We start from the raw sequence: 43909 nt of genomic DNA on the forward strand, positions 1-43909 counted from the left end.
CCCCGTTATCGACATTTACTGTTGCAATAACGAGGCGGACCATACATTTTTGTGCTATCAGAAATTATTAGGGCCAAAAGCCACTTAAATTTAATGTTTATTTAAAGTTAATCTAAGTTTCATAAGTGAAACTTAAATAATTAAGTTTTACAATTTATTTACACTGAACTTGCTTTCCCGTATAAGTGGATCCCAGCGAGACAGGGTGAACGTTATTCCTGTATTCCGGTTGGTATATCAACAGGTAAACCATGCTGAGGTGCAGAGAACACGGCTTTCTGGTTAACGTTTTACCTTTTTTTGCTTTTTGAAAATTGATTCAGAAAGTCACAGCGCGGTGCGGCAATTACCGGGCACCCGATGTGACAGATTCCGCCCGCTGAAATTGTACGTAGTATCACGAAGAGGGGAGGAAAGGCTGGTCGTCCGCAGTATGGATGTTGCGATGTTTCAAAAGTGGTTTCGCATAGATGTTCAGGCTTCTCCTGTTGCTTTTTGTATTCGTGATTCGGTTTTACGAGGGTAATACTATAAGGAGAGCGAATTTTGACGCGCACATCTTCACCATCGAATTCACACACATTTTATTTAAATCCTTTACGACAGTTATCTAGAACCGGGCTCGCGGTCTTTGCTGCTCTGCACCTCACACCATCATTCGCTCAAGAGGCAGAAGGGGTTGAGGTGATTGAAGTGAGAGGTTTTAAAAACTCACTGAAAGAATCCATGCTGAATAAGAAAGCCGCAGATGTGGTTTCTGATGGTATTTCAGCAGAAGACCTGGGTAAGTTTCCTGACCAGAACGTGGCGGAATCTTTGCAACGTATTACCGGTGTGGCTATTGACCGTAGCGGCGGTGAAGGCCAGTTCATCACGGTCCGGGGTTTTGGTCCGCAATTTAATACCGTCCTGGTGAATGGCCGTCAGATCGCGACAGAAAATCAGGGCAGGGAATTCAGCTTTGACACCCTGCCTGCCGAATTGATCAGCGGAGCTGATGTGTATAAAAGCCCTGTCGCTTCCATGCAGGAAGGCGGTATTGGAGCTACTGTGAATGTAACAACCGCGAAGCCGTTTGACTTCGAAGGCTTTGCCGGTGCCGCCAGCGCCAAGGGTATGTATGAAGAATTGTCTGAGGAGATCACGCCGCAGGTATCCGGACTGTTGACTAACCGTTTCCTCGATGACCGCCTCGGACTTTTATTTGCTGCTTCTTATCAGGAACGTAAAGCACAGAACAATACATTGCAGTCTAATTACTGGCGTCCCAATGTGAGTCTGACCAACCGTTCGGAACGGGATAATCCGGCCTATGCAGATTCAGCACAATTTAATGGTGTCTATATTCCGCAGAATTATGATCAGCGGGTGGACTTTGCTCACCGTCAGCGTACCAGCGGAAACCTGGTGATGCAGTACGCGCTGCAGGACAATATGATCCTGAAAGTTGACGGCCTGTATTCCAAATTTGAAGTGGATTCCAGCGCCACGAGTGTAGGGCACTGGTTGTCTGACAGTAACCTGGACAACCTGGTATTTAATGAAAATGGCAGTGTGGTTTCTCTCGACAGCACCCTGGTTGACGGTGTTGGTGGTGCCACAGATTTTATCAGCAGCAGCTTCTCGAGAAATGTTGAAATCAAAGCATACGGCATTAATCTGGACTGGAATGTAACCGATTACCTTACGGCAAATTTCGACATTTCGACGTCAAAAGCCGAAAATGCCAGCGGTGGTGCCAATAACTTTAACGTGGTGGGTTACAACAACGCTTACAGCATTGACTACTCCGGCAGCGTACCTGTGATCACTATTGACGGCGGCGATGCCGCTTTGCAGGACTTCGCTGCGGGACGTCTGCACGTTGCCAACCGCGAAGGTTTTGACGTAGAAGATACCATTGATGAAATGCGGGCTGATTTTACCTGGCTGCCGGACTCCAACAATGCATTCGCAAAAATGGAATTTGGCGTGTACTACCAGGACCGGCAGAAGCAAAATAACAGTGTTTCATCCAGTTTGTGCAGCATCTATTGCGGCTACCAGTATGATATTCCGGATTCTTTGCTGAGCATTTTTACCGCAGAGAATTTTTTCCCGCAGGCCAGTCAGCAGTGGATAACTTACGATCCGGAGGCCTATTTCGAGTACGCTATTTCTGACGAAGCGGTACAGCAGATATCGGAAGCGTCGGGACAAACGCCGGAAGAAGTGCGGGCACTCATTGATGCCGAGAGTATCAATAATCCTGCCATAGGCAGTAACTCCTTCAGTGTGCAGGAAGAAGTACTGAGTGTGTATTCCCAGCTCTATTTCAGCATGTTGATTTCAGATATGCCGGTGGATATCAACTTCGGTTTACGGTTCAGTCAGACAGATACGTCGGTGGGCGGTTATGGCCGTGAATTACTGGATGTATTGCCCATTCCTAATGATCCGTCAGACTACAGCGATGTATACGCGACTGACGAAGGTGTCCCCATCAGCGAGTCGAACAGCTACTCGAACATTCTGCCGAATATCAATGCGCGCATGGAGCTGACAGACGACCTGATGTTGCGGGTCGGCTTTTCTGAAACCCTTACACGGCCCACCATGAGCGACATGGTGCCGGCGTTTAATGTCACCGTAACTCGTCCGGGTAACCTTCAGGCAGAATCAGGAAATGCCCGTCTTAAGCCCTTTTTATCCACCAACATGGATCTCTCTCTGGAGTGGTACTACGCCGATACCAGCTATCTGGCAGTGGCAGCATTCACTAAGGAAGTGGAAGATTTCATTGTTGCGACAGTGGAAACACAAACGCTGAACCTGCAAAGCGGTCAGTATGACTTCAACGTGCGCTTACCCGGAAACGGCGAAACTGCTGACGTAAACGGGCTGGAACTGGCGTGGCTCCATACGTTTGAAAACGGGTTTGGTATTCAGGCGAATGCCACGGTTGTAAACAGCGATGCATCTCTGGATGCCAGCGACACCACCCAGGTATTTGCCCTTGAAGGTCTGGGCGACTCCCAGAACCTGATCCTGTTTTATGAGCAGGGGCCGTTGCAGGCGCGTGTGGCGTATAACAACCGTGAAGCGTTCATGCAGGATCTGGTAAGCCCGCTGGGTGGAACCGAGCCCCGGTTCACTAAAACCTACGGACAGGTTGACGTGTCAGCCAGCTACGACATCAACGAGTCGTTCACGGTGTTCTTTGAAGGCATCAACGTGACCGGGGAGACCTTGTCCCGTCATGGCCGCTATGAAGAGCAGTTTGTACAGTTAATCGATGATGGAGCCCGCTACACTCTCGGTGTCAGAACCAGTTTCTGATATCCGGTCAATCAGGCAGAGAGGCTGGCTTTAGCCAGCCTCTTCTTCTCTTTATTGTGTATTTATCAAACAATTTAATGTGTAAATAACTCTTTCCGCTGGTAGCATAGTCACCGGTACTGTTCGTACGTTCTGTTTTCCCCTGACTATTCTTACTTGCGAGGCAATTATGTGTCGTATCCTGACGTTATGTTTTCTGACCGGCTTTGTACTGAGTGCCCGCGCCGGTGCTGATGAGCCACTGCCTGAACAACTCACAATTACGCCATTAATAGAATCTGCAGGGATAGAATTGCCCGGACAGTCCGCAGGTGCTGACAATACACTTCGTTTCCGTGAAGCTGGTACTACGCAGTGGCAGGATGCTAACCCGCTTTACTTTGACCCTGTTAATGGCTCGTTATCCGGTGCCGTAGTGTACCTGAAGCCGTCTTCACACTATGACATTGAGCTGAGTGTGACAGATGATACCGGAACCCGTTTGTATACAGATTCCTTCTATACCCGGGCTGACAAGCCGCCGGTGGACCCTCAGAAGATATATCATCTGAAAGATATTTATCAGGGCGGTACGCTGGATGTAGAAGCGCTGGGTATCGAAGGTGCGCCCGGTGCATGGGCCATGATTAAAGGCGATCTTAATACACCCATCGTAGCCCCGGAGGATGCTCTTTCGGCCATCCGCATCGGTGCGCAAAGTTATGTGTATTTCGAAGACATCACCATTGCGCAGGGCGGTCAGCTCGGTTTCTTTGCAGAAGAAGCACATCATATCTGGGTCAACGGATGCGACATTTCTCAGTGGGGAAGACGCCCGGCAGAGTACCGCAAAGGCATCGCTTATGACGACCGGGGCCGGCAGATTAACTACGATTCCGCCTTCTTCATGCGTCGCAGTGGCGTGATCACCGTAGAAAACTGCTATGTGCATGACCCGGTATTTGGCGCAAACCACTGGGGTAACGGCCATCCCAAGGGCACCAATGCTTTCCTTGCTTTCGCCAACCATCCGGAGGAAGCCTTTCAGGGGCAAATCATAATACGCAACAATACCTTCACCGGTACTGATGAGGTGCGCTTTAATGATGTGGTGGAAAGCCGGTTTAATCTCAACAGCGATGGCGGTTTCATCCGGGACTCGGCGATATATAACAACACGTTTGCTTACGCCAACGACGACATTATCGAACTGGATGGTGGTCAGCACAACGTACTGGTTTACAACAATGATTTTTCCCACGGTTATGGCGGAATAAGTATTGCGCCGGTGCGTCGCGGACCGTCTTATATTTTTCATAACACCGTTCACAGCATGGGCGACGAGCGCGGTATGATGTGGGCAGCTATCAAGGCCGGCGGCGTGTCATCTAATCCTGAAGGACAGGTTAACCTGTTCAACAACTACGTTTATTCTTCAGGAAACGGTATCACCGCATCTTATGTCCAGGGTGATGACGGGTTCTGGGTAAACGCGATGAACAATGTGATTATCACCGGTCCGGCGACAGACGTATCCGGCTTCAGCATTCTTGATAAAAAGTTCGATGTCCGCAGTGTCTTCACAGGTAATTACCTGTTTAATCTGGATACCGCCAGCGAGCGGTTTCAGGCTGACATAACTGTGCCTTTTGCCGACTCAACTAAGCTAAACACCGCCTTTGCCCGGTCACTGGCTGAACAGGCAGCGCCGAAAACCCTGAACATAGCTGATGGTCTCACCGTTGCTAATTTTTCGAAGTTCGCAGGCGGACTGATCACCGGAAAAACCGGCCCGGTGACCGGCGCGGCTCCTTACCTGTCTTTCAGCCATGTGTTACTTGAGGAAATGCTCAATTTTAATAAGTTTGCACCGGCAAGCTACGATGCGAAACAGGATGACACCGTCAATGGCGGAATGACTATAAGCGATGATGGTTCAACATTAACGTTATCCGGTAACGCATGGAAACAAATCGCAGGGCAGTTCATTGTCGACGCTGGCAGCCGGCTGGTCGCGACAGTTAAAATTGAAGGTCCGGCGGAAATTGCCGCGTTAGGCCTGGATACCAATTTAAAGCAGGGACCCGGCGTGATATTAAGCTTCGGTGGTTCGCAATCATACGGTCATCTTGTTGATGATCTGAGCGAACAGGACGGCTGGCAACGGTTGGTTATACCGGTAGGTGAGTATCTCAAAGCAGGTAATTATCAATACCTGACATTTATTCTCGATAATGACGCCACGCCGCAAGCCGGTAAAATCCACTTCAGACACATAGCGCTGATACAGGGCGGGGATGAAATATGACCCGGCGACTGCCGGGTCATGTCCTGTTAGTTGTCCGTGTTAATCAGGGCAATCTCTCCTAACTCAATACCACGGTAACCGGATTTTGGCGCCCGCTTTAAAGGCGGCAACGAGAACTGCAGACCGGTTATGGCATTCAGGGACAGCGGTGCCTGCTCGAACGGGCCTGCTGTTACAGGCATAAATGTGGGATAGGCACGGGTGAATAACAGCGGAACCGGTTTAAAGGCAGACAGCGGTATCACCAGTGTTTTCCATTCTTTGCTGACCGGGAAGTCTGTGCCGTAAGCCAGACCATCGTTGGCGATAAAGCCAAGTTGCAAGCGGTCACTTCCGCCTGAAGCACGCACGCGAAGTGCAACGGCATCGTAGTCATCCAGCTTCCTGTCAGTCAGCCGGTTGCCCACAGCCAGATCGGTACGCAATAGCGGACCGCCCTGCTGAATCATTTCATCAAACACGTTGAGGACCACCGTAGCGCCCTCTTGTGTTGCCGAACTGGCAGGCCAGCTGACGGTGTCCTGAGGCGCGATAAATGTTGAGCGGTCTCTGGCCGGGTCTAACAGTGTGACCGGCGTATTTTCCGGTTGCAGTAAGGTGTGATAAAACGCGGTATTCAGAAAATCCCAGTTCTGCGGTTTGCCTTTTTGCTTGCCGGGGAATGTCCACACTTCGCCGCTGTCTTCCACAGTAATGGCGTATTCAAGTTTACCGGGTTTTTGCCATGCTTTGTCATCAGGCAAACTGGCTTGCCAGGTAACGCCGTCCGTTGATGTCATCGGGATGGATTCCCAGGCGTTATAGCCCTCGTAGCGAAGCTGAAGAGTAACCGATGGTGATGCACTGATAGCCTCTACGCTGGCAGTAATAGTCAGTGGTTCGTTTACGTTGCGCTTACGTTGAGGTTGGTGCACAACCATAGCTGTCTTCGTGGTGAGCGCGGGTAACAGGAACTGCGTATCTTTAACCGGTTGCGCATCTTTGTTTGCCGACAGCAAATAGATGCCGGGTGAAACGGCGAATTTACCATCTTCAGCCTGAATACTGACAGTATTATCTTTGTTTTGACCGTGGACGAAGAAGGTGCTCCCAAGGCCCTCCAGGGACACATCAAACTCACGCGAATGGGAGTAAAGTCGGGCTACTTCACGTTGTAAGCTTGAATTTTGATGGGGATCTTGCAATGTGAGGACATCCGGATACACCTCCAGTCGCCACTGGTCGTTACTCAGTTTATCGAGGAAATACGCCCCCGAACCGTTGTAGCTCACCACCGGCGAGCTGCCCACACCGGCAACATGAGTAAGACGTTCAGCGTCCCCAGGAGCCTGCGTGGTAGAGTTAGAATAATAATATTGCTGTCCGTCGTCGTACTGACTCAGGTCCTGGTCGTATGACAGTGTGACATCACCAAACTGGTTGCTTTCAGGATAGGCTGGCGCCTGATAATCGTCCGGCAATGAACGGAATGCTTCACCGGCTATCATCAGACTGATGGCCTTGGAGGGCGTGTACAGCAAGTTCAAAAAGTGGGTGTTGTAGTCGGAGTTTGTATCGGCTATTGCAGCAGGGTCGTAAGCAAACTGGGTCGCCCACTGGAATCCGCCATCACGGAAGCTACGGGCCATTGCCGGGTACATGACACTGCGGGTCACATCAGCGGCATCAAACTCGTAAATCATTTTCGCTTTGGATGCACAGGCATCAATATCTGCAAAAGGATTGGTGTAAGTCGCCACTGAAGGCAGTACATTGGTATTCAGTGCACTGTATTTCAGCAGGCCTGTGGGATACCACTGAAATGCAACACCATCCACATTGCTGTTACAAATCGCTTCAGCAAAATCCGGCTGATTTCCCTGTTCTGACAGGTTATAGAAAAGTGGCTTGGTAACACCGGTATCTCTGACAGTCGCCAACAGGGTATTAACGTAAGCAGCGCTTTTTTCAGGGGCCTGGCGGTGCTTCGGCTCATTGAACAGTTCAAAAGCGATGATATCAGGGTCACTGCCAATCACTTTACCGGTAAAACGGTTTTTGTGGGCCATAAACTGAGTCAGGTAGCGTTGCTGGGCTTTTATCAGCTCAGGCTTTTCGTTCATATCGTTTTTGCTGAAACCCACCGCAAATCCCGGCTCGGAAGGATCGGGTTCCGGATAACCGGCTCCCCACCAGGCGATTGGCGTCAAAATGGCTTTGATACCCCTTTCCTGCAAGCGCATCATCAGATAATCGAACAGTTCCACATATTCGTTATCAAGCATGTTGCCCTGCTTATCTGTGATAAGTTTGTCCCAGACGTGGATCCGGTATGCATCCAGCTTCAGACGGGCAATATGGTCCACATCCATATCGATAGCCGCTTTATGGTCAATGCCACGGCGGGAAATGGCGCGATAGCCGTAGGCAAACGGCGCGCTGTAGTTAACGCCGAACAGATACACCGGCTCACCACTGGCCCAGAGCAGTTTGCCGTCTGATACAGTAACCGGGGTAGGGTGCTTCACGTCCGCTGAAGCAGCAGGTTGGGAAACCATTGCGGCTAACAGCGTGGTAGCCAGAAACGTGGTAGAAAATCGCTGTTTAGATATCAATCGTGAAAACATCATCACTCTTCTCTGAACTTGTTACAAATAGTCGACGGTTCAACAGACATAACAGTCTGTTTTATTTTCCGTTCTGGTATCCGTCAGGGTTGCCGGACTGCCAGTGCCAGCTGCTTGATACCATGCTGTGCAAATCGTGTTTTGCTTCCCATCCCAGCACCTTCTTAGCATGGTCTGAGTTGGCGTAGCAGCAGGGAATATCCCCGAGACGGCGGGCAACAAGCTGGTAAGGGACAGGCTGTTCACTGGCGCTGGCATAAGCATTCACCATTTCCAGCACTGAGATACCGTTGCCCGTCCCCAAATTGAATATGTGACTACCGGGCTGGCCGTGCAGGGTTTCAAGGGCTTTCACGTGACCGTCAGCTAAATCACATACATGAATATAGTCGCGGACACCGGTACCGTCAGCAGTGGGGTAATCGCTGCCAAATACTGACAGAGTCTCACGCTTTCCAACGGCGACCTGGGCGATAAAAGGCATGAGATTATTGGGGATCCCGTTAGGATCTTCGCCAATTTTGCCGCTATCGTGGGCGCCGACAGGATTAAAGTAGCGCAGGATAATGCCACTGAATGTGCCGCTGGCCTGACAGAAGTCCTGAATGATTTGTTCCACCATCAGCTTACTTCTGCCATAAGGATTTGTTGGCCCTAATGGAAAATCTTCAAAAATCGGCACTGACTGCGGATCGCCGTAAACCGTGGCAGATGAACTGAATACCAGCGTGTGTATGCCCGCATCGTTCATCGTTTCAATGAGGGTCTGACTGGCTGTCACGTTGTTGCGATAATACAGCATGGGCTTTTCTACCGACTCGCCCACTGCTTTTGAGCCCGCGAAATGAATAACGCCGTCAATGTGGTGCTGGCTGAAAATGTGCTTCAACGTGTCTGCGTCACCCGCATCACCTTCATAGAAAGGGACGGGACGCTGGCAAATTTGTTCAACACGCTTCAGCGCTTCAGGGTGACTGTTTGAGAAGTTGTCTAACACCACCACAGAGTGGCCCGCTTCAATAAGTGCGATGCAGGTATGTGTACCAATATAACCTGCGCCGCCTGTAACAAGAATATGCATTCTGTAGAGTCCTGTTCTGTTAGAAAGTCAGCGTTGCCGGCTTCAGATTTTTACCTGAAACCGTGACTGTAGCGCCTTTAAGCGTATCTCCGATTTCCAGTAATAACGCACCTTCGCCCCTTGCTGTAACAACAGGGCTTTGGTTGAGCAGTCTGATGTCGCCTTCAACCGTTGCTGACAGGGTGATGTTATTTGCAAATACGGGATTACCCTTATCGTCCACGAGTTGCGCATAAATAAACACCTTGTCATTCACTCCGGTTGCCGGCGCAACGCCTGACTCGTCGATGTTTAACCTGATGCCAGTCGCGTTTAATGCGGTTGTGACACTGTGATCCGCAACGACGGCATTATCGATGATGGCTTCTGCGCGCAGGGTGCCGGCTTCAAACTGACTAACATCAAAAGTGAATGGCGGGTGAGCCAGGTGCGCTGTGAGCGGATTATTGTCCGGCTGTTGTTTTGCTACTAACTCGTCGTTCAGGTACAACGCGACTTCCTGAGCGTTAGAAAATACGCGTACCTGTGTACTTGAGTCAGGTTGCCAGTCACTGGCGATATAAACCATCGGGCCACTGTCGTACCGGGCGTCCAGCTGGTCGGCGTCCCGCTGGCTACGGTAAAAGTAATAGCTGTACTTAGGCTGGCGGTAGATACTCATGATGCCCGAGGATTCGATGTCGTCAGAGTAACCCCGGTTGTAGTCGAACATGACCCAGTATCCGTCGGCAAACGCGGGCACAGTAAAGTTGTCGTTATGGGCTTCCTGCAGGTTTAATGCTTGCTGAAGCAAACGTTGTTCTCCGCTGTTCAGTAACTGCCGGCTGGTCCGTTCGTCTTCTTTCAGGTTCTGCCAGGTGTCCTGGTTTAACCCGGCGTTTTGCGCATAGTATTCCCAGTCGCCGTATTCTGAAACGATATACGGTTGCCCGGGTGTTTCATAATGCTGCAACCGGTGCTGGCGGGCCTGAACAAAAATATCATAACCATATTCCCAGCCTGCGGAGAAAGCCCCGGGAAAGTGCTGATGCACAGTGTCTGACAAGGTGGCAATGAATGCGTCCGGCATGTCCGATTCGTTCAGCGAACATTCCCAGGCAATAACACTGGCGTAATTACGGTCCCGGCGGATTAAATCTTCGCAAGACTGCACAATGTGCGCCTCAAACGCAGGATCGCTGTTGTAGTACTGCCAGCCCAGCACCGCGTCTAAAAGTACCAGTCCAAGCTCGTCGGCTGCCTCCATGAAGGCCTGTGAATGAGGGTAATGGGATAACCTGACATAGTCGAAACCGGCGGACTTAATTTTCACTGCATCGCGGTAGTCAGCCTGTGCAGAAGTTGCGTAGCCCGTAAACGGGTATTCCTGGTGCCGGTTAACGCCACGGAGGAAGGTTTTTTTGCCGTTAATCAGTAACTCATGCTTATCGTTAAAGGCAAATTCCCTGATGCCGATTTTACGGGTTTGGGTTTCTGTTACTTGCCCTTCACGGGAAAGGGTTGTGGTTAAGGTATATAAGCTTGGCGAATCCGGTGACCACAGTGCAGGCGCGTTAACGCTGAGAGTCTGCTCAAAGTGCTTATCACTGCCGGCGGATAACTGGTAACTCTCTGTTTCTGTAGCCAGTGTTTTACCATTGAAAGATAACGACTGAGTGAGCCGGAAAGACTTTGCTTCATTATAGTGATTCGCAATTTGTGTCTTAACGTTTACCAGTGCTTCGCCTTCGCTTACCTTTGGATAGGTGACAAATACGCCGCCGCCAGCCACTTCCTGTGCCAGCATTTCATCGGTAATCATCAGCTTGTCTTTAACCAGCAGGTTAACATCGCGGTACAGGCCGCCGTATGTGTTGAAGTCCAGCAGGTGAAGGGGTTTAGGGCCGGTAACCGGGTTATCGCGGTTATCCAGTTTTACCCTGATTAGGTTTTCACCGGGTGTTAAAAATGGGGTCAAATCAAGGGTAAAAGGCAAATAGCCACCAAGATGTTCTCCCACTTTTTCGTTGTTCAGCCAAATTTGTGCACTGTTCATGGCTGCTTCAAAGCGAATGAGGACTTCTTTGTCGGTCCAGTCCTCCGGCATGGTGAAAGACTTCTGGTACCACGCCGTGCCCTGCCATTGATCGTTGACCACCTCAGGTTCAAGTTGAGGTGTGTGAGGCAGGCTCACATTTTCCCAGTCACCTTTAATGTCTTCGGGTAAAACGTCATCTTTTGATTTTTTAAACTGCCAGGCTTTGTTAAAACCAATAGTCTGGCTTACAGGTTGCTGTTTTTCAGTAATCTGCTGCGGAGCTGTTGAAGTTGTTGATGAAGACTGATCAGCAGGTTGGCAGGCTGTGAGCGTCCACAACCCCCCTAAAATACAGGTAAGACGAATAGCGTTGATCACGTTAATTAGCCTCTGACGGGTGGTTAGGTATACGAATTTGTGTGAAAGCAGAAAAAGGAAATATCGCCGGACCCTTTGAGACGGTCCGGCGGGTTTTTACCTTACATTGAGTACTGGAAGCCGACTAAGTAGCGACGGCCCCACTCGACATAGCTACCCACACGACTTGGGTCGTTATCGAAGTATGTGTGTGAAACCTGATTTGTCAGGTTCTGACCTTGCAGCATCAGCTTGAAGTTTTCAGTCACTTCGTAGGAAATGCTGGCATCAACGGTCGCTTCGTCGTCAATGGTGTAGATTTCAGTGGGTTCCCAGCTGCCTACACGGGTATATTCACTGCGGTAGTTGTACGATACTTTCGCATCAACACCGGCTTTGTAATACCACAATGTCAGGCTGCCCACGTGTTCAGATAAACCGCCCATTGGTAACGGATTTTCCGCAGGGGTAAATTCTGTCACGTTGCTGTCGGTGAAGCTGTAGTTGGTATAAATACCCAGGCCATCGAAAGGAGACGGCAGCATTGAGAATGCCTGCTGATACATCACTTCGAAACCGCGGATTTGACCACCGTCGCCATTTACCGGGCCGCTGAACTGATAGTCCACGCCATCCAGTGTCAGTACATCAGTCGATGTGCCCACATGGGTCTTCAGATCTTTGAAGAACACTGAGAATGTGAAAGCCGTATCTTCAGAGAAGAAATGCTCGTAGCCTAAGTCAATCTGGTCAGCCACGAAGGGGTCCAGTGAAGGATTACCGCCTGAAGCTGTTTTCACTTCAGACTGCGTGTTTAACTGGAAGCCGGTACGCATTTCAATCAATGGCGGACGGGACATGGTACGGGCAAGGCCCACACGGATTTGCGAATCTTCGGTGATACTCACCCGCAGGTTCAGAGATGGCAGGATTTCAGTATAACTGTGATCTACCGATACCGGAGCAAAGCCTTCTTCATTTTGCTGAACACCCGCCGATGTAGAACTCGTATGTACGTAGCGTACACCTGCGTTACCCGTATAAGGCACACCAAACATTTCGCCTTCGAGGTTAAACATGAAGTAAGCGGCTTTATTGGTTTCCTGCAGGTTCCAGCTGGCAAATAAATCGTCGTTTGTGGGCTCGTGATTACTACGGTCGTCAATGCCACCGAAGGCCTGATCGACTGTGCCTTGCCAGTCGTTGATAGTATAAATGTCAGGGGAGACCAGACCGCCACCTAATGCATAGCTGCTGGCGTAGCCTGAGTCAGCCGTTCCGGTGACACCTTGCCACCAGCTGATTACACTGTTGTCTTTTTCCCGATCTGACCAGCGTACGCCGTAGCTGAACTTCGTCGCATGACCCCAGTCAATATAACGGGAGAAGTCCAGTTTGATCGTCAGCATGTCATCTTCAAGCTCACGATCTTTATCTACCGTCATACCATTTAAGGTGTAATAGTCAGGGTTGCTGATATCTACATCGGAGGTGATGGCCAGACTGTCGCCGGTAACATCCCAGCCAATATCAACAGGCGTGGGGCCTGTATAGTCAGACGTCAGGTTTACCCAACGTGAAGTAATTGATGCTGTTGAGAAACCGATATCGGCATTCACTGTCCACACGTCACCTTGCCAGTCCAGATTCAGACCTGTACTGATAAGCTCATTTTCCTGGAACCATGTAGCGTTATTGACCGAATGTGCGCCCCACAGCATGCCACCGGCAACCAGTTGCTCGGAACCGTCTGCTTTTGTAATGACTTCCGGTGTGGTGGCAGAGTTCTGGTAGTTCCATACGCTGCCGTTTGCCCAGTTACCCCAACCATCAAACCATAACTGGTCTTCACGCTCTTCAATATCGAATTTTGAGTAGAACAGGTTGTATTTCACTTCCAGAGAATCAGTGGGGATCCACTGTACAACACCCATGGTGCCTACACGCTCAGTGTTTCCGCCTTTAGTGCCTGACTTACCACCCCAGGGAGCGGCTTCAGTAATACCATTGTCATTCACGTCGCCTTGTTCTGCGACAACTTTGTTGTAGGAATAAGAGGTGGTTTCACGTTGAACGGAAGGCTGATCCTGATAGGCAATACCAAAAGCGAAACCCAGGGTGTCAGACACAGGTTCAACAATGCTGAAACTGCCGCGCTTGCCCTGTGCATCTGCAGTAGGAATGTCGTCGGCTAGCGGGTAGTCCATCAGATGGCCTGAGATGGTCAGTTGACGCTCGTCTTTCGACAGTGGCTCAACGAAGTTCATGTTCACCAGACCCGAGATACCCCCTTCTGTCTGGTTCGCCATCGGGCTTTTGAATACTTCTACAGAGCTGATTAATTCGGCAGGGAACTGCTCGTAACGCACGCTGCGGCTTGGCTCGCCGCTAACGATTTCACGACCGTTCATGGTTGCCAGGTTCAGGCGCGGGCCCAAACCACGAATAGAGATGATGCTGGCATTACCACGGTCACGATCAGCGGCGATCCCGGGTAAACGGGCCAGTGCGTCAGTAATAGTAACGTCAGGAAGTTGTCCCAGATCGTCAGTAGAAATGATCTCTACCGTCGAATCAGCAAGTTTTTTGTGCTGAAGGGATTTTGTCAGCGTGCTTCCGAAACCACGTACCGTGATAACTTCGGTTTCGTCTGCAGGAACGGTTGTATTTGTGTCAGTGTTTTCCTGTGCAACAGCAGTTGTCAGCGTAAGGCATTGTGCGAGTGCCGCTGCAGTCAGGCTTAATTTAAATTTATTATTCATACGTAACTCTCAGGGTAAACGTTTACTCATCGTGTCCTAATAATGCGTTGGAGCACGTAGGTACTGTGAGAAATCAGGCGAGACACTGTAGGGCACAGACTGCTGTCATTTCACAATAACAACTTTATAACATGAATGGGTAAACGTTTACCATAGATCTTGTGAAATTTTTCTAAAAAAGCCATTTTTGCCCGTAAAATAGCCGTTATTGGAGAGAAAACGATTACATTAAAGCGAAAATTATTAACTTTAGATGTTAATAACTTAATTCGCGGACATCTGTCCGGTCAGGTTAACAAAACGGACCGTCAGTACAGCTCGACAGCGTTTCCGCATGTGATAAATTTTGACTCAGCACAGATACAGGTTGGGGCCGCGGGTGTATAAATCCGGAAAAAACCTTGTGCGACAATTAACTGGCTGCCTCAGCTTTTATTTAACCAAAATATTCCCTTAGCCAGAGAAAAAAATCAGGTATACTGGCCCACTATCACAAAATTTACAGCGACTGCACGGGCAGGGAACAACGTTGAGCAACAACGTTAAATCCGCCAGAAATCCGCAAAAAGCGTGCGGGGCGGGTGGCTGTGAATTCATAAGTCACAGACAAAGACAGAGTTAACAGGAGACATCGATGGCAACGAAAGGCGTCAACAAAGTCATATTGGTCGGTAACCTCGGGAATGATCCTGAAGTTCGTTACATGCCAAATGGAAACGCCGTAGCAAACCTGAGTCTTGCTACCAGTGAAAGCTGGAAGGATCAACAAGGCCAGATGCAGGAACGTACAGAATGGCATCGGTTAACTATGTACCGTCGTCTGGCGGAAATCGCCGGTGAATACCTGAAGAAAGGCTCACAAATTTACGTTGAAGGTAAATTGCAGACCCGTAAATGGCAGGATCAACAAGGTCAGGACCGTTACACAACGGAGATCATTGTTGACCAGATGCAAATGCTTGGCAGCCGCGATGGCGGTGGTCAGGGCGGTCAGGGTGGCGGTGGCTACCAGCAACGTCCTCAAGGTGGAAATCAGGGTGGCAACCAGGGTGGTTACAGCAACAACCAGGGCGGCGGTTATCAGCAACGTCCACAGGGTAACAATCAGGGCGGCGGCTACGGCGGTGGCAATCAGGGCGGAAACCAGCAAGGTGGTAACAAGCCGCCTATGGCCGAGCCTGATTTTGACTTTGATGACGATATTCCGTTCTAGGAAAGTCATCGTTCTGAACAAGAACACAAAAATCTTCATACTCACAAACCCTGCTTTTTGCAGGGTTTGTTGTTTTTGTTCTCCGGAAAATTCCAGTTATAATTATATCTGATAGGTGTAATGGTAAATGGCAATTGGATTTATATCTGTCAAAGCTCAATGATGTAGTTCGTCAACTGACGACTTACTATTTCAGGAGTTTTTATGCACGCAATCAAATGGCCACAGCAATATCTGCCGGGGTATACCGATAATTTTTGTTCCAATGAGGTAATCGTTAAGGCACTGGATATTCAGAAGGTGTGGTCCCTGCTGGCGCAGCCTTCTTACTGGCCACAGTACTATGCCAATTCTGCCAATCCGGTAATTCATAACAGCAACAGTGAGACGCTCAAAGCCGGCGATACCTTTTACTTCGAAACCTTCGGTTTTCCCGTTGAATGTGAAGTGGTGGAATATCAGGCTCCGGAGAATGAACAGCCCGGTCGTATAGCCTGGCACGGCTGGAGCAGAGAAGGTGAAGACAGGCTGGATGTACATCATGCCTGGCTAATTGAAGAATTACCCGGTGACAGACTACGCATTCTGACCCAGGAAACTCAGGTTGGTGAGCCTGCCAAAGCGCTGGCGGTTGCCAAGCCTAATCCTATGATCAATGGTCATCAGGAATGGCTGGACGGGCTGGTGTCTGCTGCCCGCCAGTAATGTTAACTACAGATAAACGGATTCTGCATGTCAGGGCTTAAAAATATCGATTTGAATCTGCTCAAGGTGTTTCTCACCCTGATGGAAGAACAGAACGTGTCGCGGGCCGCAGAGGCCTTGTCGGTGAGTCAGCCGGCAGTCAGTGGCATGCTGAACCGTTTGCGTCAGAACCTGAATGACCCGCTTTTTGTCCGCAGCCAGAGAGGCATCGTTCCCACGGTCAGGGCGCAGGCGTTAGCCGGTCCTGTACGACGTATCCTGGACGAACTGGATACCGCACTGCAACCGGATGATTTTGATCCCCAAAAGGTGTCAATGACATTGAACGTAGCGGTGACGGATTATTCGTTGAACACCGTGATAACGCCTTTGCTACCGCGCTTCAGAGAGCTGGCGCCTGAACTGAAAATTGCCTGTCACTGGTTAAATGAATCCTCGCTTGCAGAAAAGATGGAGCGGGGAGAACTAGATTTAGCCCTGGTGACACCTGAAACCACGCCGCTGGATTTGAAATCCCGCCTGCTTTTTGAAGAACACTATGTGTGGGTGATGAGACAAGCACATCCGCTTGCAGAAGCAGCTCCGGACGTGACGACTTTTTGTCAGGCCGGTCATGCTATCGTGTCGTACAACGGTGGTGCGTTTTCCGGTATCACTGATGAAAAACTGCGTGAACTTGGACTTTCCCGCAACGTTGTACTGTCGGTACCCGGCTTCTTTGTACTTCTGGATATGGTCAGGACCAGCGATCTTTTTGCCGTGGTTCCTGCCAGAATTGCCCGTCAGGTACCGGATCTCAAAGTGTTGCCGCTGCCAGTGGATGTGCCCGGTTTTGCCAAGCATCTTGTGTGGCACGGGCGTACCCACCACAGTCCTGTGCACGGCTGGATCCGGCAAGCTTTCAGGTTGTAGCCTGAAAGAGAGTGTTCCGGGAAGGGTTTTTCCTGTTAGTATTGCCGGCTCACCGTGCCGGAAGAAATAGCCGGCACCGGAACTGCACCGTTGAACGGACACCCGGGATTGCTCATTTGAAACTTTGGCTTAGAAGACTACACCTTGTGCTGGCGCTGATTTCAGGACTGTTTATTACCTGTCTGAGTGTGACCGGAGCGCTGCTGGTTTACGCCAAAGATATCCAGATTCTTTCACAACCTGATAAATGGCAGGTGTCATCACAGGATGAAGTACTTCCTCTTTCACGCCTGATGTCCGCCGTTGAAACGGAAACCGGGCAGCCCTTTGCCATGTTGATGCCGGAAACGGATCCACAGCTTGCCTGGCAGGGAAAGCTGGCGAACGATGAGTATGTCAGTGTCAATCCTTATACCGGTGACGTTGTGTACCGGTATGACTACTACACCACTATCTACGGCTTCACGATGGCTTTGCACCGCTGGCTATTGTATGAGGACGGAGAAAAGGACAAGCCGTTACGTAACTGGGTCTCGATAAGCGCACTGGTACTTATCTTCGAACTCTTACTGGGTTTTTACCTGTGGGTGAAACCGAAAAACAGGTTAAAGCGGCTGGTTATCAAACGCCGCGCAAAATTACGTATCCTGATGTATCAGCTTCACACGGTGCTGGGCGTCTACTTGTTGGTACCACTGCTCTTAATTGCGTTTACCGGCATGGCTTTCAACTGGAAAAAGCCAACGCAGCAGGTCGTCGAAACCATCACTTTTTCAGAGGTGGAAACCCGGCCCGTACCCGCGCGGCTTACGGCGTCTGAATCGTTATTGCCTGCCGCCATCGATATCGCTTATGACCGTGCAACAACAATATTCCCTGATGCCCGGTTATTCCGCATCTATTTCCCTCTGAAAGCCGGTGAACATATTGGTTTCAGAATGCAAAATCCCGGCGAGTCCCATGCTTACAGCTGGGTATGGGCTCACCCCGTGACGGGGCAGGAAACCGGACGCTACGATGCTTCTTCGGCAAACGTCGCCACGCAGGTCTGGAATTTCAAATATAAGTTCCATACCGGCGATTTTGCCGGCCCTTTGGTTCAGTTCTTATGGTTCTTTGTTGCTCTGTTGCCTGCTTTTTTTACCGGCTCAGGGATCTGGTTCTGGTACAAGCGACACTACAAGTAAGTCATATCCCGGCAGGATAATGATAATAATTTTCATTATCTTTACATTGCCTTTCTACACCTTTAGTATAACGCGCCTTTCTTCTTGTTATATTTCTTAAAAGAGTTTTCATGCCTAAATTTTCCCTTTCTCTCGTGGCGTTGGCTGTCAGCACCTCTTCAATGGCTGTCGAAACGCAAACAGACGACATTGAACGCATTATTGTTTCCGGAAGCCGTGTTATCGAAAGTATCGATGAAGTGCCGGCGTCCATTACAGTCATCTCTCAGCGCCAGATTGAAGAACATCTTAAGGTTAATCCCGAGCTTCAGAGCTTGCTGGCGCAAATGGTGCCGGGACTTGCTCCTGATACAGGCAGCTCAAGCAATACCGGTCAGTCGTTGCGGGGCCGGGCGCCTCTGGTCATGATTGACGGTGTGCCGCAGTCAACGCCGCTGAGGAATGGTTCACTGGGGATTAAAACTATCGATCCCAGTGCTCTTGCACGTATCGAGGTGATTAAAGGTGCCACGTCAGTATACGGAAACGGTGCATCAGGCGGCATCATTAACTACATTACGAAGCAGGCAACAACACAGGACAGCCATAAAGGGCAGATCAGTCTTTCATCACGGTTCAGTGCGGTAAAAACGGAAGAGTCCGCCGGTGCCAGGGTATCCGCAGCGGTTAACGGAAAAGCCGGTAACTTTGATTATCTGCTGACTGCCAGTTACGAAGAAAACGGCGTGCAGCGGGATGCAGAGGGCGATATTCTTGGCTTGCAGTACGGGCTTTCAGACGCGGAAACGCAGAACTACTTCACTAAACTGGGTTATGAGTTTGATGACGAAAAGCGTCTGCAATTCAGTTACAACTATTTCAGTTCTCAGCAAAAAACAGATTTAGGGGATGTGGCCGGCGATATTAATCAGGGTGAGAAAACCTACGCTATTCATGTTCCGGAAGCCCTTCAGAAACAGGGTAAGCCCCAGGGGCCTGACGGAAATGAAAACATTACTGTTAAATACACCGACAGCAATATCTTCACCAACACCGAAATGACCCTCGATGTGTATTCGCAGGACATAGAAAATGTGTTCTTCTTTTCACCGAACCTTGCAAATCCTGACGAGGGTTACGACGGGGGCCAGTCGATTATCCGTTCTGAGAAACGTGGTGCCAGAGCCACATTCAACACCATTGCCGACTTTGATGGTGTAGAAGCAACGTTTATCTATGGTGTTGATGCCTTGCAGGACACCACTTCACAGCCACTGGTGGATGGCCGGGTATGGGTACCTGAAATGGACATGGACAGCATTGCCGGCTTCCTGCAGACCAAGTGGGTAATTCAGAACGATATTATTGTGAAAGCGGGTGTCAGAAGAGAAAGCATCGACTTAACCGTCGATGATTATGAAACACTCAAGCTTTGCCGTACTGCAACACAATGCTCTGTGCCGCTACAGGTAAAGGGAGATACCATTGATTATGATGCCACGACGTACAACGTAGCTATTAAGTACAACTGGAAGGATGTATTCAGTCCGTTTATTAACTATTCACAGGGGTCAGATATCGCCGATATTGGCCGTTTACTCCGTGCAGCAACAGTAGACGATATCGGTCTGATTCAGACAGAAGCGTCCATTATCGATAACTATGAAGCGGGTTTCACCTCCCTGTTTGATAATGTCCGTGTTGAAGTGGCTGCTTACCGCAGCACTTCTGAACTGGGCACCACAAACCAGTTTAATGCCGTTACCGGTGTGTATGAGCCGGTGCGTGCACCACAGGAAATCTGGGGATATGAAGGGTTGGTTGACTACCGTGTTTCTGACACCCTTGGTATCGTGGCAACGTACAGTTACGTTGAAGGTAAGAATACTGAAGCCGATATCTATTTAGGCTCGCGTCAAATCAGTCCGCCGAAGGCCACGGTAAATGTAAACTGGCGTCCCCTTGATAGTATGTCACTAACAGTAAGCTATTTGCACGTTGGCGACCGTAAGCGCTTTGCGCCCAATGCAGACGGGGAATATGTGGGCGATCAGGGCCCGGTCTCCAGCTACAACATTTTCAATGTAAGCGGGAAATATCAGTTTGCAGACAACTGGAATGCGTTTATGGGAATCGAGAACCTGTTCAACAGTGATTACTACCCGGCGCGGGCTCAGTCATACACCTACGGTGGCTACAATATTAAAGGCCTGGGTACGACAGCAACCCTGGGCGTGACCTGGTCATTTTAGGGCGGGTCTTGCCCGTCTGAAAAGATGATGAGGCATTATCATTTTTTCAGGATGGTGGCCGGCGAACCCGCGACAGTGGTGTTCGCCGGTACATCGTCAAACACCACTGCCCCCGCACCGACGATGGCCTGATCGCCAATAGTGACGCCGGGTTGAATAACCGCATTAGCACCAATCCACACATTGTCGCCAATTGTCACCGGCGCATTATTCATATTGACGGGGGGATGAATTTCTCCGGTGTCTAATGGCACGGTACTGATGATGGTGCCCGGCCCGACAAATACCCCTTCACCAAGACGGATGTTTTGCTCAGCAATTAATGTCACATTGTGATTGAGAAAAACGAACCGGCCCAGTTCCACGGTGGCATTTCCTGATAAACAAAATACCGGCTCAATCCAGCAGGGACCGTGGCATGTAAAGAGGGCTTTCATTGCCTGTTTTTTGCTTTTAGCCGGCGCGTCTGCTTTGTTAAGTACATCGATGTAAGGCCCTTTTTCATCGTCGCGGGGAAGTGCCGCGCGTAACGAAGGCAGGCTCCGGTCTGAAAATGGTAACGGGGTCAAAGTGCTTTCTCTTTTATAAGGGTTTGTTTATCATCGGATTCCGGATTTAAATTGCACATATGAGCACAGGTGTGAAGACTGAAATTATATTGATCCGGCATGGCAGACCCCGCTCAGCAGATAATATCCGTTGTACAGCATCAGGTTACGCGAACTGGATTCGAAAGTATAATGCCGCTGACCTTGACCCCCGAAGTAAACCCGCTAAATTACTGAGCCTTAACAACTACTTTGTCATGAGCAGCGATTTGTACCGGGCCCGTTTAACGGCCCGTTATTACTGCGGCCATGGTGCCTGTGAATACAGCAGTTTATTCAGAGAGATGGATATCCCTTATTACCGGTTACCGTTCCGGCTCAAAGCGTGGACATGGGTTTATTTCAGTCGTGCCCTGTGGATGGCCGGGGCGGGCGGCAGGTTTGAAAGCTATAAAGACGCTAAAGCCCGGGCAGAAATGGCCGTTAACTTATTGGAAGTGCGGGCAAAGACCCATAAAAAAATAGTCATGTTTGGCCATGGAATGATGAACAGGGAAATTCGCAAAAGGTTGCAACAGCGGGGCTGGGCAGTTGCAGAGAAGGATAACGGCTATTGGGGCGTTAATCGTCTACACTTATAACGGCTGACAGTACGCTGACACTTTTTTCTGCCGGCGCTGAATAATAACTAAGCGAATTAATCACTATGTACATTGGTTGGACAACTTATCTCAAACAACGTTTTCAATCGAAGCGTGCCGGCATGGCTGTCGGTGTGTCGTTGTCTGCCGAAACCGCTACCTTCACGGCTTTGCGTAGCAAAGGCGGTGAATCCTATGTTGTCTCTGAAGTTTCTGTGCTTTATTCCCAGTGGCAGGCGCAACTCAGTAAATGGGTAGCAAAGCAAAAGCTGTCCGGTGCAGAGTGTCACGTTGCGCTGGCGCAAAACTGGTATCAATTACTGCAGATTGACCGGCCCGACGTTAAAGATGACGAAATCAATGATTCTCTGGTTTGGCCGGTGAAAGAGCTGATGGGATTCGACAAGCCCATGGTGCTGGACTACTTCGATCTACCTGTGCCATTGGCCGGCAATAAAAAGGTCAATGTCGTTGCTATGCCTGAAGACACCATAAAAGAGATTGTCGCCGGTTGTATCGAAGCAAATGTACGGCTGGAAAGTATTTCTGTTGAAGAGCTGGCGCACTGCGCGCTATTGCCGGTTATGCAGGAACCGGTTATCACGCTGACGCAGGAAGCCGGAGAAGAAATTATTCTGAACGTTGTCAAAGACGGTCACTTGTATCTCAGCCGCAGACTGAAAGGCTTCGAGAACCTGGGGAGTTTTTCCGCAGAGGAACTGAGAATGGGCGTGCTGGATTCATTATGTATTCAAATTCAGCGTTCCATGGACTTTTTCGAAAGCCAGCTGCGTCAGGCACCGGTACGTAAGGTGATGATTCGCATCAATGCAGCACAAACCGCAATTATTTTAGAACAGATATCACAGGCAGTTTCGGCTGAGGTGACTGAGCTGGATCTTAGCGGGGTGGTCAACGACCCGTCGGAAGTTATCTCTAATCTGAGCAGTCTGGGCATGGCACTGACGCCTGCACGGAACAAAACGCTTTCTGCAAAACCGGTGGTGACTGATGAAAAGTAATATCAACCTCTACCAGTCCCGCTTTGAACCACGCATTGATTATCTGTCATTGTCCAGCGTCAGTCTTGCCATTGGTGTTGTGGCTCTCATCGTACTGATAACAGGCAGTATTTATCATTATCTGGCCAGCAGCGCAGAAGCTGAATACGTGAAACTGCTGGAACGCAACCGCACCCATCAAAGCCAGATTGATGAATTACAGGCCGAGGTAACAAATTGGAAAGCAGACCCTGCGCTGATCAAAAAGGTAGAAGACATCAAACTGGATCTCAGTAAGCAACGTCGTGTACTGGAAGAACTTGCTGCCCGCGCCCCGCTGCGATTCAAAGGTTTCAGTGTTCTGCTGGACGACCTGGCTGACAAACATGAGTCTGATCTTTGGATCGAGTCTATGGCGGTGTCTGAAACTAACATGACCTTTAACGGGCAGGTGTCTTCACCCCAGGCTTTTCCCCGCTGGTTACAGCGTTTAAGTGAAACAAGCAGTTTCAGAGGACGCAGTTTTGCCGCTGCCAGAGTGTATATGGACGAAGATGACGCCCTGAAATTTGAGTTGTCCACCCGCAGAACGGCATCAGCAACGGCTGCTGCGCCGGCTCAGCAAAGTGCGCCGGGTTTAACGCTGCAGGGAGGTGCTCAGTGAGCAAGCCTTCATTACACGTTAAATTTGAAGCTTTATCCCGGCGGGAAAAGGTGATGACCCTGGTATCCGGTATCGCACTGGTGCTGCTTACAGGCTTTACCTTCTTTATTGAGCCTGCCATGAATGACTTAAGCGAGTACAGAAAAGAACTGGCTGCCGAAGAAATGAAAAAGCAGACGTTACAGGCGCAACAGGCCCTGTTCGTGGAAGCGCTGTCGGTAGACCCGGATGCGGAAAAGCATGCTGAATATGATGAGCTGGTGGCTAAGAAGAATGATTTATCGGTCAGCTTTTCAACACAACTCGACGAGCTGGTGTCGCCGGATGAAATGGTGTTGCTGGTGGAAGAAGTGTTTTCTCATACCCAGGCACTGACGTTGACTGAAATGTCGTCGGCGGAGCCCGTCTCTGTTTTTGCAGATAACGAATCTATGCAGGATGTAGAGCTTTATCAGCATGGCGTGACAATGACATTCAGGGGCAATTATTTCGACGTTAAGAATTTCATCGAAGTGCTGGAAACCCGCTCAAGGCAGCTTTACTGGCGGTCAATTGATTACGAGGTGACGGCATGGCCGGCGGCAGATGTCACCGTGGAAGTGTATACCCTCAGTACAGATAAGGCGTTTATCGGTGTTTAACAGATACGGCAAATATTTGGTGTTTACCGGCATTCTGCTCATGATGAGCCAGCATGTGCATGCCGGCGACCCGACCAGACCGGGACGGGGCTATAAAGGTCAGTCTTCTGCGGTAAAAACGCAGACCGGTTATCAGGTAACAGCGATTTTTAATCATGGCATGCGTCCTCAGGCCATCATTAACGGCAAGCTGGTGGCTGAGGGATATCAGTTCAGTGACGCAACCGTGAAAACAATTTTAAAAGACAAAGTGATTATCAGTCAGCAGCGCGACGGCCGCTGGCAACCGGTGACGCTGTCAGTGAATCCGGCATCATCAGATAAGTTTAGTATCCGCACTGCGGACTCATATTAGGGATCAGGCAATGCGTAAAGCCACCATCACCTTACTTGCAGCTTTCGTTTTGAGCGCCTGTCAGTCAGCGCCAAAGGAATCTGTTGTTGAGCGCTCGTTGAAAGACGAGTTGCAGGCACAGCTGGATGCTGAAAAGGCGAATAAGGCTACTTCTGAAAAATTAGATGAAGTACCGGATGCCGTGAATTCCGCACTGATGACCGCGCCCGGACCTGCGGCTACGCCGGCGGCACTGCTTGGCCCTGAAAAATACGACATTAATGCCCAAAGCGTGGATGTGCGGCAGTTTTTGTCCGGGCTGGTTTATGACACGCCATACAGTGTAGCCGTGCACCCGGATGTGACCGGTTCGGTTACCCTCGATCTGAAGCAGGTGTCACTGGACGGGGTCATGTCGTTACTCTCTGATTTATACGGATTCGATATCCAGAGACAGGGCAACGTATTTCGCGTGTTACCCGCGGGTATGCGTACCGAAACCTTCGCCGTGAACTACCTGCTGATGAAGCGTAACGGGGCGACTCAAACCAGTATTATTTCCGGCGGGGTATCGCAAAATGCCAATGGCGGAAACGGTAGTCAGTCCGGCAGCGGTAACTTCAGTAATTTTACCGGTAGTGAAATGGGCGGCAACGGCCAGTACAGCAGTATGTCCGGTAACAATAACGGCACAATGATCAGCACCCGCACAGAAACTAACTTCTGGGAAGATTTACAAACCAGCCTGGCGTCTATGCTTGGCACAGAAGGTGGTCGTGCGGTGTTTGTTACGCCTCAGGCCGGTCTGGTTACCGTTCGTGCATTACCGTCAGAAATCCGTGCCATAAAACGCTTTTTGCAGGTATCTGAAACCCACCTGCAACGTCAGGTGGTGCTGGAAGCCCGTATTCTTGAAGTGGTGCTGAGTGACGGCTATCAGCAAGGGATCAACTGGAATGAAATCATCGCCAATGTGGGCAGCACGAATTTCTCATTCGCTACCACCGCCGGTACGTTTGGCAACGCACTGACCCCGGATTTGGGCGGCATCACCAGTTTGTCTTTCCTGAATCAGGATTTCTCAGGAGTGTTGAATCTGTTGTCCACGCAGGGGAATGTTCAGGTGCTGTCCAGCCCCCGTGTTACTGCAACAAATAATCAGAAGGCGGTGATTAAAGTGGGTGACGATGAATATTTTGTTACCGACGTATCCAGCCAGAATACGATTACAGCCACATCGACTTCAGTGGTCCCGGATATTGAACTGACGCCGTTCTTCTCGGGTATTGCGCTGGATGTTACTCCCCAGATTGACGATAAAGGCAGTGTGCTGTTGCATGTGCATCCTTCTGTTATTGAAACCGAAGAGCAGACTAAAGTTGTCACCCTCAACGAAGAAGAAATTGTGCTGCCGCTTGCGCAAAGCACTATCCGGGAATCTGACACGGTCATCCGTGCCTCTTCGGGAGAAATTGTTGTAATTGGCGGCCTGATGCAAACCACCATTACTGATAATGAAAGTAAAACGCCGTTGCTGGGGGATATTCCGGTGGTGGGGAACCTGTTCAGAAATAAACGTCAGCAGGAAACCAAAAAAGAACTGATCATACTGCTTAAGCCCACTGTGGTTGAGCCCGGCACGTGGAGTAAGCAAATCGAAATGAGCCGTTCGCAAATGGCTGACTGGCTGTACGTGGAATAAGTCATGTATCTGAGTCACTTTGGCCTTCAGGAGCCGCCCTTCACGTTGACGCCGAATACCCAGTTCTACTTCGGATTGCCCAGCCATAATGAGGCAATGGAAGTGCTGAAAACGGCGCTGGACGCAGGTGAAGGCTTTATCAAAGTGACTGGAGAGGTAGGCACGGGCAAAACCCTGCTGTGCCGGAAATTGCTCAACGAATTGCCGGATAACTTTCCCTCCGCCTATATTCCTAACCCCATGCTGTCACCGGAAGAGTTCCGTCGTGCGGTAGCCGCTGAAATTGGTGTGGTGCTGGATGTAGGCGGCGATCAGCAGCAATTTACCCGTCAGATTGAAGCCAAACTGATTGAAAAAGCCAAAGAAGGGTTGTCGGTGGTGCTGATCGTCGATGAAGCCCAGGCCATGCCTGAGGAAACGCTGGAAGCGCTCAGACTTATGACCAATCTGGAAACAGAATCCAAAAAGTTACTTCAGGTGGTGCTGTTTGGTCAGCCGGAGCTCGATCAGAAGCTGGCTACACCCAGATTGCGGCAGCTGAAGCAGCGCATTACTTTCAGCTACCGGCTGGCATTGATGAATGTAGATCAGGTTGAGCAGTATGTGCAGCATCGATTGCAGGTCGCCGGATACAAAGGAGCGCCGGTGTTCGGCCACCGCGCCTGTCAGATGATGGTGTCTGCCTGCCGCGGAACCGCAAGGCTGATTAATGTGGTCTCTCATAAGGCTTTAATGCTGGCTTATGGCGAAGGAAAACATGAAGTGACACTGGAGCATATTAAATATGCCGTGAAAGATACCGAAGCCACACAACGGCGGATAGCCGGTATGTCTCTGCAAGCCGTTGGCCTCGCTGCGGCGGGAGTGGTTATCGCGGTTACTGTCATCGCAGGTATGTGGTTCAGCGGAGGCGCGGCATGAGTGTCATTAATAAAATGCTCCGCGACCTTGAAGGACAGAATAATCAGGGCGGCAACACAAAAAACTATAAACCGTCCTCATCGGGAGACGCTGGCAGAAAGAGCCGGTTGATCATTCTGGGTGTGTTGCTGTTTGCCGCAATTGCATGGAGTGCGTTTACTTTTCTGGTGGATGCCAAAGACAACGGGGACAGAACCGCCCCACCGGTCACAGCCAGGACTTCACCGGATAACCAAACCGGACCTGTGCCGTTATCGTTGAATACCTCGTCATCTCCGGTCTCTGATGAATCTGAGCCGGAGCCTCGTCTTACCGCATCAGGAGATAGCAGCCTTACTGCAATTGCACCGCCTGATAATACATCAGTTGCCGTTATAAATAGCTCAGAGCCAGCACCGGTAACGCCGGAAAATATACCGCAGGCCGGAGGCCGGACAGCGTCACAAGCCGGTGACAATGGTCCGGTCATTGTATTTAATCAAGTTCAAACAGAATCACAATCCCGGCAGGAAGAGGCTGTACAAAAAACGGCTCCGGAATCTGCAGGCAACCGTGTACCGGTAACAAAACCGGAAAAAGCACATAGTAAAACCGCTGATACAGGGGTGATGAAAGTCACTAAGTCGCAGTCTGCCGCTGTGGAAGCAACACTGCGCGATCAGATTGCCGGTGAATTGAAAAAAGGCAATATGCGTGAAGCCACCCGTCTTCTGATACTGTTATCTCAACGGGAGCCGGATAACCTTGATGTCCGCAAGAAACTGGCATCGGTGTATTTCGCAGAAGGACAAGTAGAGCAGGCGCAGCAAATACTGGAACAGGCACTCGTGAAAGCACCGGCGAATACCAGTATCCGGTTGATGCTTGGGCGTCTTTACACTCAGCAGAACATGGGCGAACTGGCCTGGGAAGTGATCAGTCAGCCGGTCGTCACTACCGACACGGACTTTTTGGGATTTCGCGCAGGTTACGCCAATCAGCAGCAAAAATACGACACAGCGATCAATGATTACCGGGCGCTGACAGAACTGCAGCCTGCCATAGCGCGCTGGTGGTTAGGTTTAGGTATTGCCGCAGACAAGCTTGATCAACGGCATCTGGCGGTACAGGCATACCAGAAGGCTCTTAACAGACAAGGGCTTGAAGACGATGTTGAAATATTCGTCCGGAAACGGATTAAGGATCTCTCGGAGTAATTATGAGTCAGACGAAAATCCGTTTAGGAGATCTGCTGGTACAGGATGGTTTAATTACCGATGAGCAGTTGGTACAGGCGCTGGGGGAACAGCGTAAAACTGGCCGTAAGCTGGGTGCCACACTTATTTCCATGGGGCTGGTGACAGAGCAGGAATTATTAACATTACTCTCCCGCCACCTTAAGGTCGCGCTTATCGACCTCGACCAGTATCAGGTGAATGCCAGTGCAGTAAAGCTATTACCGGAGATTCAGGCACGCCGGTACAGAGCGCTGGTTATTGAAGACAAAGGTGACAGGTTGCTGGTGGCGATGAGCGACCCGGCTGACCTCAACGCGCAGGATAACCTGTCGGATCTGCTGCCCAAACCATTTGATATGGCTGTGGTCAGCGAAGCGCAACTATATAACGCCTACGATACCCATTATCGTAAAACCGATGAAATCGCCTCTTTCGCTCATGAGCTGGCAGAGGAATATCAGGAATCAGATAACTTTTCGTTAAGTGCCGGTGTGGAAGAAGAGCAGGACACCGCTGTTTCCCGGTTACTTCAGTCAATCTTCGATGATGCGGTCATTGCCAAAGCCTCAGATATTCACATTGAGCCGGATGAAAGCAAGCTGCGCATACGTCAGCGTGTCGACGGTGTGTTACAGGAAACTGTTATTCCGCAGGGAAACATTGCTGCAGCACTGGTATTACGCCTCAAGCTGATGGCCGGTCTGGATATCTCTGAAAAGCGATTACCTCAGGATGGCCGTACCCAGGTAAAGGTACGGGGACACCGCATTGACGTGCGTTTATCAACCATGCCGGTTCAGTCCGGTGAAGCGGTGGTAATGCGGTTGCTGGATCAGTCAGCCGGAGTATTAACACTGGAACAAACCGGGATGCCCGCGCCGCTGTTGAAACGTTTCCGCACTTTGTTACAACGCCCGCACGGCATGATTCTGGTTACCGGTCCTACCGGTTCAGGGAAAACAACGACCCTTTACGGCGCGCTGAGTGAGCTGAATAAACCGGAAAGAAAAATCATCACTGTTGAAGATCCTGTGGAATACCGTTTGCCCAGGGTAAACCAGGTGCAGGTTAACAGCAAAATCGACCTGACTTTCTCCAGTGTACTGCGTACCACATTGCGTCAGGATCCGGACATTATCATGGTGGGGGAAATGCGGGACCAGGAGACCGTGGAAATCGGTCTGCGGGGAGCATTAACCGGTCACCTGGTATTGTCAACGTTACACACCAACGACGCTGTTTCCAGTGCGATCCGCCTGCTTGATATGGGGGCGCCGGGTTACCTGGCCGCCAGTGCGTTACGCGGCGTTGTTGCCCAGCGTCTGGTCCGTAAAATTTGTGACAGTTGTGAAAGTGTTTACACCCCCACCCCGGAAGAGGTGTTCTGGCTTAAACACGTGGATGAATCTTTGGGAGAGGTGGTATTTAAAAAAGGTCGCGGTTGCCAGAAATGTAATCAGACCGGCTACAAAGGCCGGATTGGTGTGTTCGAACTGCTGGAACTGAATGACGCCATGATGGATGCGCTGAAGGTTGGGGATACCGTAGGCTTTGCGCACCATGCCAGAGAAAGCAACCGTTACCGGCCGCTGGCTTACGCCGCATTAACCTACGCGAAAATGGGCATGACCACCGTTGAGGAAGTGCTCAAGTTGTCTGAAATGGTCGCAGATACCTCAGATACAGACGTGGACAAAGCAGAGGACACGGGTGATGGCCAGGTTTAGTTATACAGCCCGTGAAAGGACGGGTGAGTTAACCGAAGGAACTATGGAAGCCACGGACGAGAGCGCCGTGGCAAAGCTGTTGCTGGCCCGCAATGTCATCCCCATCAAAATTGTTGCGAGTAAAGATGAGCCGGCTTCCGGTGCTGAAAAATCCATGGACGTGCACTGGTACACGCCCAATGTATCGCTGGATGAACTGGTTATCTTTTGTCGTCAGATGTTTTCACTGACCCGTGCCGGTATTCCTATTTTGCGGGCCGTCAGCGGTTTGGCTGAGTCCAGTAACTCTGCGCGAATGCGTGTTGCTCTGCTTGATGTTATCGCCCAGTTGGAAAGGGGGCGCAGTTTGTCCTCGGCGCTGCATTTGCACAGCGATATTTTCAACCAGCTTTTTGTGAGCATTATTCATGTGGGCGAGAATACCGGTCGTCTGGATGATGCGTTTTTACAGCTAGCTGAGTACCTTGAACGGGAGCAGGAAACCCGTAAACAAATTAAAGCCGCCACCCGGTATCCTATTTTCGTGCTGATTGCTCTGGCACTGGCCTTTGTGGTGCTCAACGTATTCGTTATCCCTAAATTTGCCACCATGTTTGCCAAATTCGGTGCAGAACTGCCCACCATGACCAAGGTGCTACTGGCCATTTCTGATTTCATGCTTAACCGCAGCTATATTCTTATCGGCATTATCGCCTTAATCAGCTACGGCATTTACCGCTATGTAGGTACCGAAAGCGGCCGTTACAAATGGGATCGTCTCAAGCTTCGTCTTCCCGTGGTGGGCGACATCATCCGCCGCTCATTGCTGGCCCGTTTCAGCCGCAGTTTTTCAATGATGCTTCATTCCGGTGTGCCCCTTACCAATGCCCTTAATCTTGTGGCGGATGCGGTCGATAACGCTTATGTGTCTGCTTCTGTTATTGAAATGCGCCAGCGCATCGAGAAGGGCGAGAATTTAACCCGGGTTAGCCATGCCAGCGGACTCTTCACCCCGATGATCATGCAAATGATTAACGTGGGGGAAGAAACCGGGCGGGTAGATGAGCTGCTTGCTGAGGTTGCCGGTTTCTATGAACGGGAAGTGGATTACGACCTGAAAAGCCTGACTGCGAAAATTGAACCGTTCCTGATTGTGATTGTAGCCGGCATGGTACTGATTTTAGCTCTGGGTATTTTCTCCCCGATGTGGGACATGATGAGTGCGATAAAGGGGGGCCGGTGAGAAAAAGTAACGCCGCCGCAGTGAATGAACAGCGCAAGATGTTCCTTGGCATCATATCAACCCTGGTGTTTGCCATTTTAATGGGCAGTTTTATCGTCTACTTCTACGAATCGGAGCCGAATTTGAAAGGCCAGATCCTGTTCCGCTTCGGCGATAAACTCGAAGACAGTGCTGTCAGCGCACACTGGCAGTGGCAGGCTGAGGGCCGTCCGGAGCGTATTTTGCTGGTGCACTATAATAGCGAAGGTAAAGAGACTGATCGCCGTCCGGTGGTGATGGGAGTAACGGGCTGGCCCGGCGTTAAACATACAGATGACGGCTGCCGGAAGCTGTGGCAGATGTTGCTGAATAAGCCTATGGAAGTGGATGGTTTCAGAGTCCGCGGGGATTTTTACGAAGGTGATACAGATACAGAGTCGGGTGAGCCGGTTAATGCTTATTGCCGGTTCGGACTGAGCAGCGGTGACTATTTTGATTATGCAATTTATCGTGGAGATGTGACCTATGAAGATGAGTGATCCGGTACATCGCCAGCATGCAGAAAAACGGGAGAACAGAAACATGGATATACAGCGTTATCGGGCAACACAGAGTCAGGCCGGCTTTACGCTGATTGAGCTGACCATTGTTGTGGTATTGCTTGGCCTGCTGGCTGCAGTGGCCATTCCCCGGTTTCTGGACGTAACCGAAGATGCGGAAAATGCCACCGTTGAAGGTGTGGCAGGCGGCTTTGCCACCGGCGTGGGGCTGGTACGGGCGCAATGGGAACTTGAGGCCCGTCCGCAGGACAACGACAGCACGAATCAAACCTTTGTCACATTGGATGGCGTGCGTGTAGGGGTCGACAGTGACACCGGCTACCCTACCGGGCAACTGGCGAATGATGGCAGCTCGGAAGATACCAGTATGAGTAATGCAGATTGCCAGAGCATTTTCAGTCTGATCATGCAGAGTGCACCGACCATTACTGCTAACTGGCAAAATATTCCCACGGAACGATTTCGTTACTATACCGCTGTAAGCAGTGGTACAGGATCTGGCGGAAATGACCAGTGCTACTATTATTTAAGTCAAACCATCAAGAACTTAAATACTGCGCCAGTCGATAACACACAGGGAAATGGATTCATATACGACTCAAGGATAGGTCAGGTTATTGTGTTCACTAACAATAGCGATCAATCCATAACTACCTGAGAAAGATTTTGAGCCATAATATATATAGTTAATTTCCTATTTAGAGGTACTGAACATGCAACAACGTGGTTTTACACTTATCGAACTGGTCATTGTGATCGTAATTTTAGGTATTCTTGCCGTGACGGCAGCGCCCCGTTTCATTGATTTACAAGGCGATGCCCGTGCATCTACCCTGCAAGGTGCTAAAGCGGCACTGACCAGCGGTATGCAACTGGTTTATGCAAAATCTGCCATTGCCGGTGAACAGCGCACGGCCTATGCCGGTGATGCAACCACTCAGATAACTATCAACGGCAATACAGTAGATACGGATTTTGGCTATCCGGATGCCGAAGTGGCTTCCATCACTAACCTGAACTACTGGGTAGAATTCAGCGACGCTGACTGGACAATCACTGTGGGTTCTCCGGCAGCCGGCCAGTTTACAATTACGCCGGAAGGTACAGCATATAACGCGACAGAAGCTGATGCTTGTCAGCTTATTTACACTGAGGCAGCGAATGCCAATACGGCACCTGTTATTGTCGTACAGGATCAGGGCTGCTAACCGGAAGTATCAATGAGAAAGCGCGTAGGGCATCTGTGTCCTGCAACCTTGAGAGTTCAGTCGGGCTTTACCCTTGTTGAACTTGTCATCATCATAGTTTTACTGGGTGTGTTATCGGTGGTAGCGATTTCACGCTTCGATGACGGCAAGGGGTACAACGAGTTCCTGCTGCAGAAGCGCCTGCTTAGCGCACTAAGGCATGTTCAGATGCAGGCCATGCAGGACACCCGTGACGGATATTGTCACCGGCTGAACTTCAATTATTCCCCGTCATCGCTCAATTTCGGCCCGCCAGTGGCCACTCTGGCATCTGCCAGTGCATCCGCGTCCTGTCAGAGCGGCATTGATTTCAACGCTGCCAGCCACCTCCGTACGAATAATGGCGAAATGAGTGCCTTGGAAGTCACTATGTCGGGCTACGATGGCAATGCCTCTGCGCCGGTCTATATCGGCTTTAATAGTGTGGGTAAACCATTGACCCCCGGCGCTCTGTGCGCTTCAGGTTCCGGTTGCCGTATTTCATTTGCCGGCAAATCAACCGCCAGTGTGTGCGTAAACAGCCAGGGCTTCATCTATGAATGCTAACCGGGGGTTTACATTACTGGAAACGGTTATCGGGATGGTGATATTTGCCATTGTGCTGGCCACGTCTGTGCAGCTCATTGCTGAACAATCAAAGAAAAGCCTTGAACCCATCTGGCAAACCCGTGCAGCGGAACTCGGGCGGGCATTGTTATCGGAAATTAACAGTAAAAAATTTGATGTGCGTTCCAGTTCCAATCCCGACGACCCCCGGTGTAATGAGGGTAATCGCTGTTCTTATACCAGTGAATTCGGACCGGGTAGCGGTGAAGTCAGAGCAAACTGGGATGATGTGGATGATTATCACCTGCTAAGCCAATCCGGGGCCGGTATTACTGACAGCCGTGGCGTTGCACTTATCGCGCCTGACGGCTCACCACTTTATCAGGGGTTTTCGCTGTTTGTCCGGGTGCACTACGATGATAATACCGATGGCATAGACGATGACGATACCAATCAGGATGGCGTATACGATACCGGTACCTATACCGGGAATATAAAACGCATTGTCGTCTTTATTACCACACCGGGTGGCGATACGGTTGTGTTCTCTGCTTATAAGTGGAATATCTGATGGCGAAGTTCAGTGTACAGAAAGGCTTCACCCTGATTGAACTTGTTACAGTGATTGTGATTCTGGGTATTGTGGGGTTGGGAATAAGCAGCTTTATGGGGAATACCATGTTGCTGTTTGCCGGCAGTGTTGAGAGAGAGCAACTGATGAACGAGGGCCGCTTCGCCGTAACGCGCATGCAGAGGGAAATGGCCCGTGCTGTGCCAAACAGTTTTCGCATCGCCGGAAACAGTGGTGTGCACTGCGTTGAATTTACCCCGGTCGTCTGGCCTGCCAGCTATGCCACCGCACCTTTTGGTTCGACGTCCAACCGCACGATTAATATGTTCTGGCCACATGACCCGGATGGTAATTACCATATTGTCGCTAATGATCAGCACATCGTCATTTATCCCCTGCAACCTGCTGACGTGTACGATCAGTCTCGTAACAGAAAAGCGCGGGTAACAGGATGCTCAGATGACGGAGACGGGCATTGCCTCACCCGTGATGACAGTGATGATGTCATTCAGGTGCAGGTAGACCGCGCCTTTCAGCAGGCATCACCCCATCACTATGCCTATTTTGTTAACCGGACAATCAGCTACTGTGTGGCGAATGGGAACGTATATCGCAAAGAAGAAAATATGAATACTTCGCAATCTTTGTCGTTGTCTGGTGCCGTAATTGTGGCTGAGCATGTTACAAACCCCTTGTCAGGTAATCCGGCGTCTACCTATGCTGCTAACGATCCGTTTATGGTATTTGCCGGCCCTGCCGGAAAGAGCAATTTCGTCAGGATAAACCTTCAGTTTAATGATAACGGTGAACAGGTTAATCATTTTCAGGAGGTGCACGTTGCGTTCAAACCCTGAAACAACCTGCGCTTTACCCGCATCACAACGCGGCAGCATGCTGGTACTGGCGATGTTTGCCATTGTAGTGCTGTCACTCATTGGTATTTCAATGGCGTCAATGGTGCAGTCATCAGAAAAAACCATTGTGTATGAGGTCATGGGCGAGCGGGCTGAGCAGGCATCGTTGGTGGGGATCGAAATACTGGCTCATGCGATTAAGCCGGTTAACGGCAATCTGCATATTTGCGAGACGTCTTTCAATCTGGACAGTCTGGTGGTGAATACTCAAGGGTTTGAAGGCTGTACAATCGTGGTCCGGTGTACCACCCGTTCAATCCCTGTCAGCAGTAATCAGACAGAGTACCATTATGAAATTAAATCCACCGGCACCTGCGCTGCCGGTGATATGGTGGCGACGAAATCAAACACATACAACATGACTAAACCTTTCAACTATTAGTCTTGCCTGGTGTGTTTTCCTTTGCCTCCGGATTTTCCTGAACTTTTCCTGAACGGAATGCCGTCTTCTCAGTCTAACGACTGTTCAGAGTGGTGATTGTCACTCTTTTTGCACACTTTTACATGACGAAACAATTCCCCTGCTGGCTGATTTTTGAACTAAAATTCTGCTCAATCATTTAAGCTGACCAGCGAAGCGGTATTTTGTGCGCCTTAGGGGGCTATTTGCTTGCCCAAAGTAGTGCCCATTGTTAAAGTGTGCGGATATATATCTTCATTTCGCAGTCACGCCGCAAGCCATGCCCGAAGAAAGGTATGCAGGCGCAATAACAGGAACTGGCATTTCATGTTTAAAAAGCTTCGAGGCATGTTTTCCAACGATTTGTCCATCGACCTCGGAACGGCTAACACGCTCATCTATGTAAAAGATCAGGGCATCGTACTTAACGAACCATCAGTGGTAGCAATCCGTCAGGAACGGGCATCAGGACCAAAAAGTGTCGCAGCTGTGGGTTCTGAAGCTAAGCGTATGCTTGGCCGTACGCCGGGTAATATCCGTGCTATCCGTCCAATGAAAGACGGCGTTATCGCTGACTTCTATGTGACTGAAAAAATGCTGCAGCATTTTATTAAACAGGTTCACGATAATAATTTCCTGCGTCCCAGCCCGCGAGTGCTGGTATGCGTACCTTGTGGTTCTACTCAGGTAGAACGCCGTGCCATTAAAGAATCTGCACTGGGTGCAGGTGCCCGCGAAGTGTATTTGATTGACGAACCGATGGCGGCTGCTATTGGTGCGGGCTTACCGGTATCAGAAGCCACCGGTTCCATGGTGGTCGATATCGGTGGTGGTACCACAGAAGTTGCAATTATTTCACTGAACGGTGTGGTGTATTCCTCTTCCGTACGCATTGGTGGTGATAAGTTTGACGAAGCTATCATCAACTATGTGCGTCGTAACTTCGGTTCACTCATCGGTGAAGCTACCGCAGAGCGTATTAAGCACGAAATCGGTGCTGCTTACCCGGGTGATGAAGTACGTGAAATTGAAGTGCGCGGCCGTAATCTGGCGGAAGGTGTTCCCCGTGGCTTCGTGCTGAATTCCAATGAAATTTTAGAAGCCTTACAGGAACCGTTAACCGGTATCGTGTCTGCGGTCATGGTTGCCCTCGAGCAGTCTCCGCCGGAACTGGCTTCAGATATTTCTGAACGCGGCATGGTACTTACCGGTGGTGGTGCGTTACTGAAAGATCTGGACCGCTTACTGATGGAAGAAACCGGTATTCCGGTAGTGGTGGCAGATGATCCACTAACCTGTGTAGCCCGCGGTGGCGGTAAAGCGTTCGACATGATTGATATACATGGCGGCGACCTGTTCAGCTACGAATAATCAAACCAGAAAGGCTACCGCAAGGTAGCCTTACTGCGTATCACGGGTAATATGGATACGATTTTCACACGCGGACCTTCACTGATTAGCCGCCTCATTCTTGCGCTGGTAATGTCGGTGGCGCTGATAATCGCAGATTCGAAATTTGATGCGTTTCAGTCTTCGCGCGTGTACATGAACTCACTGATGAGTCCATTGCAATATCTTGCGAACCTTCCCAGCGTACTGCTCAGCGCCAGCGCGCAACGTCTTACCTCCCATGAAGATCTCGTTGAAGAAAACCAGCGGTTGACCAATCAGGTTTTGTTGATGAGCGAACGCCTGCAGCGATTTGATGTTTTACAGTCTGAAAACGATCAACTCCGTGCCTTACTGGATACGCCGGCAAAGCCGGACGTGCGTAAAAAGGTGGCAGAGCTGATGGCCGTTGAAAACAGTCCTTTCAGCCAGCAAATTGTGATCAACAAAGGAGCCCTGGACGATGTGTTCCTGTCGCAATCGGTGCTGGATGACCGTGGCGTAGTGGGCCAGGTGATGGAAGTGGGTACGACGAACAGCCGGGTGGTGCTGATCACTGATGTGACTCATGCTGTGCCGGTACGCTCAGTACGCAATAATATCCGCTTTATTGCCAGTGGTACCGGCTCTCTCGATGAGCTGCTGCTGGAGCATGTCCCTCATAGTGTGGACGTGGAAGTCGGGGATATTCTGGTGACATCAGGTTTAGGACAGGTATTTCCGGAGGGTTATCCGGTGGCACAGGTCAGCCGGGTGACCCGGGACGAAAGCCGCCCGTTTGCCATTGTTGCCGCTACGCCTCTTGCACGGCTGGACAGGCTGAAGTATTTGCTGTTGTTGTGGCCGGAACATCATGACGGGGAAGCGGAATTTGATGGTGTCAGTACCGCCGGTGATGAAGGCCAGGAGGGTGAGAATGATTAAGACCCGCCACTCTGCCATTATTGCCACTTTACTCATTGCACTGGTTTTACAAATTGTGCCTCTGCCTATCCAGGTCGATATTTACCGGCCGGACTGGGTGCTCATTGTGCTGGCTTACTGGACCATGGCATTGCCTCACCGCGTGAATGTAGGCGTGGCCTTCATGGCGGGAATTGCCATGGATATTTTGCTGGGGACGTCGCTGGGGATTCACAGTTTTTCCCTGAGTTTATCGGTGTTTACACTGGCGGCTAACTATCAGCGTTTACGCAACTACTCGGTGTGGCAACAGGCTATTATCATTGGCCTTATCAGTGCGCTCTATCACACCGTTTTATTCTGGCTTCAGCACCTTCTCACCGGCATTCCTTTTCAGCTCAGCTATTTATGGCCTGTCCTCAGCACGATGATCTTATGGCCATGGATATTCTGGCTGCTCCGTAAAGCACGCAGACAACTCAATATTAATTAGGAGGCGTTATGTCAGCGCAACTTATTCTGGCATCTGCTTCTCCCCGCCGCACTGCATTACTTGACCAGATGGGGTTTGCTCATCGTCAGTTTCCTGTCGATATCGATGAGTCTCCCCTCGACGGAGAATCTCCTGAAACCATGGTGACGCGGTTGGCGGCTGAAAAGGCAAGGGTTGCCAGTGAGCGTCTGAACGCAGATGCGGATTCGTCTTATGTGGTGCTGGCTTCAGATACGCTCATTGCTTTTCAGGGCCGGCCGTTAGGTAAGCCGGCAGACCGTGATGATTGTTTCGCCACACTCAGAGCTTTGTCTGACAAGGAACACGAAGTGCTGACTGCCGTGAGTATTTATTGCGGTGGTCAATCAAAAACACTGTGCGTATGCACAAAGGTACTTTTCGCCCCTGTCACCGACGACGATATTGCCGCATACTGGGAGACAGGAGAACCTGCAGATAAAGCCGGAAGTTATGCCATTCAGGGCATTGGCGGTCAGTTTGTCAGATCGGTATCCGGCAGTGTGAGTTCAGTGATTGGTCTGCCATTGTACGAGACCCGTTGTTTGTTGAAAGAATTTGGAATTTCATCGTGAGTGCAGAACTGCTAATCAACGTAACGCCCTCTGAATCCAGGGTCGCATTAATCGAAAACGGTATCCTTCAGGAAGTGCACGTAGAGCGGCACACCAAGAAAGGGCTGGTGGGGAATATTTACCGCGGGAAAGTGAGCCGTGTGCTACCTGGCATGCAGGCAGCGTTTGTGGATATCGGTCTGGATAAAGCCGCTTTTTTGCATGCATCAGACATCGTTGTCCACAATGAAATTGTTGATGAGGTATCCAGCAGTCAGCTGCAAAAGCGGGATATCCGCGAGCTGGTGCGTGATGGTCAGGACATTATTGTGCAGGTGGTGAAAGATCCCATCGGTACGAAAGGCGCGCGGCTGACTACCGACATCACAATCCCGTCTCGCTATCTGGTGTTCATGCCCAGTGTCACCCATGTTGGCGTGAGCCAGCGCATTGAAGACGAAGCGGAGCGGGAGCGGCTGAAGAATCTGGTACAGGAATACTGTGACGATGAAGGCGGCTTTATTTTGCGAACCGCCGCAGAGGGCGTATCGCAACAGGAACTCTCTTCCGACGCGGCTTTTCTGCGCCGGTTGTGGAATAAAATCAAACAACGGATGGGCCGCAAGAAGCAGCACATCATGTATGAAGATTTGCCCCTGGCCCGCAGGGTGCTGCGGGACTTTGTTGGCACTGAGCTGGACCGTATCCGTATTGACTCCAATTTGTCTTTCAGGGAATTAGGGGAATTTACCGCCGAATATGTTCCCGAACTGCAAAGCAAACTGGAGTACTACCGTGGCGACCGGCCCATTTTTGACCTGTATGATGTTGAAAATGAAATACAGCGGGCGTTAGATCGCAGGGTCGATCTTAAATCCGGCGGTTATCTCATTATCGATCAGACAGAAGCGATGACCACCATCGATATTAATACCGGTGCGTTTGTCGGTCACCGCAATCTGGAAGAGACCATCTTCAATACTAACATTGAAGCCACGCTGGCTATCGCAAGGCAACTCAGGCTGCGCAATCTGGGTGGTATGATCCTCATCGACTTTATTGATATGTCGGAACCGGATCATAAACGGCGTGTCTTAAATAGTCTGGAAGCGGCAACGGTGAAAGATCGGGCAAAGATTAATATTCACGGGTTTACCTCGCTGGGTCTGATTGAAATGACCCGTAAACGCACCCGCGAAAGTCTTGAGCATACCCTGTGCGGATTGTGCCCGGTATGTAAAGGCCGGGGCTCGGTAAAAACTATCGAGACGATTTGCTTTGAAATTATGCGTGAAGTGGTGCGTGTTAACCGTGCCTATGACGCAGAATTATTTGTTATTTATGCTTCGCCAAATGTGGCCGATGCGCTGCTGGGTGAAGAATCCCATGTTCTGGCTGAGCTGGAAGTGTTTGTGTCTAAGCAGATTAAAGTGCAGACAGAGCCGCTTTACAACCAGGATAAATACGACGTAGTCATGATGTAAGGCGGTGCCCGTTAAGTGAGTAAAGCAGGTAAGGTAGCCACCTGGCTGGTAAAAAAGCTGTGGATGCTGCTGGCAGTCTTTTTAGTGTTGTTTGCTGTCATGCTGAGCGTTATGCGCTACGCATTGCCTCATATCGACCATAAAAAATACCTGCTCGAAGACTATGTCAGTGAAAAATACGGTGTCGATCTCAAAATCGGCAGCGTTCAGGCTGACTGGGAAAAATCAGGCCCCAGCATCGTATTGAATGATGTGGTGCTCGCCAATGGCGACTCTTCTCCGGTGGCACTTGGCATTAAACAAGTCCACATGGAAATCGACTTCTGGGAAAGCCTGCGCTTACGGATGTTGTCTTCCAATGCCTTTACTCTGGACGCACTGACACTCGAAATCGATGCCGACCGTCTTGACGGTGCCGGTGAGAGTGATTTTCCTGTCGTCGATGCCCTTAAAAGCCTTTTCCTTGAGCAGTTACAGCGTTTCTCACTTACTGACGGTGAGGTTGCGATTACCCGCAATAATGAGCGGGAAGTACTGCAACTGGAGTCACTGAGCTGGATCAACAAAGACCGGCGTCACCAGGGCACCGGCGCAGTGCGGGTACAGGAACTGGCAAATAACTCGGCTTCTTTTATTCTCGATCTCACCGGTACCCCTGATTCACTGGATGGTGTGATGTACGCCCGTGCAGAGGATTTGGATATTTCTCCCTGGGTCAGCGGCTTGCTGGCGACGCGGCGTCCGTTGCGTGAGAGCCGGGCGAATTTTGAAGTCTGGGCGGAAGTAAAAGAAAGTCACTTCAGTGCGTTTTATACCGAATTCCACGAAAGTAAGCTGGCGTGGGGTGGCGACGATGCGCTGGTGTTTAACTCGGGGATCCGCGGCGGCAGCATTCAGGCGCAACCGGTTAAAGACAAATGGCATTTCCGTGTTGATCAGCTCATTTTTGATGCCAACGATCAGAGCCTGGTCACAGATCTGGTAGGAACCGTATCGGATAATGAATTACTGGTGAATACGGTGAAGCCGGCACCGGTGAACCCTTTTCTGGTGTTATTACCCCTGTTCACAGACGATACCGCCGATGACAATATCCGCGATATCAACCCGGGTGGTCAACTGGCTACACTACAGGTAAAACTGCAGCCGAAAGGGTTCGACCTGGCAGCAAAACTCATTGACGTGAGTTGGGATCAGGATGGCTATGTGCCCGGGCTTTCTCACCTCGACATGGATATTTTCTGGCATAAGAAACAAGGTGTGGTGTTGTTATCTGCAGATGACAGCACCCTGGACATCGATAATTTGCTACCGGAATCAGTGCAGGTAAGCAAGCTGAGAGGGAAAGTGTTTGTTTACCGGCAGTCCCTTGATGACGGCAATCACTGGGTTGTCCAGAGCCACAAACTGGATGTGCAGTCGGATAAATTATCGTTTCAACCGGCATTCCGCTTTGATACCACATCACGGGAGTTGTCGGTAAGTGCTGACATCGCGTCCCGTCCGGTAAAAGATATACAGCACTTGTTGCCTGGTCCGGTAATTGGCAAAAACACAACGGCTTTTCTCAACCGGGCTTTCGTCGGGCCGGGGCAAATAGAAGGGGCCACTATACTCTGGCAGGGTAAGCCGGCAGAGTTTCCTTTCAGCAGCAATGAAGGGGTTTTTCAGGCCAAAGTACAGGTAAACGGCAGCACCTTCCGCTTCTCTGATGACTGGCTGCCACTGGAAGGGCTGGACCTTACTTTATTGTTCGAGAACGACAGCCTGACTATGCACAGTCCGGGCGGCACACTTGGTGGTGTTGCTGTGAGTGATATGACTGCTGTGATCCCTGCCTTACGGGGCGACTCAAAAGTGATTATCGATGCCACGGGTAATGCCAGAGGTGCGGATGTCACTTCACTTATGCTGCAGAGCAGTTTATCCGGTTCGCTGGGACGATTACTGGATAAAGATGTGCAGATAAAGGGAGACCTGTCTGCCGGCTTACATCTTGAAATTCCTTTCGACAGTAACCAGGTTATTGCCCGGGGAGAAGTGACCCTGCCCGGGAACGATGTTCACGTGAGCAGCGTAAAAATGGATTTTGCCGGCGCTACCGGTAAAGTCAGCTTTGAAAACGAAAAGGTGCAGTTCACTGATTTAGAGGCGTCGTTGCTCGGGCAGCCGGTGAGGTTATCTTTTGACGGCAAGCAGGAAGACGAAGATTATCTGGTGGATCTGTCGCTGGATGGTACCTGGAACATTAATCCTCTGCTGGCTGAGTTTAACCCTGACTTCGACACTTATTTATCCGGTGATGCCCACTGGCAGGCCGTTGTCGCATTGCGTATTCCGCCGGAAGGATTCAGTTACCGTGCGAATATCACTACGCCGTTAACCGGCCTTAGTTCAAAGTTGCCAGCCCCTTTTGCCAAAACAGCAGACAGTGATTTACTGTTCAATGTGATTAGTGAAGGGAACAAGCAAGCCTCAACGGTGAAAGCCAGCTTAGGGGATGATGTGCGCTTCGAAGGTGTACTGCCTCATCAGGAAATGCAGTTTTCCCGCGCCCACCTGGCTTTGGGTGACAGCGACTTTGTAGGCATGGGAATTGGTTTCAGTATCTCTGCCGCCATGGATGTTGTGAATGTGACGGACTGGTACAAAACCATCGAGTTACTGGTAAACGGCATGGGCAGTGGCGGCGAACCCGGTACGCAGAAAAACGCGTTGTTTTCTGTGCCGGAACGTATATTTGTTAATGCCGGTAACCTGGTGATTGCCGGTCAGAATCTGCATAACGCTAAAATTACCACCAAGCAGCAAAACAATAACTGGATGCTGGATATTAACGCCACGGAAGCCAGAGCGACGGTGAATTTGTATGATGACTGGCTGGCGCGGGGCGTTGCCGTTGAAGCTGACTATATCCGTTTTGAAAGTTGGGAATCAGAAGATGAAGGCGTGGCCCATAACTGGGATGCGAATACGTTACCGCCGGTCTATTTCCACTGTAAACAATGCATATTCCTCGATAAAGATTTAGGCGAGGTAACGCTGGATGTGGCGAAAGCAACGTCTGGTCTGGATATACGGCAACTCAGTGCAGTGAGTAAGCATGGCAAGTTTTCAGCAAAAGGAAAATGGGTCTTTGACGGCGACGACAACAACACTTTACTGGGCGGTTCGCTGGAAAGTGATGATGTGGGCATGATGTTGAAAAACTGGGGCGTCGACAGTGGCATTAAAGACTCAGGCGCCAGAATGAATTTTGATTTAAGCTGGGCAAAATCCCCCATGGATTTCAGTGCAGAAACCCTGACAGGCGATGTAAAGTGGTCTTTGTCAGACGGTTATCTCAGCGAAGTCAGTGATAAAGGCTCCCGTATTTTTACCCTTTTCAGCCTGAATTCACTGGTGCGTAAACTGAGCCTGGATTTCCGTGATGTGTTCGCGAAGGGCTTCTTTTATGATGATATGAGCGGTACCTTGTCCATCGCTGACGGCAAGGCGTATACCGGCGATACCGTAATTGATGGTGGTGCCGGTGAGATCAACATCAAAGGCTATAC

Annotated in this window: 35 protein-coding genes; 30 read left to right on the forward strand and 5 right to left on the reverse strand. The window is 50.3% G+C overall.

The window, feature by feature from the left end; all coding sequences use genetic code 11:
• Positions 1 to 693 precede the first annotated feature (693 nt).
• Positions 694 to 3318 (forward strand): TonB-dependent receptor, encoded by a 2625-nt coding sequence (locus AC4PME_RS13750; protein ID WP_491046177.1) that lies wholly within the window; start codon positions 694 to 696, stop codon positions 3316 to 3318.
• A 169-nt stretch (positions 3319 to 3487) separates the two neighbouring features.
• Positions 3488 to 5605, forward strand: a complete 2118-nt coding sequence (locus AC4PME_RS13755) for a right-handed parallel beta-helix repeat-containing protein (RefSeq protein WP_491046178.1) — start codon at positions 3488 to 3490, stop codon at positions 5603 to 5605.
• Positions 5606 to 5631: 26 nt separating this feature from the next.
• Here AC4PME_RS13755 and AC4PME_RS13760 read toward each other — a convergent pair whose 3' ends face one another.
• The 4 genes from AC4PME_RS13760 to AC4PME_RS13775 form a co-directional block, all read right to left on the reverse strand.
• Positions 5632 to 8214, reverse strand: coding sequence for a hypothetical protein (locus AC4PME_RS13760; protein WP_491046179.1), 2583 nt, complete (start codon positions 8212 to 8214; stop codon positions 5632 to 5634).
• 58 nt (positions 8215 to 8272) lie between these two features.
• On the reverse strand, positions 8273 to 9292 hold the full coding sequence (galE, locus tag AC4PME_RS13765) for a UDP-glucose 4-epimerase GalE (protein WP_491046180.1): 1020 nt from the start codon (positions 9290 to 9292) through the stop codon (positions 8273 to 8275).
• Positions 9293 to 9311: 19 nt separating this feature from the next.
• Entirely contained in the window at positions 9312 to 11687 is a 2376-nt protein-coding gene (locus AC4PME_RS13770; protein ID WP_491046181.1) for a glycoside hydrolase family 2 protein, read from the reverse strand.
• Between the two features lie 101 nt (positions 11688 to 11788).
• Positions 11789 to 14428, reverse strand: a complete 2640-nt coding sequence (locus AC4PME_RS13775) for a TonB-dependent receptor (protein WP_491046182.1) — start codon at positions 14426 to 14428, stop codon at positions 11789 to 11791.
• Between the two features lie 634 nt (positions 14429 to 15062).
• On the opposite strand from AC4PME_RS13775, the gene AC4PME_RS13780 reads away from it, so the two are divergent.
• The 5 genes from AC4PME_RS13780 to AC4PME_RS13800 all read left to right on the forward strand — a co-directional run bounded on the left by AC4PME_RS13780 (position 15063) and on the right by AC4PME_RS13800 (position 20676).
• A complete protein-coding gene (locus AC4PME_RS13780; RefSeq protein ID WP_491046183.1) occupies positions 15063 to 15641 on the forward strand; it encodes a single-stranded DNA-binding protein in 579 nt (192 codons plus the stop codon).
• Between the two features lie 204 nt (positions 15642 to 15845).
• Complete coding sequence (locus tag AC4PME_RS13785; protein WP_491046184.1) at positions 15846 to 16346, forward strand: SRPBCC domain-containing protein; 501 nt, start codon at positions 15846 to 15848, stop codon at positions 16344 to 16346.
• A 27-nt stretch (positions 16347 to 16373) separates the two neighbouring features.
• A complete protein-coding gene (locus AC4PME_RS13790; RefSeq protein WP_491046185.1) occupies positions 16374 to 17258 on the forward strand; it encodes a LysR family transcriptional regulator in 885 nt (294 codons plus the stop codon).
• Between the two features lie 116 nt (positions 17259 to 17374).
• A complete protein-coding gene (locus AC4PME_RS13795; protein WP_491046186.1) occupies positions 17375 to 18445 on the forward strand; it encodes a PepSY-associated TM helix domain-containing protein in 1071 nt (356 codons plus the stop codon).
• A gap of 110 nt (positions 18446 to 18555) precedes the next feature.
• Positions 18556 to 20676: a TonB-dependent receptor gene (locus tag AC4PME_RS13800; protein WP_491046187.1), complete on the forward strand. Its 2121-nt coding sequence runs from the start codon at positions 18556 to 18558 to the stop codon at positions 20674 to 20676.
• A gap of 38 nt (positions 20677 to 20714) precedes the next feature.
• On the opposite strand, the gene AC4PME_RS13805 is transcribed toward AC4PME_RS13800, so the two are convergent.
• The gene (locus tag AC4PME_RS13805; protein WP_491046188.1) at positions 20715 to 21245 is read right to left on the reverse strand and encodes an acyltransferase; all 531 of its coding nucleotides are present in this window, start codon (positions 21243 to 21245) and stop codon (positions 20715 to 20717) included.
• Positions 21246 to 21316: 71 nt separating this feature from the next.
• Here AC4PME_RS13805 and AC4PME_RS13810 point away from each other — a divergent pair, with 71 nt between their 5' ends.
• From AC4PME_RS13810 to AC4PME_RS13920, 23 genes are all read left to right on the forward strand, one after another.
• A complete protein-coding gene (locus tag AC4PME_RS13810) occupies positions 21317 to 21865 on the forward strand; it encodes a histidine phosphatase family protein (RefSeq protein WP_491226101.1) in 549 nt (182 codons plus the stop codon).
• Between the two features lie 65 nt (positions 21866 to 21930).
• On the forward strand, positions 21931 to 22887 hold the full coding sequence (locus AC4PME_RS13815; RefSeq protein WP_491046190.1) for a biogenesis protein MshI: 957 nt from the start codon (positions 21931 to 21933) through the stop codon (positions 22885 to 22887).
• Positions 22877 to 23530, forward strand: coding sequence for a hypothetical protein (locus AC4PME_RS13820; protein WP_491046191.1), 654 nt, complete (start codon positions 22877 to 22879; stop codon positions 23528 to 23530). The genes AC4PME_RS13815 and AC4PME_RS13820 overlap by 11 nt, the downstream gene beginning before the upstream one ends.
• Complete coding sequence (locus AC4PME_RS13825; RefSeq protein ID WP_491046192.1) at positions 23527 to 24171, forward strand: hypothetical protein; 645 nt, start codon at positions 23527 to 23529, stop codon at positions 24169 to 24171. The genes AC4PME_RS13820 and AC4PME_RS13825 overlap by 4 nt, the downstream gene beginning before the upstream one ends.
• On the forward strand, positions 24164 to 24526 hold the full coding sequence (locus tag AC4PME_RS13830; protein WP_491046193.1) for a hypothetical protein: 363 nt from the start codon (positions 24164 to 24166) through the stop codon (positions 24524 to 24526). Before AC4PME_RS13825 ends, AC4PME_RS13830 begins: the two co-directional genes overlap by 8 nt.
• A gap of 10 nt (positions 24527 to 24536) precedes the next feature.
• Positions 24537 to 26207 carry a pilus (MSHA type) biogenesis protein MshL gene (gene mshL, locus AC4PME_RS13835; protein WP_119502870.1) on the forward strand — a complete coding sequence of 557 codons (1671 nt, stop codon included), beginning with the start codon at positions 24537 to 24539 and terminating at the stop codon, positions 26205 to 26207.
• A 3-nt stretch (positions 26208 to 26210) separates the two neighbouring features.
• A complete protein-coding gene (locus AC4PME_RS13840) occupies positions 26211 to 27128 on the forward strand; it encodes an ExeA family protein (protein WP_119502869.1) in 918 nt (305 codons plus the stop codon).
• Complete coding sequence (locus AC4PME_RS13845; protein ID WP_491046194.1) at positions 27125 to 28324, forward strand: tetratricopeptide repeat protein; 1200 nt, start codon at positions 27125 to 27127, stop codon at positions 28322 to 28324. Before AC4PME_RS13840 ends, AC4PME_RS13845 begins: the two co-directional genes overlap by 4 nt.
• Positions 28325 to 28326: 2 nt before the next feature.
• Positions 28327 to 30072, forward strand: coding sequence for a GspE/PulE family protein (locus tag AC4PME_RS13850; protein ID WP_491046195.1), 1746 nt, complete (start codon positions 28327 to 28329; stop codon positions 30070 to 30072).
• A complete protein-coding gene (locus AC4PME_RS13855; RefSeq protein ID WP_491046196.1) occupies positions 30059 to 31294 on the forward strand; it encodes a type II secretion system F family protein in 1236 nt (411 codons plus the stop codon). The genes AC4PME_RS13850 and AC4PME_RS13855 overlap by 14 nt, the downstream gene beginning before the upstream one ends.
• Positions 31291 to 31812 carry a hypothetical protein gene (locus AC4PME_RS13860; RefSeq protein ID WP_491046197.1) on the forward strand — a complete coding sequence of 174 codons (522 nt, stop codon included), beginning with the start codon at positions 31291 to 31293 and terminating at the stop codon, positions 31810 to 31812. The genes AC4PME_RS13855 and AC4PME_RS13860 overlap by 4 nt, the downstream gene beginning before the upstream one ends.
• Positions 31813 to 31855: 43 nt before the next feature.
• The gene (locus AC4PME_RS13865; protein ID WP_491529639.1) at positions 31856 to 32491 is read left to right on the forward strand and encodes a pilus assembly FimT family protein; all 636 of its coding nucleotides are present in this window, start codon (positions 31856 to 31858) and stop codon (positions 32489 to 32491) included.
• 55 nt (positions 32492 to 32546) lie between these two features.
• A complete protein-coding gene (locus AC4PME_RS13870) occupies positions 32547 to 33041 on the forward strand; it encodes a type II secretion system protein (protein WP_303572141.1) in 495 nt (164 codons plus the stop codon).
• Positions 33042 to 33053: 12 nt separating this feature from the next.
• On the forward strand, positions 33054 to 33626 hold the full coding sequence (locus AC4PME_RS13875) for a pilus assembly FimT family protein (protein ID WP_491046198.1): 573 nt from the start codon (positions 33054 to 33056) through the stop codon (positions 33624 to 33626).
• On the forward strand, positions 33616 to 34197 hold the full coding sequence (locus AC4PME_RS13880; protein ID WP_119502862.1) for a type IV pilus modification PilV family protein: 582 nt from the start codon (positions 33616 to 33618) through the stop codon (positions 34195 to 34197). The genes AC4PME_RS13875 and AC4PME_RS13880 overlap by 11 nt, the downstream gene beginning before the upstream one ends.
• Positions 34197 to 35051, forward strand: a complete 855-nt coding sequence (locus tag AC4PME_RS13885) for a PulJ/GspJ family protein (protein ID WP_490708138.1) — start codon at positions 34197 to 34199, stop codon at positions 35049 to 35051. Before AC4PME_RS13880 ends, AC4PME_RS13885 begins: the two co-directional genes overlap by 1 nt.
• The gene (locus AC4PME_RS13890) at positions 35035 to 35493 is read left to right on the forward strand and encodes a pilus assembly PilX family protein (protein WP_490708139.1); all 459 of its coding nucleotides are present in this window, start codon (positions 35035 to 35037) and stop codon (positions 35491 to 35493) included. The genes AC4PME_RS13885 and AC4PME_RS13890 overlap by 17 nt, the downstream gene beginning before the upstream one ends.
• 345 nt (positions 35494 to 35838) lie before the next feature.
• Entirely contained in the window at positions 35839 to 36882 is a 1044-nt protein-coding gene (locus AC4PME_RS13895; RefSeq protein WP_119502859.1) for a rod shape-determining protein, read from the forward strand.
• Positions 36883 to 36933: 51 nt separating this feature from the next.
• Positions 36934 to 37824, forward strand: a complete 891-nt coding sequence (gene mreC, locus AC4PME_RS13900) for a rod shape-determining protein MreC (RefSeq protein WP_490708140.1) — start codon at positions 36934 to 36936, stop codon at positions 37822 to 37824.
• Positions 37817 to 38296, forward strand: coding sequence for a rod shape-determining protein MreD (gene mreD, locus AC4PME_RS13905; protein ID WP_442858433.1), 480 nt, complete (start codon positions 37817 to 37819; stop codon positions 38294 to 38296). Before mreC ends, mreD begins: the two co-directional genes overlap by 8 nt.
• 8 nt (positions 38297 to 38304) lie before the next feature.
• Positions 38305 to 38889: a Maf family protein gene (locus AC4PME_RS13910; protein WP_490708141.1), complete on the forward strand. Its 585-nt coding sequence runs from the start codon at positions 38305 to 38307 to the stop codon at positions 38887 to 38889.
• Positions 38886 to 40352 carry a ribonuclease G gene (rng, locus tag AC4PME_RS13915; RefSeq protein WP_119502856.1) on the forward strand — a complete coding sequence of 489 codons (1467 nt, stop codon included), beginning with the start codon at positions 38886 to 38888 and terminating at the stop codon, positions 40350 to 40352. The genes AC4PME_RS13910 and rng overlap by 4 nt, the downstream gene beginning before the upstream one ends.
• Positions 40353 to 40367: 15 nt before the next feature.
• Positions 40368 to 43909 (forward strand): YhdP family protein (locus tag AC4PME_RS13920; protein WP_491224257.1); only part of this gene is annotated, 3542 nt, incomplete at its 3' end.

The organism is Alteromonas sp. (genome assembly GCF_984505615.1).

Excerpts from the sequence above, each read along its gene's own strand:
- AC4PME_RS13790 (WP_491046185.1), top strand. The coding sequence starts at position 16,374 with ATGTCAGGGCTTAAAAATATCGATTTGAATCTGCTCAAGGTGTTTCTC.
- AC4PME_RS13840 (WP_119502869.1), top strand. The coding sequence starts at position 26,211 with ATGTATCTGAGTCACTTTGGCCTTCAGGAGCCGCCCTTCACGTTGACG.
- mreC (WP_490708140.1), top strand. The coding sequence starts at position 36,934 with ATGGATACGATTTTCACACGCGGACCTTCACTGATTAGCCGCCTCATT.
- galE (WP_491046180.1), bottom strand. The coding sequence starts at position 9,292 with ATGCATATTCTTGTTACAGGCGGCGCAGGTTATATTGGTACACATACC.
- AC4PME_RS13875 (WP_491046198.1), top strand. The coding sequence starts at position 33,054 with ATGAGAAAGCGCGTAGGGCATCTGTGTCCTGCAACCTTGAGAGTTCAG.
- mshL (WP_119502870.1), top strand. The coding sequence starts at position 24,537 with ATGCGTAAAGCCACCATCACCTTACTTGCAGCTTTCGTTTTGAGCGCC.
- AC4PME_RS13910 (WP_490708141.1), top strand. The coding sequence starts at position 38,305 with ATGTCAGCGCAACTTATTCTGGCATCTGCTTCTCCCCGCCGCACTGCA.
- AC4PME_RS13820 (WP_491046191.1), top strand. The coding sequence starts at position 22,877 with ATGAAAAGTAATATCAACCTCTACCAGTCCCGCTTTGAACCACGCATT.
- AC4PME_RS13785 (WP_491046184.1), top strand. The coding sequence starts at position 15,846 with ATGCACGCAATCAAATGGCCACAGCAATATCTGCCGGGGTATACCGAT.
- AC4PME_RS13760 (WP_491046179.1), bottom strand. The coding sequence starts at position 8,214 with ATGATGTTTTCACGATTGATATCTAAACAGCGATTTTCTACCACGTTT.
- AC4PME_RS13855 (WP_491046196.1), top strand. The coding sequence starts at position 30,059 with ATGGCCAGGTTTAGTTATACAGCCCGTGAAAGGACGGGTGAGTTAACC.
- AC4PME_RS13870 (WP_303572141.1), top strand. The coding sequence starts at position 32,547 with ATGCAACAACGTGGTTTTACACTTATCGAACTGGTCATTGTGATCGTA.
- AC4PME_RS13850 (WP_491046195.1), top strand. The coding sequence starts at position 28,327 with ATGAGTCAGACGAAAATCCGTTTAGGAGATCTGCTGGTACAGGATGGT.
- AC4PME_RS13865 (WP_491529639.1), top strand. The coding sequence starts at position 31,856 with ATGGATATACAGCGTTATCGGGCAACACAGAGTCAGGCCGGCTTTACG.
- AC4PME_RS13815 (WP_491046190.1), top strand. The coding sequence starts at position 21,931 with ATGTACATTGGTTGGACAACTTATCTCAAACAACGTTTTCAATCGAAG.
- AC4PME_RS13895 (WP_119502859.1), top strand. The coding sequence starts at position 35,839 with ATGTTTAAAAAGCTTCGAGGCATGTTTTCCAACGATTTGTCCATCGAC.
- AC4PME_RS13775 (WP_491046182.1), bottom strand. The coding sequence starts at position 14,428 with ATGAATAATAAATTTAAATTAAGCCTGACTGCAGCGGCACTCGCACAA.
- mreD (WP_442858433.1), top strand. The coding sequence starts at position 37,817 with ATGATTAAGACCCGCCACTCTGCCATTATTGCCACTTTACTCATTGCA.
- AC4PME_RS13885 (WP_490708138.1), top strand. The coding sequence starts at position 34,197 with ATGGCGAAGTTCAGTGTACAGAAAGGCTTCACCCTGATTGAACTTGTT.
- AC4PME_RS13755 (WP_491046178.1), top strand. The coding sequence starts at position 3,488 with ATGTGTCGTATCCTGACGTTATGTTTTCTGACCGGCTTTGTACTGAGT.
- AC4PME_RS13800 (WP_491046187.1), top strand. The coding sequence starts at position 18,556 with ATGCCTAAATTTTCCCTTTCTCTCGTGGCGTTGGCTGTCAGCACCTCT.
- AC4PME_RS13880 (WP_119502862.1), top strand. The coding sequence starts at position 33,616 with ATGAATGCTAACCGGGGGTTTACATTACTGGAAACGGTTATCGGGATG.
- AC4PME_RS13845 (WP_491046194.1), top strand. The coding sequence starts at position 27,125 with ATGAGTGTCATTAATAAAATGCTCCGCGACCTTGAAGGACAGAATAAT.
- AC4PME_RS13780 (WP_491046183.1), top strand. The coding sequence starts at position 15,063 with ATGGCAACGAAAGGCGTCAACAAAGTCATATTGGTCGGTAACCTCGGG.